Here is a 57,671-nt window from a genome sequence, read left to right on the forward strand (position 1 = left end):
GCATCGGCGCGCTTGAGCCGGGGATAAGGCCAAACAGAATACAGGCTCCAAGCACAATAAAGACAATAATCATGGCAATCTTGATGCCGGCCAGCCAAAATTCAAATTCTCCATAGCCGCCAACACTCATCGTATTAATGACAATAATGAACGCAGCGCAGGCCAGGCTCAACAGCCAGAGGGGAACCTCCGGCATCCAGTATTGCAGGAAGCTCCCGGCGGCGATGATCTCAATGACGCATACCGACAGCCACATGAAGCAATATAACCAGCCAATGACAAAAGAGAAGCGTTCCCCGAATGCCTCGCGTATAAATTCCTTCATATTTCTTCCTTTATAAATCGTTGCCATTTCAGCGATCGCGCTCATCACGACGAGGAGCAGAAGCCCTGCGAAGATATAAGAGAAAATAACCCCCGGGCCTGCGATACCAACCGTCTCGGCACTTCCTTTAAATATTCCTGTGCCGATTACGCCGCCCATGGCCATAAAGCTAATATGGCGCGGAAGCAGCTTCTTCTGCAAGGATGATGGTTCTTTGTTATTTGCGTTGTTCAATGAGAGTCCTCCCAGGTGATGTAATGAAAAAATATATCGAGTCCCATCATACAATAAATCGCGGTGTGTAGAAAGTGATATAACTCTTGTGAAGTATTCCAAAAAGTATGGTGTTCCAAAATCATTCGTGGTGGAGTAGTTAAAATCGAGTCTTATATTTCATTATAGAAGGGCAGCCTTTCCTCACGGTGTGAGGATAAGGCTGTTTTTTATTTTAAATTCCTCATCAATCGGGGTGCTGGGGGACTCTGCTGCGGGCTTATTGATAAGTATTATTTTTCTTGTTGATAAGTATCACATTTCGTTGATTGGTCAGGTAGTAAACGGTTTCACCATTCTCTAAAATGAAATGTAGACGGAGAATGATATTGGGGAGGAACTAGTCATGGCACAGCTTTCCGTGAATCAGACCATCAAGTCTGAGCCAAAGGGAAAGTTTAAGGCGGGGCTTGTCCGGTTTTATAAGCAGCTGGATCTGCAGCTAATGGTTATACCCGCTTTAATCTTAATCTTTATTTTTAGTTATATTCCGATGTATGGGATCTTGATTGCTTTTCAGGATTACAAGATCGGACATAGCTTTTCAAGCAGTCCTTGGGTGGGCATGAAGCACTTTGTTTATTTCTTCCACTCACCTGAATTTGGAACGGTCATGCGCAACACGATCGTAATCAGCTTTCTCAAATTTTTAATTGGATTTCCGGCACCGATCTTTTTGGCATTGATTCTGAATGAAGTAAGAAAGATGGCGTTCAAGCGCGTTGTACAGACCATCACCTACTTACCGCACTTTATGTCCTGGGTTATCCTCGGCGGCTTGGTTGGCTCCTTGCTGGCGGTAGATGGCGGCAGCGTCAACATGCTGCTGGAGAAGCTGAATTTAATCGATAAGCCGATTAACTTCTTATCGCTCCCTGAGTACTTCTGGGGAATTCTCGTAACGACGAACGTGTGGAAAGAAATTGGATTTGGCTCCATTGTATATCTGGCCGCGATTGCTGGGGTAGATCCCCATACTTATGAAGCCGCGTCCATCGACGGTGCAAGCCGCTTTAAGCAGATCTATTTGATTACGCTTCCGTCAATAATGCCAGTTGTCTCGATCTTTATGATTCTGGCTATCGGTAATTTGCTTAGCGCAGGCTTTGAAGATATTTTGATCCTGGCTGCGAATCCGGCAATTCGCGATGTATCTGATGTGCTTGATACTTATGTCGTTCGGGTCGGTATTAACAACTACCGTTATTCTTATGCGACTGCTGTTGGCGTGTTTAAGGCAGTGATAAGCGTCGGCTTGCTCACAATGGCGAACTTCGTAGCCAGGCGGAGCGGCAACAGCCTATGGTAAAAGGCACACGATCAGAGGAGGAATTGGGACATGCGCGATAGCCTTGGGGACCGCATAATGGTCATATGCATTTATACATTTTTAATCTTGTTCGCAATAAGTACGTTATATCCATTCTTGAACGCCCTAGCCGTATCATTCAACCAGGGGTTGGATACCTCCAAAGGCGGAATTACAATCTGGCCTAGAGTATTCACTTTTGAGAACTATAAAGTCGTGTTCAAGGACGATCGGTTGATGAGCGGTTTTATAGTCTCCGTATCACGTACGGTTATTGGGACCCTCTCATCGATTCTTTGCACCGCAATATTCGCTTACGGGATGTCGAAGCGCGAGCTGATGGGCCGTAAATACTATATGGTTATGTGTATTATTACGATGTACTTCGGGGGCGGGTTGATTCCTACCTTCATGCTGATTCGCAACATCGGCTTGATGAACTCCTTCTGGGTGTTTATCATTCCAGGCTTGATCGGGGTATGGAATATGATCATCTTCCGAACCTTCTTCCTCGGCCTGCCTAACGGTCTTGAGGAATCGGCCAAGATCGACGGCTGCGGCAACTGGGGGACCTTCTTCCGGATTGTACTTCCTTTGTCAGGCCCGGTCATTGCAACGCTAGCCTTGTTTACTGCAGTAGCACACTGGAATGAGTGGTTCTTGGCCGGGATCTATATCTCGGATCAGAAGCTGTATCCGATCCAGACGATACTAAGACAGATTTTGCTATCTAATATCGTCAGTGAGCAAGCAGCGAATCTGGACTCCGCATCAATTGCTCATATGCAAAAAGCCAAGACCGTAACGAGCAAATCGTTGTCAATGGCTACTATGATGGTTGCGACCCTTCCGATCATCTGTGTATATCCGTTCGTTCAGAAGTATTTTGTGAAGGGCGTACTGGTAGGTTCTTTGAAAGAGTAGGCTTCCAGATTTCAACAGCAATCCGGATGTTATAATAAACATCGCCTCGGACGGGGTTTAGAGCGCTAGCTTTAAACATAAATAAAATTAAGTGTTTGAAAGGGGAAGAAACAGCGTATGAAGAAAAGGAGTAAGCTGATCGTCAATGTCTTGTCGGTGCTGATGATTGTGGCGTTGCTTGCAGGTTGTTCCGGCAAAGGCGGTAATACCGCACAGGAACCTAACAGTTCTAACGCGGGCAATACACAGGAGCAGAACAATGCTCAGGGTGATGGTTCAGGTCTTTATGAACTGGGCAAGGAACCGCTGAACATTACCTTGTACGGTAATTACGATTGGTATACGATGCCGAAGTGGGGCGAGGAACCTACAACCAAGTGGGTACAGGAGAACAAGAAAGTAACTGTTACCGAGATTCCCAACGGAGGCAACACTGCACAAAAGCTGAACACTATGATTGCTTCTGGTGAACTTCCCGACATCATTTGGGGTGAGCGTGGTGCGGACGTAGAACGTTTGCGCGAAGCTGGCTTGCTCGTACCGCTGGATGATTATATCGATAAATATCCGAACTTGAAGAAATGGATCGATCCGGTAGCGCTCAAGATGCTCCGCTCTCCGGATGGCAAGCTGTATCAATTCCCGAACTGGTATACAAATCGCCCGAACGGGAACGCAGGCTGGGTAGTGAATAAGAAAATCTATAAAGAGCTTGGCGAGCCTAAGCTGGAGACTACCGATGATCTGTATGCTTATTTGAAGCAAGTTAAGGAGAAATTCCCTAACGTAGTTCCGTTCGAGACCGACCTGGCTGCTGAAGGACATGGTCTGGATCAAATTTACTCCGCATTTAAGGAAGATAACTTTACCTTTACTAGATTCTACGCTGTACCGGACGGAGATAACATGAAGTCGATCTATAAGGATGAACCGTTCCGTGAATCTGTAGTATATGCTGCAAAATTGTTCCGTGAAGGCTTGATGACGCAAGATGCGATGACTCAAACACGCGACCAGGTGGATGAGAAGCTGATTAACGGCCGTGTGGCTGTGTATGCATCTGCTAACCCTACTGTATACGCGATGACCGCTGACGCAGAACTGAGAAAGAAAGATCCGCAAGACGGTTATTTCATGGTATGGCCGATTCACAAAGAAGGACTCGATAAGAACAAGATCTATCCGGGGACTTACAATAAATTGGGCTGGAACGCCGCTGTAATTACGACCAGTGCAAAAAATCCGGAAGCTGTATTTGCATTCCTGGATTGGTGGACCGGTCCTGAAGGTACAACGCTTCAATTCTGGGGTCTTGAAGGGGAGTACTGGCAAGGCTATGAGGAAGATGGATACACGCCTAAATTTACTGAGAAGTATGTAACGCAAAGAGATCAGTTGACGAAGTATCAGACGGACATGGACCCGATTATGTGGGTAGGCAACACCGTGTTTGCCGACGATACGAAGGGGAAATACGAATCGACATTAGCCGAAGATGAGCGGAACTGGGCAACATACTGGCAGTACCAAATTACATGGAAGACTCAGGGCGATGCCACGCAATTCGTAAATATGTCGCCAATGCCGGATTCTGAGGAAGGTATCGCTTACCAGCGTGCGCGTGATATCTGGCTTCAGGTTAGGGCGCAAACCTTGTACGCGAAGACCGACGATGAAGTGCTCGCGCTTCTGGACAAAGCGTATGAAGATACGATGTCTGCCGGCTTTGACAAAGTGCTTGCTTATTACGTAAATAAATGGAATGAGAATAAAGCAGTTATTAACGGCAACTAATTAAAACTTTGGAAGGGACTCATTATAGGGTCCCTTCTTTGCCAATTTGTCGTATCCCATTGATCTGATACATAAGGATATCTATTCAGGAAGAATTGGACAGAGTATACTGGAATATACAACCAACACTCGGGAGGCGTTGTCAGCATGTATAAAGTGTTGTTGGCTGATGATGAAATGCTGGATCTGGAAGGCATGAAGCAGTTTATCCCCTGGTCTGAGCTGGGGCTTGAAGTTGTTGCGGCAGTAAGCAACGGATTTTCCGCTTGCGAAGTGCTGGAACAGCAGAAGATAGATATTTTGGTCACTGATGTAAATATGCCGAATATGTCCGGTCTTGAACTGGCTAGAATTGCGATCCAGAAGAGCGCGAATATTCGGATTATTTTTGTAAGCGGTTATCAGGATTTTCACTATGTAAAGCAGGCTCTGTCGCTGAAAGCCTGCAGCTATGTGCTCAAGCCGATGGATGATAATGAATTGATCGCTTCGCTAAAGAGCATTATACAGGAGCTTATGGAGGAGACGCGGCGCAAGGAGACCGAGGAGCAGTACCAGCATTTGAAGCCCATGGCCAAGAATGATCTGCTATTCCGTCTGCTTGAAGGCGAGCCGGTCTTGGGGACGAACGAGCAGATGAAGAGGCTGGTCTCAGCCTATGGGCTGGATTATCTCGAAGCTCCGCTATGTGTATCGGTACTGGAGATCGATGAACTGAATCTGAAGTCCATCCCGAATGAACGGAACAGGGGGCATGAGTCTGCCGTCACCGTTCACTCTTTCTCGGATCAAAGTCTGCAGCAACTGCAAGAGGTTATTCAGGATCAGGGAATGCATTGGTGCAAACTGTCGCGAAACCGGCTGGCAGCCGTGCTTCACAGACCGCTATTGGAGCGAAGCATGGAACAAATGCGCACTGCCCTGAACCATGAACTGGCTGTACCCGTAACGATAGGCTTGGGCGGCATGGTCGAAAATATTTTTCAATTATCGCTTTCCTATAAGCAGGCGCTTGAAGCGCTGGACGGCAAGATGTTCTTCGGGCGTGGCCAGTTAATCAGGTATGAGGATGTCCGTAAGGCGCCGGAGCTTAGAGATGCCAGAACGCTCGACATACGGCTCGATGCGCTGTTCAAGGCGATGGTTACATACGATCTGGTCAGAATTCATGATGAGATTGATAATTTATTTCTGTCGGTCTCCACATTGCGATCCAAGTTCACAATCTACAATCTGGCTACCTATATCATTTTTAAGTTGGACCAGTATCTGCATACTCTGGATGAGGATCTGTTCGAGATGCTGGGGATGGAGCTGGACAGTCTTGATGTCGTACTGAAGTTCGAAATGATGGAGGATATTCGCTCCTGGCTCATCAGGCGTGTATTCGAAATTTCCGAAATGATACATCAGAAGGAAGCATCCAAGAACAGCAGACTTATTCGGGAGATTATGAAGATCGTCAAAGGGCGGCTGCATGAGAATATCACCTTAAAGGACATCGCCCAGCAATTTTCATTCTCCCCGAACTATTTAGGGTATTTATTTAAGGAAGAAGTGGGCAAGAGCTTCAGTGAGGTGCTTATCACGATGCGCATGGAGCGGGCGCGCGAGCTGTTGAAGGACCCGACGCTCAAAATCTATGAGGTTGCCGATCAGGTTGGGTATCGTTACATCCCCTATTTCAGCAAGCAGTTCAAAGAGACCTTCGGAATGACACCGGCTGAATACCGCAAACGAGAATGATGACGGAGGGTGACTATGCCAGCCCCAAAATTGCAGAGAACTATGAAGTTTATCCCCTTTGGGTATAAGCTGATGTTGACATATATGGTCTTTATCATTATACCGGTCATAGCGATCGGTTATTTCTCGCATACGATGTACCAGGAATCGATCCGCAAGCAGACGAGGAATAACATTCAGGGAACAATCACCCAGATCAAAGATAACATTGAATATAAAATGGCTGATGTGGAACGTATCTCTAATATGTTGTACTACGATTATTCGTTAATCACCGAGCTCAGGAGCTATAAGATGGGATGGGACAACCATGAGCGGATTACAAAAATCATCATGCCCAAATTCGATATTGCGCTAAATGCGACGGGACTCAATATTGCTATGTACATATTTCTGGATAACGATACACTTCCGGAAAAATACAACGGTTCTTTTGATAATGAAAACCCGGACCTCTTGGAGCGAATTAAGACCTATAACTTATATCATCTGGACCGCATAGAGGACAAAAACTGGCATCGCAGTTTTCCAGAGGAGAAAATGGGGCAGACAATGGTCTGGCAGAAGGTGGAGCGCGACTATGAGCTGGGCCGAATTTCATTGCTCAGGCGTCTGGTTGATATGAAAAGTCCGTTAAACCTGAAGGAAGTTGGATTCATGCGATTCAGCGTGCGCAAGCAGGAGCTGTTCCAGGCAGTGGATTATACGAAGATTGGTGATGGCGGCGCACTTCTAATCCGGGATGAGAACGGGAATATCATGTATCTCTCTGGTCAAATGCCGGATATGATCGATCATGTGAACGGAACGGTAGATAAAAATAATTACCTGGTCATTAAAGACAATGTCGGCAAACAAAATTGGGAACTGGTCGCTTACGTGCCGATGACAGTCATGGAGCGCGACTCGGCCCGGGTGAAAATGTTCATCATTGCGATTTGCCTGCTCTGTCTGGTTGTATTTACTTTTGCCGGCATGTTTATTTCACGCTACTTCTCGATTCGGATGAATAAGGTCGTGTCTGTACTGAACGCCTATCGGGAAGGCGAATTGCATAAGCGGATGGGATATCATGGGAAGGATGAATTTTCCGAGATCGCTTCGGCCTTAAATGAGATGGGCCAAAATATTAATCATCTGATCGAGGAAGTCTATGTGACCCAGATCGAGAAGAAAGAGGCCGAGCTGGAATCGCTGCAAGCACAGATTAACCCGCATTTTCTGTATAATACTTTGTCATCCATCAGCAGGTTGGCCAAGTTCGGTCAGATCGACAAACTGCAGCAAATGGTACTCGACCTGGCCAAGTTCTACCGACTGTCCTTGAATGAAGGGAGAACCTTGATTCCCGTCCGCAGCGAGCTAGAGCAGGCGGAGGCGTATATGAGCATCCAGAAGACGAAATTCGGAGATGCGGTAACGATTGGTTATGATATTGATCCGGCGATCGGGAAATATGAGACGATCAAATTGATACTACAGCCTTTTATAGAGAATGCATTCGAGCATGCCCGGATGGGGGATTCTTTACATATTCGCATCGTCGGCCGGCTTGAAGGGAAACAGATCATATTCAAAATTATCGATAATGGAATAGGGATGTCAGCAGAGCGGATTAGACAGATTTTTGATCCGATTGAAGGGCTCAACACCGGCTTCGGGATTCGCAATGTGCACAGTAGAATTCAGCTTCATTTTGGCAGTGAGTACGGGGTTACCATCGGCAGCGGACGCGGGATCGGCACGACTGTGCAGATCGTGATTCCTGCCAGAGAGAGCGATAAAACATAGATAGGTAGAGCTTCAGAACCTGAAATTCGGGATACCAGGTCTATATCGGCCCAATAACAACGCGATGTTGTCGGTGTTAGCCCACACTTCCTTGGGGAAGCACGCATATATTATGCCAAGACCCCAGGAGGTGAGCGCATTTGGCGACATCAGTCGGTTATCAAGAGGCCCGTAAATATGTGAATAAACGTGTTAAAATCAAGACAAAGACAGGCGCTGTTCTGTACGGAACGATCATTAAGGTCTCGGATAAGAAGCTGCTGCTTAAGGTGAGCGGGGTTCATAATAAGGGTAGCAAGGCGCACGCCACTTTCTTCCCGTTTATTTTGCCGCTTGCCTTATTTGATTTGCTGGCAATCATTCTTTTGTTATGAGGCCCCATCAAAGTAGAAGAATATACGAGAACGAAGAGCAAAGCCGGTGGATGTATATCCGCCGGTTTAGTTTTTTGATAAGTAGAATCTATGAACCTTCTGTTATGTTGTTAAACTTTTGGTAGATTTATTTTTAACAATTTCATAATACTGTCCAAATACACAGGATGTACCCTAATAGAAATGTCGATGGAAGCCAAGCAATCTATCGGGTTTACATTAAGGATTAAGGAGAGTGTTAGGATTTTGAAAATTATAGTACAAGGCACACGATGGATTTCATTGCTCGTTCTGAGCTGCTTGCTGCTGGGACTGGTCGTTCCGGCCGGATTAGCGAGGGCAATGGATTTGCAGATGAATCACGTCCCTTCCGCTGCATATAAGCAGCAGGATTATACGATTAATGCTGTTATTACAAATAATGGACAATCAGTAACAGGAGCGGTATATTATGAGGTCGATGCACAACCCCAAGCTCCGATTTCGCTGGATTGGATAGCAGACAGTACATATCGGACCGTGATCCCGGCGGATCGCCTTAACGGTCAGCAGCTTGATTATTATATCGAGGTGACTGAACAGGGCGGGCTATCGATTCGATCAACAGGGTATCATGTAGAACTTCAGGATGTTAGCGGCATGCCGGGAGGAACTAACGGTTCCCCTGATTTGTTAATCACGGAGCTGGTACCGGATACGGAAAATGTGTCTGGCTCGGATGCCTATGAATATGTAGAGGTATATAACAATACGGACAAGACGATTCAATTCGGTCAAAATTACTATTTCTACTATAACAATAAAGACAAATGGACACCGGATTCTAGCATCTCGATTCCGGCGCATTCCCCTATTGTATTTTGGGTTATGAATGGGGTGAACGAGACGATCGGTGAGCAGGATTTTATCCGCAATTTCAGTGCGGCCGCTGATCTTGTAGAAGGTGTGAATCTATTTCGGATCAATGGTAACGGGGGGATGGCCAATACGGCATCTCGGAATATTCAAATCCGCAGCGCAGTTGATAACAGCGTCATCGTATCGGCAACGTATGATAAAGAGCATGTCTCGTTAAATAAGGGGATCGTGTACCAGCTGCCGGATACGAACAGTGTCGATATGGTCCTCCTTCCCACCGCCGGGAAGACCCTGGCAACGCCAGGAATTGTGCAGGATGAACAATTGATTCAGAGAGCAGAAGGAACGCAGCCTATAATTGTTCATACTCCGGCGGAAACTGTGAATGTACAGGATCTGGAAATTGTGGCCACAGTAAAAAATCTTTCCGATGGCGTCAATCCTATTCCGGAAGTCCAGCTGCTGTATAAGACGCCTTCACAGGTACGCTTTACAGCAGCTGCAATGAGCAATTCGGGCGGTGAGCAGTATCGCGCTACAATTCCGGCAGCCGCTCTGGTAGAGTCCAGACTGGATTACAAGATTCGGGTCAGAAGCACGGTGGAGAGCTATTCTGTAAATGTGAATATCCCGCAATTCAATGCGGATCACGTGCCTCAATTACTGGTGACAGAGCTTGTACCGAACTCGACGAATGTAACGGGAACTTCCTCCGATGCTTATGAATTTATCGAAATATATAACAACACCGATCAGTCAGTAAACTTCAACAATTACAAAATCTATTACCGCTACCCTGACAAGGGCGTTGGATCAGATGTGAAGTGGGCCTCGACGAAAACTGATCTGGTCATTCCAGCTCAGAAGTCGGTGGTCTTCTGGATCATTAATAGTATGAACAGCGGTTATTCCGTAGACGATTTTAACAATTTCTATCATACCAATCTAGTAATGAATGATAATCTGTTCCAAATCCAGAGTGATGGAATGGCCAACTCAGGCTCCAGAGGCGTCGTGATCAAGACGAATACGGAGCGTGAAATTTCCGCCGCTTATTATAACAGCGCTATTTTTTATGATGGCGGAACTGCGGGAGATGAGACAAGAGAGGATAACGCGATTGAGTTCAAATATCCTGTAGACGGTAGCACGACGATGATCAAGATCAGCTCAGGCATAGGCGCGCCTACGCCTGGTACAGTGAATCCTGCGCAGGTACCGGCTGTTCCGGTCCATGTGGTACCTGATATGATCGAACCGGAAATAGAAGATATGACGGGAGTCACCGTCGTAGATCAGGCAGAGGCGCTTCACCTTCAGGCCTTTGCCAAGGATGATCGTCAAGTGGCCTCTGTTCAGGTATTTATCCGATCTGACAAGCAGCCTCAATACGTCCAGCATAACCTGATAGAGGACTATAACGACAAGCTGTATCACTATAAATTAACATCAGCCGATTTAATCGGCCGCTCATATATTGAGTATTATTTTGTAGTCTCGGATGGTACGAATGAGATCAAGTCCAATACGGTCCGGGTTAACGTGGTTGGCGGTCCCGATCACTCTCCGCTTCGATTGAATGTGAAGGATGGAGATGTTGTTCACGGAGAGATGACGCTCAAGGGGACAGCCGAACAAGCAGGCCCGGATGAATTGCAGCTTCGCGTAGATGGGAAAGTCTTGAACGAACAGGATACCTTCCCTACGCTTGAGCAGGACGCTTACTTCGTATTTGAAGCGAACAGCGTTGATTATTATTTTAAAAATGCGATTACGATGGGAGATCCGTCATTAAAAGACAAGACGATTCTTTATACGTTTATGGATCCGATCACCAGTTATACCACTCTATCATTCCCGATTGAAGCGAGCCGCCTGCAGTTGGGGGAGGAGAATACCATCTATATCCGCGCAGGGTCCAAGTCTTCTCCTTTTGATGACCGGGTAGAAGAGAATAAGGATGATTTCGAGATCAAAAACGTCAGGCTGCTTCTCGCTGATGGCACAGAAATCTGGGATCCTAGCTATGCGGTACGCGATAAAGAGATCAAGATGGGAGACAGTTCCGGCAAGCAAGAGTGGATCGGCTTTCACTTTCATTTGACGCCAGAGCTGCTTAAATCCAAGGCTTATTCCTGGGATACCCGCAACGTGGCCGATGGAGAGCACACGGTTGAACTATTGCGTGGAACAGATAAATTAAAATCCACGGTGATTGTTGATAATACCGCGCCTTCCATTCAGGCCACGATAGAGGATGGCAAGGAATATCGCGGGCAGTTCACCATTGATGCAAGCGCGGAGGATCATGGGGCCGGGATCGATCGGCTTGATGCGAAGCTGGATGATCAATCCGTCGTCTTGCCTTATGTTACTTCGTCCGGAAAATTAAAGGGCGGAGCGCATGTTCTTGTTCTGGAAGCTGCTGATAAAGTGGGCAATAAGTCACAACAGACCATTCGCTTCAGCGTGCCGAATGAGAATCCGAACCAGCCGGAGCTTGTATCTCCGCGGCAGGGCCAGGAAAAGGTATCGCTCCGTCCTGATCTGACCGTGAAAGTGACGGACCCGACCGAAGATCCGATGGATGTGTTCTTCTATCGAGGATTTAAATATGACGGGAATCGTGCGGAAGGATTTACAGGTTATAAGAATGCCTCCGATACCGAAGCGCCAAAGATGATGGTTCCGCAAGGCGAACAGGCTTTGACCGCACAGGAATATGAAGATATCCGCGCGGTGGATGGCAAGTATTTGGTAAATGATGCGGTGGATCAGTTCCCATATCAGCGTTATGAAATTGCATTAGACTCGTCTATCAAGCCGTCTGATCAAGTAAACATCGTGTGGAATGGGCATTCTCTTGAAGGCCGGAAAGTCAGTTTGTATGCATGGAGCGAGCCTGCACAGCGATGGGAGCAGCTTGTCTACAAGATTGCCGGAACAGAGGATTTCGAGCTTAGCGCGACGGTCCTGGCCGGTGATTACATGCTTCACCAGGCGAAGGCCAATACGATACAGATCATGATTCAGGATGAGATTGCTGCCGCTTCCAAATCAGGACCGGTCAGTGATGATCCGTATGATTTCTCCTTCTTATGGATGTCCGATACCCAGTATTACTCACAGGACTATCCTTATATTTATCAGAAGAATGTGGAGTGGATTGCCGACAACAAGGACAGGATCAAATTGAAATACGTGATTCATACCGGGGATATCGTCGATAAGGAATACCAGGAATATCAGTGGCTGGAAGCGGATAAGGATATGAAGGTGCTGGAGAATGCCAACATTCCTTATGGCGTATTGGCCGGCAATCATGACGTAGGTCACCAGCAAAATGACTATACGAACTACTGGAAATATTTTGGTGAGGACCGATTTAAGAATATGCCAACCTTCGCCGGCTCATACGATAATAACCGCGGTCACTATGACCTCGTATCCGCAGGAGGTAATGATTTTATCATCGTTTATATGGGTTGGGGACTGGGTGACAAAGAGATCGAATGGATGAATCAGGTCGTTGCCAAATATCCGGAGAGAAAGGCGATTCTGGCCTTGCATGAATACTTGCTAGTGTCGAACAATCGCGCTCCGATCGCGGACCAAATCTTCGAGAAGGTCATTAAGCCTAATAAGAACGTGATTGCTGCCTTGAGTGGACACTATCATGACGCCCAGCTGAAAATTGATGAGCTGGATGATGATGGGGACGGTATCAGCGACCGCAAGGTATATCAAATGCTGGCCGATTATCAGGGAGCAGAGGAAGGTGGACTCGGATATATCCGTTTAATGCAGTTCGATATGAAGAATAACAAGCTGCACATGAAGACTTATTCGCCTTATTTGGATGATTACAATTATTATGATCCGCAGGTTTACCCGGGCAAAGATGAGTTCTCGCTGGATCTTGATTTGCAGCCGAAGACGAAGCGCGTTGCTACAGATTATATCGGTGTGAAGGTCTACACCGACCAGCTGATCGGTCAAAAGACGCAGGTAGAGAGCGGTGCAAATGCTACAGCAGGGTGGAGCGGACTCGCCTCTGATCGTTACTACCAGTGGTATGTGAGAGCCAATGACGAGTTCAGCGGCAGCGCTACCTCCGACATCTGGGGATTCTACACAGGAAGCGCAACAGAACCGGGCCGTCCGGACCCAAATCCTGAACCGAAGCCGGACCCGACTCCTGATCCGGGGACAACGGCTCCGGGTGCAGGCGGCCATAGCGGGACTACTCCAAATCCGGGTGCTTCAAGCCAGCTGAAGGATGGAGTTATTGTAGCTGAAGCGGGTGAAGATGGCTCTTATTCAGTCAGTAAGCCGATTCTGGAACAGGCGATTCAAGCTGCAAAGGGAACAATCCTGATTCAATTGCAGGACGCGGGTGAGGCGGCCAAGCTTGATTTGGACGCCGCGGTATTGGGACAATTGCAAGAACGCAAGCTGACGATTCGTGTTGATGCCGGGTCTATCGCTCTCACGATTCCGGCAACGTCACTGACGAGCGATGCAATCGAAGCGGACAAGGTGATTCTGTATATTGAGACGATCAGCAATCCATCTCTTCGTACCGATTTACAGACAGTATTGAATAGAAATGCAGATTATCGCTCCACGGATCTGGTCTATACACTGCGAATGGTTGCTGTGAAAGCAGGCCAGGAGGTAGGGATCGACCGTCTTGCCGGACCGGTTAAGGTGGAGAGAAAGGTTGCTCCTGGACAGCTAAACTGGGATTATGCCGGTATCTATCGGATTGCTGGTGATCAAGCTGCATATTTAGGGGGTGCCTTTAATAAAGGCAGCCTGGAATTTACAACGGATCAGCTATCTTCATTCGCTGTACTTGAGTATCATAAGGCTTTTGCGGATGTCACAGGTACTTGGGCCCAGGATTACATTCAAAAGCTGACGGCCAAGCATGTGATTAACGGCGTTGATTTGCAGCACTTCCAGCCGAATCAGGAGATGAGCCGCGCCGACTTCGTCACGCTTCTCGTTCGGGCATCGGGGCTGCCAGCGGCAGAAGGGGCTTCGCCATTTAACGATGTAGCCTCTAACACCTACTACGGAGGTTATGTGACAGTGGCAGCAGAGCTTGGATTAATCCAGGGAAGCGGAGGAGCATTCCGTCCGCAAGCAGAGATTACGCGTGAGGAAGCAGCTGTTGTGATAGACCGCTGGATGTCTTATTTGCATAAAACCTCGGCGGGCACGGTGGATACGGTCTTCACTGATCGTGCTGAAATTTCGGCTTGGGCGAAGGAAGCGGTAAACCGCCTGCAGGCGCAAAATGTTATCAATGGCAAAGGAAATCAGCGCTTTGACCCGCAGGGTGAGCTTACCCGGGCGGAAGTTGCGAAGATGATCTATGTCGTTATGAACCGTTAGTCAGTCAAAAGGGTGTCCCTCCAAGCCATGATCATGGCCCGGGGACACCCTTTTTATCGTTCATATCTCGGAAATAGTTCATACTCATCGCTGCTTGAGCTTCCTGCATGGTCTCCTGTGCAATCGAATAGGCTCGACGCGTACCGGAGCTAAGAATATCATCGATATCACCCGGTCTGGATTCGTAGAAGGAACGGCATTCACGCATCGGTTCCAGAAGCGCGTTCAGCGCCGTGCGGAGCCGCTGCTTGCACTCGGTACAGCCGACCCGCCCTTTGGCTGCATTCAGGTGAATCTCGGGCAGCTCCTTCAGGCCGAAAGGCATGATGATAGGCGTAGATTGGACAGATATCCGGATGCTCGGGATGATGCTTATATATGCGGGGAGGAGCCGTCACGGCTTTGCGTATCTTTAGCTCAACCTTCGCCGACGTAGAATCAAGCTCGACCGCATTGCTTAGACTTTTGCTCATTTTGGCATTGCCGTTCGTATCGATTAAGCAGGAAATTTTGCTGATAATCGGGCGCGGTTCGGCAAATACCAGTCGATACATATACTTCCTTACTGGCTTGTCAAGCTAGTCTGCATAAACGGCCAAGTTCCCTCATAGACATGTATCAGTTTAGGAAATCAAACTGCAGAGGGGATGATCTCATGCGTCGGATCACGTGGATGCTGACAATCATAGTAGTGTTTGGCATCGTAATGACCGCATGCGGGAAAAAAGACGCCGCAGGTGTCGTTAAGGATTTGGACAAAGTCGTAACCAAGCTGGAGAGCTACCAGACATCCGGTACGATGACCTTGTATACCGGGGATAGTCCACAGGAATACAAGGTGGAGGTATGGCATCAGAAGCCAACCTATTACCGGATAGCACTCACGAACGCGCAGAAGAATGTCACTCAGATCGTGCTGCGCAACGACCAAGGCGTCTATGTACTGACGCCAAGCCTCAACAAGAGCTTCCGCTTCCAGAGCGACTGGCCGGAGAACCAAGGTCAGGTGTACTTGTACCAGACCCTGATACGCAGCATTCTAAGCGATAGCTCACGGCAGTTTGTAAGCGATAAGGACAGCTATGTATTTGATGTGGCTGCGAATTACAATACGCATGCCCTGGTACGTCAGAAGATTTGGCTGGACAAGGAGAATTACGCACCGAAGCAGGTTCAAGTGTCGGATGCCCAGGCAAAGGTCGTTGTGGAAGTGAAATTCGATAAGTTCGATTTCAATACCAAATTTGACGACAAGTCATTCGATATGCAGCGTAATCTGGATGCAGCTGCACAGGATGCAAAGGGAACTATGCTTGAGGTAGATGAAAATGGAATGCTGATTGAGAAAGTACCTTCGGCTGACGAGACTGGGGCAGGAACGGACGAAGGCTCACCGGATGCCGCGGCGAACGGGCAAGGGACTGAAGAACCATCTACTCCGGCTCTCTCGGAACCATTCGGGATCATTGTTCCTACTTATTTACCAGAAGGAGTAGTGTACAGCGACAGCAAGGCTGTAGAAGACAGCGATCGCAGCATTGTCATTCAAAGATATGAAGGAGCTTATCAATTTACGATATCCGAGACAAGAGCAGCGGATCGAGCTACGTCACTTGTTCCAAGTGAGGTGGTGGATCTGGGATTTACAACAGGCTGGCTCGCAGGTGATGATCTGCAAACCTTGAGCTGGACGATTGATGGACTCGAATTCCGGATTACGAGCGATAATCTGCCTGTCACAGAAATGGTGAAGATCGCATCCTCGATGCAGGACCAGACAGGTAAATAATGGGGAGAAGGCGGTTTGCGGTTCATCCTGACGGTGTATTTTCCCGGCGGGAGAACCGTATTTCCGTCTTTTTTTGTCTTTGTCCAAAATATTACTTCACATATTTGCAAATATGGGGCTTGCAGCGGAATTGACATGAGAACCTCAGAACATTACGATAATTGTATCGTTTGGCATGGACTTTTTGAAAACAATGGAGAAGGTGACTTGAAAGTGCAAGTAAATTATCGACCCACACGAGCGGAAATAGATCTGGATGTACTCGGTGCCAATTATGAAGCATTTCGCCGCAGACTGCCTGAAAAGATCAAGCTGCTAGCCTGCGTAAAAGCCAATGCTTATGGACACGGAGCGGTTCCGATCTCCCGGGAGCTCGAGACGCTGGGAGCCGACTATCTTAGCGTAGCATTCTTGGATGAAGCATTGGAGCTAAGAAATGCGGGAATTACCCTGCCGATACTGGTTCTTGGATACACGCCTCCGCAAGGCGTGCAGATCGCTTGGGAACACGATATTACGCTTAACGTGTTCAGTGAGGAAGTACTTGATACGATTGTGACGCTGGATCCTGCAGAATTTACGAATAAGCTGAAGGTCCATATCAAAATTGATTCCGGCATGGGTCGTCTTGGTCTGCAGCCGGGGGAAGAAGCCGTTGAATTCATTCGTCGGGCGATGCAAATACCGCATGTGGAAGTGGAAGGGCTGTTTACCCATTTTGCAACCGCGGATGAAAGAGACAAAAGCTATACATTAGAACAATACGAACGTTTTCAGGGCTTGGTGGATGCGCTTCGGGATCAGGAAATGCATATTCCTATAATACATACGGGTAATAGCGCTATCGCAATCGATTTACCGGAATTAACCTGCCAGATGGCTCGAATCGGTATCGCCTTATATGGTCTGTATCCTTCGGGTGAAGTTGTGAAGCAGCAGGTTCAGCTGAAGCCGGTCTTGACGTTGAAGACGCAAGCGGTCTGGGTGAAGACAGTACCGCCCGGTTCAGCTATTAGCTACGGAGCCAAATACATCACCGACCAGGAAGAGCGAATTGCTACCCTTCCGATCGGCTATGCTGATGGTTATTCCCGGATGATGAGCGGTAAGGCGCAGGTATTGATACGCGGACGCCGCGTCCCTGTTGTAGGAACGATTTGTATGGATCAATGTATGGTGTCATTACAATCTTTGGCTGAAAATGCTGAAGAAATTCAAGCCGGCGAAGAGGTTGTACTCATCGGTCAGCAATTGGGCGAGGAAATTACCGCCGAAGAGCTGGCTGCCTGGATTGGAACGATTAATTATGAGCTGGTATGTATGATGGCCCACCGGGTAGCACGGGTGTATACACGTAAAGGCGTGACAGAATCAGTACTAAATCCGCTTATTTCGTAAAAACCTGACAAAAATCAACAAAACTTTTTATGACTGGGAAGGATTTTATGCCTGGGTTATCGAATGATAGAAATATGGAAAGAATCAGGTGTGTACGGTACTATCATTTTTGTTTATAATGATATGCAGCATACTTGATATACTCTCGGCATATATTTTCTTGTATAAATTCCCTTGAATAATGCTATACTGTGTTTTAATACGAGGGTTTTGGGTCGATAAGGTTTTGGGGGTGGAAGTAAAGGTGGCCAATATGCACAATACCAAACGGATCATGATCAGTTTACCGGATCATCTTTTACAGGAGGTAGATGGGATCGTAGCGATGGAAAATTCCAATCGCAGCGAATTGATTCGGCAAGCCATGAAGCTGTATCTGAACGAACGGAAGAAGAGATTTATCCGCGAGTCGATGCAGCGGGGTTATATGGAAATGGCTAAGATTAACCTATCCATGGCCTCTGAAGCGTTCCAAGCAGAGGAAGATGCAGACATCACTCTGGACCGCCTAGTAAGCGGGGTGTAACCATTGATCGTAAAGCGCGGTGACGTATTTTTTGCAGACCTTTCCCCAGTAGTTGGTTCTGAACAGGGAGGGGTAAGACCGGTGCTAATCATCCAGAACGATATCGGCAACCGATTTAGCCCAACGGCGATCGTTGCTGCCATCACAGCTCAAATTCAAAAGGCAAAGCTGCCGACTCACGTTGAAATTGATGCAGCGACGCACGGATTTGATCGTGATTCCGTCATTTTGCTGGAACAGATTCGAACGATCGACAAACAAAGATTAACCGACAAAATCACACATTTAGACGATGAGACGATGAAGAAAGTGAATGATGCATTGTTGATTAGTCTAGGTTTGATTGATTTTTAATCATACAGCTTGGAGGCGAAAGCTTTCAAGCTAGCACCCGAAGTCTCGGGTGCTTTTTTCTTTATAGATCGAACAGCAAAAAGCTGGCGTCGTAGCCTATGCTACGGTTGCCAGCTTTTTTGAAGCCATTGTAAGGCTGCTGTTTTATTCACTACGTAAAGCATAGATCGGGCGCAGCTTGGCTGCCTTGTTCGCCGGGATCATCCCGAAGATAATGCCGATGAACAGGGAGAAAATGAAGGAAATCATTACGATGTAGACAGGAACTGTAGTAGTTAGGGAGGTATACCGCCCAATCAGCGCACTGACTCCGTAGCCTATCCCGATCCCTACCATTCCTCCAAACCCGCTGAGGAAGGTGGATTCAACCATGAACTGCATAAGGATATTCCGCTTCTTAGCTCCGATGGCCTTTCTTATCCCGATCTCTCTCGTTCTTTCGCTTACTGAGACGAGCATAATGTTCATGATCCCGATGCCGCCAACCAAAAGTGAGATTCCTGCGATGCCTCCCAGAGCCAGAGAGAGCGTCTGGGTTGTTGAATTTACCGTATCGAGCATATCCTGAGAGTTGAAGATGCTGTAGGAGTTGGACGCATTCTGGAACTTCTTGTTCAGCTCGGCTTCCAGCGATGACTTGACGGTACTGATTAGCTTCGAGTCATTGGCTTGAACGGTAATTGAGCGGATGCCCCCACTTCTTAATGTTCGTTCAGCGGTCGTCAAGGGGATGAGAATTTTATTGTCGTTGGAGGCCGTAAGACTTGATCCCTTGGATTCCAGCAGCCCAACGATCTTGAAGCTGGAACCGTTCAATTGAATCGTCTGTCCGACCGGATTTTCGCTCCCGAAGAAGGTTTGTGCTGCCTCGCTGCCCATTAAAGCGACCTTCATCCGGAAGTCGTTATCCAGATCGAGAATGAAGCGACCCGTTTGGACATGAAAATTATTAACGTCCTCATAGGAAGGGACAATTCCCTCGACGGATATGGTGTCATTGGTCGTCCCCTTCTTAACGGTTACGGAATTGCTAATAACCGGGGACACGGCCTTAACTCCTTCAATTTGTTCGAAATCCATCGCTTCGTCAAGCGAGAGAGAAGTAGCGGCTCCCCGGCCCATAATATTTACCGTCAGCAGATCTGTGCCCAGTCCTTCCAGCTGGGAAGTGATTTGCGAAGTGGTTCCTTGGCCGACGGAGACGAGAATAATGACCGAGGATACGCCGATGATAATTCCAAGCATAGTTAACAGTGATCTGACCTTGGAGCCGATGATGCTCTTCCAAGCCATTTTGATGCTCTGCAGCAGATTCATATGGCCTCCCTCTGATCGTCAATGATTCTGCCGTCCTGGATATGAATGATTCTTGTGGCTTGCTGTGCAATCGACAGATCATGCGTGATAATTAGGATGGTATGACCAAGGGCATTCAACTTCTTCATTTGCTCCATGACCTCGATTCCGGTTCTGCTATCGAGCGCGCCTGTCGGCTCATCAGCCAATAGAAGCGGGGGATTGCCGGCAATGGCCCGGGCGATAGCGACACGCTGCTGCTGACCGCCTGAGAGCTGGGGCGGTTTGTGGTGCATGCGGTCCTCAAGGCCGACCGTCCGCAGCGATTCTACAACGATTCTCACTCGCTCTTTATGCGGGATATTCCGGTATACCAGCGGAAGCTCTACATTTTCGTAAGCTGTTAATTTGGACAATAAATTAAAAGATTGAAAGATAAAGCCGATTTTCTCATTTCTAATCTTGGCCAGTTTATTATCGGACAGTTTGCTGACATCAACGCCTTCCAAGTGATAGGAGCCTTCACTGGCGATATCCAGACAACCGAGCATATTCATAAGTGTAGATTTGCCGGAGCCTGAAGGGCCGATTATTGCCACGAACTCGCCGTAATTAATCGTGAAGGAAATATCGGAGAGCACCTTCATGATCTCGCCCGCCATCATATAGCCGTGTCCGAGTCGGTTCACTTCAATCAAGGGAGGTGTCGTTGGGGTGTCCGCCATTATTGTCCACCGCCTTTAGGAGCGCCGCCTCCGCTGCTAGGTCTGTTGCCTCCGGTGAAGCCGCCTCCGTTAAAGTTGCCGCTTGGCATCATTCCGCCGGATTCACCGCGGAAGCTGCCTTCACCGAATCTGACCGCCCCTCCGCCTTGAATGAATTGCTCCATAGCGGCATTATTCGTTGATTCCGAAATAATAGTTGGAATGACGACTTCGTCGCCTTCATTTAAGCCGCTGACGATCTCGATATTATTTTCATCATGAACGCCAACCTCAACTTCTTTCATATTTCCTGACACGTTTCGTCTTCCAGTCCTGGAATTGCTCGTGGTTCCTGAGCCCTCCTGCTTGTCCGATAGATCTGCTGGTTTTCCCGGAGCTGCTTTGGAGCTGCTCTCACTGTCCGGGCTGACAGCTGTTTGATCCTGAGTTGCCGCTCTGCGAACATTTGTTGTATCCGTTGTTGTCGAAGCATTCCCTGCTGCCTCATTTTCCGTTGATGGGAGCATTACGAAGTATTTTTCACCTAATTTCTGAACAGCTTCGATCGGCAATTTAAGAATATCTTCCTGTTCATTCACTATAATGGTCGCTTCTGCAGTCATTCCGACGCGCGCGCCATCTGTAGGGTTCATCTTAATCGTGACGTCGAACAGCGATACGCCGTTGGAGGCGGAGCCTTCATTCGATATATCGGAGACGGTGCCTTCGATGGTCTGGTCAGGTAAAGCATCCAGCTGGAGAGTTGCTTTCAACCCTTTTTTCACATCAGGGATATCAAGTTCATCGACCTGGGTCTTCACGCTTAGATTTTGGTAGTCGGTAATGACAAATAATTCACTGCCCGCTTTGGTCTGCTCCCCGGCAGTAATGTTGACAGCGGTAATCGTCCCGGCGATCGGAGAAGTCAACGGATCGGGAGGAAGCATATCCTCTTTTATCGTGGCGATATCCTTTTCTGTCTTTGCAATATTCAATTGCTGCTTATCTATTGATTTCTGAATCTGTTTCAACTCCTCCTCGGAGTCGATATCCTGGGCTTTGCGTTTGTATTGATCCTGGAGGTCCTCGAGATCCCATTTTTGCGTCTGCAATGTATTCTCCTGCTCTTCGAGCTTGTCGGATAGATCCTCCGGCTCATAGGTCAACAGAGTTTGGCCCTTTTTGACAACGTCGCCTGTTTTGACGAGCACCTTGCTTACCTTGCCTTCGTCCTTGGTACGGACACTTTCGCTATCCGTGGAGATGACGGAGCCCGATCCGGAGACGCTAACGGTAATATTCCCCTTCGTCACTTTGGTCGTCCTCTGCTGCGGGGGCTCCGCCGCATTCTTCTTAGACGGAAGCGTCAGCGATAGGGCAACGGCGATAAGCGCCAGTATAACAATCACAATTACAATCCATAACCATTTCTTCTTCAAATAGAATCACTCAGCTTTCTTCATAATGGTTCGAACGATAGCTCAACATATGTATAGGTGTTAAGCGGCTCAAAGTTATTTTATGGGGCGAATATGAAAGGAGGGTGAAGCTAGGCTGAATGTAATCTGAATAGAAGCTGAATGTTTGCTGAAAGAAGGAAGTGCAATATTTCTCTGTTTTGAGGGTAGATACGAGGTGGAGTCGGCTGAAGGCCAGTAAAGTTTTTCACTCCTCTACTGGGGATATCTGTTATAATGAAGCTATATATTTATGGGGAGGACCTTTTTGAATGGATCAAAATCGGTCAGATCAGCAGTATCAATACTCAACAATGAATAACTATCCGCCGCCCTATCCGCCGGGACCACCGGTTGTACAGAAGACTAACGGCAAATCGATTGCAGCCTTGATATTAGGAATTTTATCAATCTTGATTCCTTATGTCGGGTTTCTTCTGGGGATTATGGCCATTATTTTCGCCAGCTTATCTTTGAAGGAACTCAAGCGGAAATATGAGCAAGGAAAAGGCTTGGCCATTGCCGGACTTGTTTGCGGAATTATCGGAACAATTATTTATGGTTTCATCATTTTCCTTGTTGTGATCGGCATCTTTATTTATGCAGGTGCAGGGTGGGAGAACTCAATTTACTCCAACTTCTAAATAAGGCGATAAAGCATCGGGGCAGCCCGATGCTTTATTATTTTATCCGGCAGCTGGGGATGAAAGCTTAACACGCTGGAAATGAGCCGGAAAGTTTGTGATAATAGAGACAATTGTATTTTTGAGACGAAAGAGGGATCGCACTTGTCACAATCGGATACGACAATAACTACAACGGTAAATCAGGATCATTCAGGGGCTGAGGAGCAGGAGCAGATTGTCCGCCAAATTGCCAAGGAGCTGAATCTGTCCCTGAAGCAAGTGAGGACGACAGGATCATTATTGGATGAGGGCAACACGATTCCGTTCATTGCCCGTTATCGGAAGGAGATGACCGGAGAGCTTGATGAGAATCAGCTGCGGGATATCGCCGACCGGATGCAGTATTTGCGCAACCTGGGTGAACGCAAGCGTGAGGTATTGCGGATTATCGAAGAGCAGGGCAAGCTGACCGATGAACTGGCTGCGGCGATTGGACAGGCAGTGAAGCTGCAGGAAGTTGAGGATTTGTATCGTCCGTATAAGCAAAAGCGCAAGACGCGGGCAAGTGTCGCTAAGGAGAAGGGGCTAGAACCGCTGGCTAAGTGGATACTGGCTCAGCCGAAACAAGGGAACCTGCTTCAGGAGGCGGCTCAGTATATCGATGTGGAGAAGGCTGTTGAGACTGCAGAGGAAGCTGTCCAGGGGGCAATGGATATCATTGCCGAGGAGATTTCTGATGAAGCGTCAACCCGGGCCTGGGTACGACGCTATACAATGGATCACGGATTTATGGTATCGGAGGCGAAGACACCGGAAGAAGAATCGGTGTATGAGATGTACTATAATTACCGGGAAGCAGCGAAGAAAATGCCTTCCCACCGCATCCTGGCTATGAACCGCGGCGAGCGTGAGAATGTGCTGAGGGTGACGCTAGAAGTGGAGATAGAAGCGATTCATCGCCATATTGCCGGACGCTGTATCAAGGGCAGCTCAGTGGTGGAGGCTGTACTGCATTCCATTATTGAGGATGCTTACAAGCGGCTGATTGCCCCTTCAATTGAGCGGGAGGTACGCGCTGAATTAACGGAGAAGGCAGAGGGGCAGGCAATTGCGATCTTTGCTGGCAATTTGCGCAACCTGCTCCTTCAGCCTCCGGTGCGCGGCCAGCGTGTGCTTGGTGTCGACCCTGCCTACCGCACGGGCTGCAAGCTCGCCGTCGTTGACGAGACCGGCAAGCTGTTGGAGGTCGCTGTTACTTACCCGACGCCGCCGAACAACAAAAAGCGGGAAGCAGAGGAAATATTTAACCAATTGATCGACAGATACGGGATATCGCTGATCGTTATTGGCAACGGTACCGCATCGAGGGAGACGGAGCAATTTGTAGCTGATGTAATTGCGGGCAGGAAGGACAAGGATAAGGATCTGGCTTATTTGATCGTCAACGAAGCGGGTGCCAGTGTGTACTCTGCTTCCAAGCTTGCTCAGGAGGAGTTCCCTAATCTGGACGTTGCGGAGCGAAGCGCAGCTTCGATTGCGCGGCGTCTGCAGGATCCGCTTGCGGAATTGGTTAAGATCGAACCCAAAGCGATTGGCGTTGGGCAGTATCAGCATGACGTATCTCAGAAGCATCTCGATGAGAGTCTGAAGAATGTTGTGGAATCCGCAGTTAACCATGTAGGTGTGGATGTTAATACGGCTTCATCTTCCTTGCTGTCTTATGTATCTGGCGTCAATGCAACAATTGCCAAGAATATCGTGAAATACAGGGATGAGAATGGCAAGTTCAAGAGCCGCAAGCAACTCCAGAAGGTGCCGCGGTTGGGGGCCAAAACCTATGAGCAGTGCATCGGCTTCCTGCGTATTAACGATGGCAGCTTCGAGTTGGATCGTACGCCAATCCATCCCGAATCTTATGAAGTGGTGGAGCGGTTATTTGTCGAGCTGGGTGTAGGGATGGAGCAGCTTGGCTCGAAAGAATTAAACAGCAAGCTGGCCACTCTACAGCCAGAGGCGGTTGCCGCGCAATTGGAAGTTGGCGTGCCGACACTGCGCGATATTATCGATAGTTTGCAGCGTCCAGGTCGTGATCCGCGCGAAGAGCTGCCACTCCCGATCTTCCGCACCGATGTGCTTAAGATCGAGGATCTGACGCCGGGAATGGAGCTGCAAGGGACCGTTCGCAACGTGATCGACTTTGGCGCCTTTGTTGATATCGGGATCAAGAATGATGGTCTTGTCCATATTTCCCAGCTTAGCGATCGCTTCGTGAAGCATCCGATGGATGTCGTCTCGGTAGGGGATAATGTGACGGTCTGGGTACTGAATGTTGATCTGAAGAAGGGAAGAGTTGGTTTGACAATGCGCAAGCCTAACGATTCTGCAAACGGTTTGCAATAAACTATGAAAGAAGCCCGCCGGATGATGGCGGGCTTTCGTCTTATAGACGGTTAATTAGGCTATGATTTGGAACGGGGCAGTTGATTTGGGGTCCCATTGGTCCATTGACGGTTATAGTAGAAGAACCAGCAATCATTGAGTAATCGTATCTGACGGCGATCCCGCTTGTTAAAGGCTCGCATAATTTGATTACTTAGCCAAGTTGGCAATGATATCTCCTCCTCCGGCATGCTTAGTACGTTTAGCATATGGGGGAATGCCAGAAAAAGTGCAGGTCCGCCACAATAGAGGAAGTCAAAAAGGCCAATTTTGATCTCGAAGTTATACTGAAAGATGATTCGACATCGAATCTTGAATTCAGCCGGGCCTTCCGGTGCTCACGTACCCAGAACGTACGCTGCGCTCCTCAGTCCCTAGCTTCATCCAACCTTCTCGGAGCTGAAAACCGGCGCCCTCTAATCACTAGTATAAAGGTCAAATAAGTTCCTCTTCTTCATACCATTGCTCAAGCTGGGCCTGCAATGCGCGAATCTCGGTCAGCAGGGAGATGAGCGGGTAATTCTCCTCCTGGATGGAAGCGAAGGCGGACTCCAGCTCATTGATATAATCGATCCCGCTGGCAATTTGCAAGGACGGCTGCAGCAGGTCAAGACGGTCGCACTCGGCAACAGCCAGCGGCAGGCTCGGTACATTGGCGGCAGTTAACTTGGCGATTTCCTTGTTCAGTCGCAGGTTAAGCGCGCTCAGTTGATAGGCATATTCTTCAGGCATTTCTACAAATTTCAGATCGCTATTTTGCTGTAAAATGACGTATCTCATGGAAGGCATCACGAATAATCTCCTTTATTCTGTCATTACTACTTGACAGTGTAGCCTAAGAGGAAGTTAAAATTCAAGTAAAATCAGCACGACGACCGGCGTGTTATGATAAAGTAGAACCAGTTACTATAGCAAAGAGGAGAAGCCGCAACGATGGACGACAAACAGCTACAGGAATGGGTCGAGGAAATCTCACTGCGCAGCTTCGGCGTGCCTTTTCGCCATCAAGCTTCATTTAACGGGCGCTTAAGGACGACCGGGGGAAGATATTTTCTGAAAAGCCATAACATTGAGATTAACCCCGCGCAGCTTCAGACCTACGGCCTGGATGAGGTGGAGAAGATTATTAAGCATGAATTGTGCCACTATCATCTTCATTTATCGGGCAAAGGATACCAGCACCGGGACCCTGAATTCAAGGCACTGCTGCAAAAGGTAGATGGAAGCCGTTATTGCCAGTCGCTCCCGGGGGCCGCCCAACGCCGAACTTTGCCCTATCGCTATAAGTTAGTATGTGTCCGCTGTGGAATGGAGTATAAGCGCAAACGCAAGGTAGACCCTGCGCGGTACCGCTGTGGCCGGTGTTCAGGCGTATTGAAGCTGCATGCCATATAGAGATGCGGTTTTATGTTATACTAGAGCTATCAACAGATGAGGAGTGATATGTATGGCAGTATCCAAGGCGAAGAAATTTCGGCAAAAATGCGTCAGAGAAGGCAAGCGCAACCCGGAGGATGGACGAAGCCAGTTTGCTTTCGCGGATATGAGAACAAGACGGACGAGGAGCAAGCTGGAGCAATTGAATAGGAATAAGCATAACAACCATCATTCCTACAATGGAGACGATGGTTGTTTTTATTTGGATTTAATATCCGGATTGTGAAATAGAGTAAAGAACAACTCGTACCTCATGCGTCCCTCTTCCGGGGAAGGGTGGCCATGCTGCTCACAAAATTCATTAATCATCGAGAACAGCTGCTCGGCTTCCTGCTCTGTTAAATACATACTGCTATTATTAATTAAATTTCCCTTTGATCTGCTCCCGCTGTAATTCTGCAGGAAACGCTTCTTGTTCTCATCATAGAAGTTCGAGACCAACTTCTCGGCCTCCGATTGGAATACCTGCTTGATCGTCTCATCAACATCGCTTTTGCTAATGATGACCTTGCCTTTATAAGGCTCATAATATTTGGCTGTGATTCCGTTCACCAGCTTGGTATCCACCAATTCAAGCATCCCGATGCTCTCCAGCTTTTTGGCATGATAATACACCTTGGCAGGCACTTCATGAAGTGCGTCAGCCACTTCTTTGACCGTTGCCGGTCTGTTGAAGCTTATAAATTCATTCAGAATCTGAATGCGATAGGGATCGGAGTATATACGGATTTCTTCTAAAGTTTTGAGTTCCTTTTTCACGGTGGTCCCCCTGGAATCTAATAAGTTCATATAACTGCTTCATTTTAGTATAACGCATGCAAGGGAAAGTACAAGATAGAAGCGGCCGGGTAGCCGCTGTCAGATTTCACGGAAGCTGCGCCGGCTTATTAAATAGAAGAACGGAACGATCATCAGTAAGCCGAAGATAAGAAATAACAGATTGACTTCCATCCATTCTCCTAAAACTCCGGCCAGAGCGCTGCCAATCGGTATGGCCGCCGTACAGATCATGCTATAAATAGCTCCTACTCTGCCCAGCAGCTCCTTCGGTACAGTCTCCATAAAATAAGTAGTAGCCGGCGTGCTGATGAGTGTAACCGATATCCCCATGCAAAAAGTGATAAGGACGGCAAAGTAAAGTGAATGAACCTGAAAGAAGGTAGGCAGATACAACAGAGAATAGCTTAGACCAAGCATCAAATAACCCAAAATAATAAGCTGGCTTTTCTTGAACCGTAGGCCCCTGCGGCTAATCCACAGCGCGCTTACAATCATTCCGCCAATCATGCCAATTCCGAGTATGCTGAGCCCTTGGGGGCCGGATTTGAGAATTTCTGCTACATAGACCGGAGTCAATACATTATAGGGAGCAAGACAAAGGTTAACATAAGCCGCGCAGATGACAATGGTGACGATCATACGATTGGAAAAGAGGAACTTAAGTCCAAACTTGATTTCCTGAATAAAAGAGGTTTTCGCAGTTGAAGTGTGAGACGGATCTTCTCCGGTTTCTTCACTGACAGGGTTGACCCGGATAAAGGCTATCAACGCAGCAGCTGCGAAGAAGGTGATTCCATCCAGCAGGATTGCTCCGGAAATGCCCAGGAAGGCAATCATACCTCCAGTAATGGCAAGGCCGGCTAATTCGGCAGTTCTTGTGGCGGAGGTAGAGATAGAGTTGGCGCTTAATAGTCTGTGTTTTGGAAGCAGGGAAGGGACGATCGCCATTTCTGCAGGATGCGAGAAGCATTCGATGGTGGAGATCGTAAAGGTCAATACGTACAGATGCCAGGGCAGTAGCCAGCCTTGCCAATACAGCAGTGCTGTAAAAATGACAAGCAGGCCGCGACAAGAATAGGTAATGACAATTACTTTACGCTTCGACCAGCGATCCACTAGAGCACCAGTGAAGAAATTGAACAGAATGCCCGGTACGAAGTTAAGAGCGAACAGAGTTCCCATCATGATTTTTGATCCTGTGAGCATATAGACCATCCAGCTGTAAGCGATCGAGTCGATGGAATCGCCAAAGTGAGAGATCACCCTGGCCAGAAGATAAAGCGTAAATTCTTTATGAGCAAACAGGCCGGAAAGTTTCTTTTCCTTCACCAAAATAGCTTCAGGCATAAATATCTTCCTCTCAATAAAATATTTAACTTGTTCAATTTAATTTAACATTAAATTTATTTTGACGTTGTTTTTATTATACCCACCATTTGGAATTTGGCAAGGGGGGAATGAGAAGAATTTTAAATTTTTATTGGCTTAGCTTGTCCGCTGATAGCTTACTTTGCAATCTGGCAAAAGTCTGCCACGCTATCTTGACTTTCTGATGAAAGCGTAATAAAATTGGATTTATTCTGATAGTTGTTCAATGTTCCCTGATAGCTCAGTCGGTAGAGCACTCGACTGTTAATCGAGTTGTCACAGGTTCGAGTCCTGTTCGGGGAGCCATTTCTTGGAGAGATACCCAAGTGGCTATAAGGGGACCCTCTGCTAAGGGGTTAGACTGCGTAAGCGGTGCGAGGGTTCGAATCCCTCTCTCTCCGTTCTGAATAACTTCATTTGCAAGAGATGAGAATCCTTATGAGAAGGGCTCGTCAGAGTGAAGCTTCCGCGCTGCATAACGGTGCCGGGAGTTTTTTTATTTCTGTAGTGAAGGCGCAGAAATATATCAAAAAACATCTTGCTATGTTTAATAGTTCTTGCTATAATCTTTCTTGTCGCTGCTTTTGGAACCTAATTAATAAGGCCCGTTGGTCAAGGGGTTAAGACACCTCCCTTTCACGGAGGTAACAGGGGTTCGAATCCCCTACGGGTCACCATGTTCATATGCGGTAGTGGTGGAATGGCAGACACGCTATCTTGAGGGGGTAGTGGGCGTATGCCCGTGGAGGTTCGAGTCCTCTCTACCGCATACAGACAGGAAGCACTCGCTAAGGCGGGTGCTTTTTTCGTTGCCTATGAACAACCTGATTCCTTAAAAGGAGTGAGGTTATTTTTTATTTTATGGGAATAAAAGAGTCATATGGAAAGTCCTTATCGCAGACAGAGCGGTTTATGGTATGATACCTATATGATAATGATAACCATTCTCAATTAATAAAGGCGGTACATGAATGATGATCCATGCAAACCATATACAAACCGATCTTCAAGCTATGATGGTCAGGCTGTGGCATGCGGATTTTTATAACCAGAACGGGTTGAATCTGGAGCAGCAGCTGGCTATGCAAAATGCGTTGATTATAGTCATCAAGGGCGAGCTCGATCTTGAATTGGAGGGACGAACTGTTCATCTTAGCGAGGGCAGCGTTCAGCTATGTCCTTGTGGAAGAACCTTTGGAGCAAAGAGTGGCGTGTGCGGTCTTGTGACAGCAGCTGTGTTCCATTTTAGTCTCTATCAGGCGGATACTTCATGCAAGGAAGCTATAAAAGAGGTTACAGATTTGGGCGCCTGTACGCTTTGGGAGGACCATATCGTTGTAAGTTCAGCGGAGAATCTAAAGGCGTCAAGCCGTAAAGTGTACCGGAATTTTCATCATAGTCAGCCGCATAAGCAGTGGCGGGCCCAGCTTGATTTCCAGGAGCTGCTGTACGAATTGGTGGCCGAGAGCGGGAATGTGGCCGGAATCGATAAAGCCCAGGCGCTTGAACGAGCCAAAGCATATATCGAGGAGCATTATGACGAGGAGTTGACGATACAACGACTGGCTGAGGTTGCAGAATTCAGTCCGAAGTATTTTGCAGACCTGTTTAAGAAGACGTACAGACACAGCGTCATGGATTATGTAACACAGGTAAGGATGGCAAAGGCGAAGCAGCTTATGTTAGGTTCAGGTGCATTGTTGAAGGAGATCGCCCCGTTGGTGGGATACAAGGATGAATTCTATTTTAGCCGGAAGTTTAAAAAAGAGATGGGCTTGTCCCCTTCGGCATACATGAAGGAGCGGAGCAACAGGATCGCCTTATACGGATCTACCTCGCTGCTTGGATATCTGACTCCGCTGCAGATCATCCCCTATGCGGCTCCATTGCATCCTAAATGGTCATCCGAGCAGTATCATTCCCTTGGCCCGGATATCCCTGTGCATCTGGATGCCTATCGGCAAAATCATAATAAAGAGGCCAATCTTGAGAAGCTTGCGGCGGCCAAGCCGGAGCGGATCATATGTGTCCAAGAGCTGGAGCCATGGGAGAAGCGCAGATTAGCGCAGATTGCTCCAGTCCATGAGCTGGCATTGGAATCAGGGGATTGGAAGGGAGAGCTAATGACATTGGCGGCGTTGTTGGACAGGAAGGCGGAGGCAGAGCAATGGCTGCAATCCTTTGAACGAAATATCATTCGGCTGCGGCTTCGGATCATTCAGTATATGCAGCCTCCGGCAGCGGTTGTCGTGCGTATCTACCAAAATCAGCTGGTATTGGATAACAGTCAAGCTGTGCATGCAGTACTCTACAAGCTGCTAGGCTGCGAAATACCTCCTAATCTCCAAGAGGCAAACCCCAATACATCGTTGATTGTGGAGCAATTGGCGATGATCAAGGCAAAGCATATTTTTGTCCTGGTCCGACAGGATTCGGAGACACTGGCCTATTGGAAGGAGTTATCGTCATCGCCGGCATGGATGTCTATACAGGCGGTGAGAGAAGGGACGATGCATCTGATTAATTCCTATCCGTGGCGGGAACATTCCCCGGCTGCGATGGAGCAAATGGCAGAAGCGGCAACAGACCTGTTAACGGGAAAAAGTCCATGCTAATTCGGGAATTTGTCCATGGCACATTCGACGCTCCTCCTTTACTATCAATAATGATAATCATTATCAATTAAGGCGAGAGTCGTCGAAGGGAGAAGTTAGAGAGAATATGAAAAGATTCAATATGTTATTAGGGGTAATTCTGGCGTTAACCGTAGTCCTGTCGGCCTGCGGCAAGGGGAATTCTTCCTCGGAATCTCCAGCAGCGCAAAATTCTAACCAAACCGCCGCGGAGCAGCCTGCGGAAACAGCAGAGCAACCGGCATCATCGGATACAAGAGTTATTAAATATCTGGACCAGGAGTATACACTTCCGGCCAAAGTTGAACGCATCGTAATTACCGGCGCCGTTGAAGCGATGGAGGATTCAATCGTGCTTGATGTGAAGCCGATCGGTGCCATTTCCTTCTCAGGCAAGTTCCCTCCATTGTTCGAGTCAATTACTTCAGAAGCGAAGTCTGTCGGTGAGAAAATGGAGCCGAACTTTGAGACAATTCTATCTCTTAAGCCGGATGTCATCCTGACTTCGACCAAGTTCAAGCCGGAGGTCAATGAGAAGCTGGAGAAAATTGCTCCAACCATCCCGTATTCTCATATATCCACAAATTGGGAGGCCAATCTGAGACTGCTCGGAGAGCTTAGCGGCAAAGAGGAGCAGGCAGAGCAGGAAATCGCCAAATACAAGGCGGATCTGGATGCGGCCAAGTCGCAAATCGGAGAGAATCTGAAGGATAAGAAGGTCCTGGCGGTACGGATTCGCGGCGGAGAGGTATACATTTACCCGGCAGGGGTGTTCTTTAACCCGGTATTATATGAGGATCTCGGTCTGGCCGTTCCTGCAGAAGTACAAGCCGCTAAGGCTCAGGAGCTGATCTCGAAGGAGAAGCTTGCAGAGATGAATCCGGATTATCTGTTTATCCAATTCTCGCCGGATGAGAATATGGACACGCCAAAAGCACTGGATGAGTTCCAACAGGATCCGATTATGAAAAGCTTGAATGCATTCAAAAACGATAAGGTGTTCGTGAACATCGTCGATCCGCTTGCCCAAGGGGGAACGGCTTATAGCAAGATCGAGTTCCTGAAAGCAGCGGTTGCCAATCTTAACAAGTAAAAAATACTACAGCTCAATATAAGGCGTGTTGACGATGCGGTTAAAACGAACGCTGCCGGTGGTCATTCTTGGAATGGCCCCGGCAGCCATTGTATTATTGATCCTTGCTTCAATTTTATATGGGGCCAAGAGCATTACGGCAGCGGAGGTATGGAACGCGATAGTTGCTTTTGATCCGGACAATGTCGATCATCAGATCATTATAAGCTCCCGTCTTCCACGTGTCGTCGGATCGATCCTGATTGGAACATTCCTCGCAGTCTCAGGAGCTCTTATGCAGGGTATGACCCGGAATTACCTCGCATCGCCCTCGATCATGGGGGTGTCGGATGGCTCCGTATTTGCGGTTACGTTGTGCATGGTATTTTTACCGAATGCCGGCCCCAACTTATATATCACCAGCTCGCTGATTGGCTCCGCCTTGGGAACAGCTATCGTTTTTGGGTTAGCCTGGCTTATTCCTAACGGACTTAGCCCGGTCAAACTGGCCATTCTCGGTTCGATAATCGGGACTTTTCTTAGCGGAACGGCTCATGCGATGTCGACTTACTTCCAGGTCTCGCAAAATATCAGCTTCTGGTATAATGCCAGATTGCATCAATTGGACCCGGAGCTAATCCGACTTAGCATCCCGTTCGCATTGGTAGGTTTGACCTTGGCGCTGCTAATCTCCAGGTATATCTCGGCCCTCTCTCTGGGGGAAGAGGTCGCCCAGGGCTTGGGTATCCGCACTTGGGTCATCAAGGCCTTGGCTATTCTTGCGACGGTGCTGTTAACCGGCGTCTCCGTTGCTCTGGCCGGGAAAATCGCCTTCGTGGGCTTGATTATTCCTCATATTGCGCGTTACCTCTCGGGCGTTGATTATCGCTGGATTATTCCGGTTTCCGGAGTGCTTGGCGGTGTTTTCCTGGCAGCTTGTGATATTGTAGCCCGTTTCATTAACTATCCGTTTGAAACTCCGGTGGGAGTAGTCACTTCTTTGATTGGTGTGCCATTCTTCCTGTATCTGATCAAGACCAAGGGAGGTGCTCACCGTGAGTAATATAACGCAGCGAAGATTCTGGACAGTATTAACTGTCGGTATTCTAATTGCGATTGCGGCTGCTTATCTCAGCTTAACTAACGGCACATTTGACATGTCGGTGCTGGATGTGATCAAGACCCTGCTAGGGTTAAACGCTCAACCAGAACATAACCTTGTGGTGTTCGAGTTCAGGCTGCCGCGAATTGTATTGGGAGCGCTCGTGGGGTTTGCTTTGGGCACTGCTGGATCGATCATTCAAGGGGTGACCAGAAACGGACTTGCCGATCCGGGGATATTAGGGATTAATGCCGGAGCCGGCTTGGCTGTCGTATTGTTTATGTTTCTGTTCCAGGGAGTTATTACGGTGACAGGCTGGCTTGGAGTTATGCTGATGCCGATGTTTGGCATTGCAGGCGGCTTGCTGGCTACCGCGGCGATATATATGTTCGCTAAGGAGAAGGGCCGACTCGATCCGCAACGGCTGATTCTGGTCGGTATCGCCGTTGCGTCCGGTTTCGGGGCACTCACGATGTATATATCCCTGAAAATGAATCCGAATGATTACGAGATGGCCGTCGTATGGCTGGCCGGGAGCCTTCATAATGCCAATTGGAAATTCGTCGTCACCATGCTGCCCTGGCTGCTAATTTTGCCGATAATCTGTCTTCGGTCTTATAAGCTTGACCTGTTTCAGCTTAGCGAGGATAGTCAGAAAAGCGTGGGACTGCACGTTGAGCGGGAGAAAAATATCTTTCTGCTCTGCAGCATCGGACTGGTCAGTGCAAGTGTTGCTGTATCGGGCAGCATCGCATTTATCGGCTTGATTGCGCCCCACCTGGCCCGGCAGCTTGTAGGCCTGCGACATACGCGTATTATCCCGGTCAGCGGGTTGGTGGGCATGATTATGGTGCTGATCGGTGATTTTATCGGCAAGACTGTATTTGCTCCGGCAGAGCTCTCGGTTGGGATTGTCGTGTCTATCATCGGCGTGCCGTATTTTGTTTATTTATTGCTTCGAACCAGGGGATAGGGAAAGACATAGGAGGAGAGTATGGAACGATATCAGCAGCTTAATGTTGGAGACTGGAAGCTGGTCCTCCATCTGCCGCCGTCCTATGCGACAACAGCGCACTGCTATCCGGCGGTGTATGTCCAGGATGGAGGCGAGTTATTCAGCGGTTGCCTGAACTATTTGGACCACCTGTATTTATCCGGCCAGTTGGCTGAGGTGATTCTGATCGGCATAGAGCCGCATTCGCGCAATGACGAATATACGCCGTGGCCTGCGGCCGCGCTGGTAGAACGCTTCTCGCCATTCGCCGGCCGGGGGCAGGATTATGTAAATGAGGTTGCAGATGTAATCAAGCCCTATATCGATAGTCATTACCGCACAAAAAGGCAGGCGGAGGAGACGGCGATCATCGGCGGCTCGCTAGGCGGACTGATTTCGCTCTTCGCAGGCTGCTGGCGGCCGGACATTTTTGGACGGCTCGGTCTGCTATCGGCGTCCTTCTGGTATGAAGGCGTGCTCGATTTCATCCGGGAGCATAAAGGCTTTGAAGCGCATCAGCGCGTGTATATGTCGGTTGGAGATAAGGAAGGGATCTATAAAGAGACACGACAGCGTCATATGGTTGAGCATACCAAGGAGGCCTATCGGCTGTGGCATGATAAAGGAATGGGCGCAACTCAGCTGAAGCTGGAGGTGGAGCCGGAAGGCACGCATGACGATCTGTTCATGATGAGGCAATTTCCGGAGAGCCTGAAATGGCTCTTCGGTAATTACGAAGGGGATTCTCGATCCAAGCAAACGCTTGAGGGAAAGGTGCAAATACCGGGTACAAAGGTATGGAGCTTTCATTCCGGGGCCGCTGGCCGCGATTATCGCCTCTTTATCGCCGAACCGATGGGTCCACCGCCTGCCGGAGGTTATCCTGTGCTATATACGCTGGATGCCAATGCCACCTTTGGCTCATTGGCGGAAGCGGCCAGATTGCAGACCAGGGGGCCGCACGGAATGGATCCCTTTGTGATCGTAGGTATAGGTTATCACTCCAATGATCCAATCGTAACTCAGAAACGTTTCTATGATTACACGGTCTTTGCTGATAGCCGCGAGTTGCCGGCCAGGCCTGATGGATCTGACTGGCCGCTTACGGGCGGGGCGGAGGGGTTCCTCGATTTTATCGAATATGAGCTTAAACCGCTAATTGAGAAGGAATTTCCGATTGATCATTCCAGGCAGTCCCTATTTGGCCATTCACTTGGTGGATTCCTGACTTTATACACGTTATTTACGCGTCCAGGCTTATTCCGCCGTTATTTTGCAGCCAGTCCATCGATTTGGTGGAAGAATCATACCCTGCTTCAGTTATGGGAGGATCATAGGGAGCATATGACCCTTCATGAGGCGGAGATTGAGCTGCATTTGAGTGTTGGCAGTCAGGAGAAGCCCAATATGGTTAGTGATGCTAATAAGCTGTACCAGCTCTTAACGACAGATGAATATGCTCCAAAGTTCGTCTCGATGACCGAAGTTCCTGGTGAGGGCCATGTATCATTGTTGCCTTCCCTATTCAGCTCGATGCTGCGCCGTGTGACAAGCTAAAATGAAGAAAAAGCGCTTCATGCTATTGCATGGGGCGCTTTTTTGATGCTGTCAGTGACAGCCCTTTCATTTATCGAGATCAAGAACACGAGGATTTGTCCAGCAGAGAGGAGTATTCAGGGTACAGACGACGAATACATTCCGGGCAGATGTCGTGAGTGAATTCGACTTTTGTATGCTTCTCCAGGAAGCTTTCGATGGAGTTCCAGATATCATGCTCATCGCGAATTTTCTTGCATACCGCACATATAGGGAGCAGACCGTGCAGTGTATAGATTTGAGCCAGTGTCTCTAAATGATTTTGCTCAAGCAGCTTGTTCTGTGTAATATCCGTAAGGCAGACAAGCGCCCCTTTGACAGTTTTTCCGTCAGGCGAGTAAATCGTCGAAGCTTCCAATGTGAAGCATCTCGTCTCAAGCCTGGATGAGGACTTGAATTCCTTGCAGAAGAAGGGCTCTCGGCCCTCCAGCACCGCGTCAAGCTCATTGGGAGGGTATCCGTCATCGACAGCGAGAGCGTTGTAAATCTGAACGAAATTAACCCCGACCCATTCGAAGGATTCAGGAACGCCTTTTTCGAGCGAATGCAGACGCCAGGAACGATTGACGGATACGATAAAGCCCCGCGGATCGATAATTGCAATATTTTGTCTCAGCAAATCAATAATTTCTATAAAGTGGATGCCTGAGTTATGCAAAATTAAGTCGCTCCCTCTATTTGAGATGGGACTGCTTCTGTTGAACTTTAGAAGGGTATTGGTTTGCTTAAGATAGCTGGAGGGATAACTATCCGTTGGTGTCTGTTCATGAGGAGTCCATAGTAAAAGGCATAGAAATAATGGTACAATTACCATTATGCTATAATTGCCGTTGCATAAAGAAAAGTATATACGTTTTTACGTTATATCGCAAGAACAAAATTACGGAAATACGTCTTAAGACGAATATTTGGAAGGCGGTTGTATATGCAATCCATTTACGATCGAATTGAATTATTAATTAAAATGAGGGGAATGACCAAGAAATCGTTCTGTGAGGAGCTGGGCATTAGTACGGGAAATCTGGGAGATTGGAAAAGAGGGAAATCGACACCGAGCACCAATAAGCTGATTGAGGTTGCTGGGTTTTTCGATGTTAGCCTGGATTGGCTCATATTGGGCAAGGAACCCAACCAACTGTACTTCAAGGAAGATGAGGAGACATATATATGGGATGAGCTAGGCAACGATCTTGTGCTGTCTGACAAAGAAAAGGAGTTTATTAAGGAGTACATTGATTTTACACGTTACCGAAGAAGCCAATCCTGTGATCAATAAACGTATTTAGCTTTTCTGATGCGCCGTGCAAGATCATGCAGGCCTGTAAATCCTTTTGGATGAACGGGCTTGCGATATAAGCCTTTAATTAAATTTATGTTTACTTTTCTGGAACTCCGGTGTATAATAAAAGAGTTGCTGAAAAAGTTATAATATGCGGTAGTGGTGGAATGGCAGACACGCTATCTTGAGGGGGTAGTGGGCGTACGCCCGTGGAGGTTCGAGTCCTCTCTACCGCATTACGAACAACGATAAAAAGATCCTTACTTCTGGTAAGGATCTTTTTTATTTTTTTGGACAGTATAATACAATGTGATATTCTGTTTTTTGCTTATGTAAACGCTTGAATTTATTATTTTTTTGAATTCTGCCGATTTACAGGGGCTTAATACTGGATTCAAGTTGACATGTAATAAAAAATTATTTAATATGTCTTAGTACTAAAAGTGAGAGTTCCAAAAGTCAAGCTTTATTTGAAAGATGATTTTTTGAACTTCCGCTTGAAAAAGCTTTCTATTTTAATAAAACGGGTGATGAAGATGTCTTACAGACCAAGTATTCAGAACGTGTCCATAGCCGGAAGCAACGAAAAGGAAGGATTGTACGAATTTGCCGTTAAATTGGCCGATGGAACGCAGTGCAGAGTATTTTATCACCGTTTTCCAGAATGGCGCCTCGCTAATATCAATCGATTGCAGAAGACGCCATGTCCGGTATGCCGTAAAGACTACATTTGCAATTGTATGGAGAGCTTTAAGGAAGATTTCAACAGTCAGCTTGTAGAGAACCAATGGATCGAGAAGCTGCTGGCAGAGTAAAAGTAAGCCCTGGCGAAATAAAAGAGTACGGAGGGGATCGACTCCTTCGTATTCTTTTTTTTGTTATATAAAGTTCGAGACCGGACCGCTTACCCGCACTTTTGAACCTGTATGGTAAGACGGATATAATGGAATTAGCAGGGAGGTTTTGCGGATGTCAGATAGGGGTATAGATCAGACTGCAGTTGTATTGTTTGATGGGGTGTGTCTGTTGTGTCAGGGTGCCGTAAAATGGATTATCAGATATGACCCCGGTGCCTATTTCAGGTTCGCATCGCTGCAATCCGATGTTGGCAGGGAGTTACTACAACAGTATGAAGGAGCTGCGGACGGGTCGATGAATACGATGTTTCTGCTGGAGCAGGGCAAGTTATACTCTCGTTCAACCGCTGCACTTAGAATCACCCAAAGGCTTAAGTTTCCCTGGCCAATATTATATGCATTCATCATCGTTCCGCGGGGATTGCGCGATGCGGCTTACCGATGGGTTGCGAATAACAGGTATCGCTGGTTCGGCCAATCTGATGCGTGCATGCTGCCTACTAAAGCTATCAAGGAACGGTTCATAGATTTGTAGAGGAAGTTGTTTCAATATATTTTTTGGGACTTGCCTGAGCAAATGATCTATGATATTCTGACTGTAAATATTAGGAACTCGTGAACGGGAGCACCGTCCAAATGAACCGATAATTCGGGATTTGGGCGGTGCTTTTTTGTGTTCCGAGAAAGAAGGAAGGTGGGGGTTTGATGCCCGTCAGATTGGTTCTGGCTGTACAGGAAGAGTTGTATATAGAGCCGTTTATGCAGTACGTCCACTCCAGCGAATTCGACCGGCGTATCATCATAACGGGTTTCAGCCGGCAGGATGCCTTTGAGCTGTATATGAAAGACTCCGGGGAAATGGTGGATATCGTGCTAGCTGAGCCGACATTTCTTGAAGCGTGGCAGGGAGCGAAGCCGGGGCGACTGATCGTGGTCTCTCTATGTGAGAGGGGGGAAGCAGCTTCAGGTTTGAGTCTGGATAAATATCAGCCTTTGCATCCGTTGCTGTTCTCGCTCCTGAATATGGTTCGAGGGGACAAGGGAAAACAGGCGGCTAAGGAAGCTGGCACGGTCGTGATCGGTTTGCATTCGATGGTCGGCGGTCTGGGCAAGAGCACCGTATCCTGGAATATCGCGAAGCAGCTTGCTTCGGAAGGCGCTAAAGTATTTTATTTGAGTCTCGAAACCGTGAATAACAGACTGATCTTTGAAGGTCAGCTTGTTCATGAAGGTCAGCGGGGAGGTTTGGCCCGCCTGCTTTATGATTTGAAGTCGGCAGAAGAAGGACAGCAGGAGCTGAAGTTCCCTATATCGGCGTATGCTTGCAGGCATCCACTGCTTCAGGGGGATTTATTTGCACCGCTTGATAATTTGGATGAAATGCTCGAGTTGCAGCACAAGGAGACCATGGATCTGATCGAATTTATTGCAGCAAGCGGATTGTACGACGCCATGGTGATTGATACCGACACTTACCCGAATGAAAGAGCTGAGGCGGTGCTGGAACGGGCGGATAAGCTGGTTTGGCTTGTAACTGATGATGATAATGTCATGCGCAAGACGTCTCTCTGGTTCGATCATTTGGAGCGATCACGCCCGGATGTCCATGGTCATATTCTGAGCAAGTCTCTGTTTGCCTTTAATCAGTATACAGGAGAAGAGGTTACTTCCCTGCCGGGGAGCAACATCGTATTTGCAGCGATGCTCTCATACATCCCGGCTTGGAAGAATGGGATACGGCAATTTGCAGCGATGCATTCTCCACTCTATCAGCGCGATGTGCAGCAGCTATGCTGCAAGCTGTACGGCAATGCCGAGGTATTGAGGGGAGGAAATATACAGCGATGACGGAGGAAATGTTTCCCCAACTTCGGTCAGAGATTCGATCCGGACTTGATGTTACCTTGACGCTTCAGGACGGGCAACTGATGGAATATATCGAACGGCGAGTGCTTGAGGATCATCGGTTGACCCACCTTACTTCCTCGGAGAAGAGAAGGTGGGTAAGGAGGCTATATGATTCGTTTCGCGGCCTGGATGTGCTGCAGCCGCTGGTCGATGATCGCTCTGTATCGGAGATTATGATCAACAGTCATGAGGAGGTCTTTGTTGAGCAGAATGGCAAAGTTCGCAAGCTTGCGCTGCATTTTGAATCCCGGGAGAGGCTGGAGGATATTATCCAGACCATCGTATCCGGTGTCAATCGGGTTGTGAATGAATCGTCGCCGATCGTGGATGCGAGGCTGAAGGATGGTTCCCGGGTTAATATCGTGCTGCCTCCGATCGCTCTGAAGGGACCGACGATGACGATTCGCAAATTCCCTGAGCATCCGCTTACGATGGAGCAGTTGGTTGAGAAGGAATCGCTAAGCGAGGAAGCGGCCCGTTTTATGCAGACCTTGGTACGCAGTAAATACAATATTTTTATTAGCGGTGGAACAGGTTCCGGCAAGACGACCTTCCTGAATGCCCTGTCGAGATACATACCCGCGGATGAACGGGTTATTACGATTGAGGACTCGGCAGAGCTGCAGATTGTGACTTTGCCCAATCTAGTCTCTCTCGAGACTCGCAATGCGAACACCGAAGGCAAGGGCGAGATCTCGATCCGCGATCTGATTCGTTCCTCGCTGCGAATGCGGCCGGATCGGATTGTTGTCGGCGAGGTTCGGGGCAGGGAGGCGCTGGATATGCTGCAGGCGATGAATACCGGCCATGATGGAAGTCCATCGTGGGTATTGTGGTAGTGAATTAATCATGGAGTCTTTAGTTGAACGAAATCTCTTGGATGTAAGCATCAAAAAACTTGTTTTTCACACCTTTAATTTTTCGTAAGTCGGTGTTTACTACAATCTTATCAAAGACAGTATGAATAATTTCTTTTTTCTCTTGATCATCGAAATACGCCCAGCCTTCTGCTAATCCAACCAGTTCCTCAATTCGAGGTATGCCAGAAAAAGCCTTTTGTTCTTGTGCAATCCGTTGGCGAATCTCCTTCTCACGCTTATCCTCTTCAGCCATTCTCTTACGGATTTCCTGCTTCCCAATCAAGCCTTCAACAAACATGTACTGCCACTTTTCCCTACGTTCAGCTACCTTTGTAAGCTCGCGTTTGGCGCTGTCGATTGCACTTTTCTTTTTTCCTTCATCAGCAAATATTTTCATAGCCTCTTCATTAAGTTTTTCCATATCTTCTTGAATTTGATTAATGTACTGGAACACCAAATGTTCGATGTGTGTCTGGCGAAAGATAGGGAGATCACACGTCTTACTGTGATGACGGTTAGAGCAAATATAGTATTGAGTACGGACAATCCCTTTGGTTGTTGTTCTTTTTGTTGTCAATCGTCCAAACATAGCTGCTCCACAACGACCACAACGTAAAACGCCACTAAACCAGTATTCACCAACTTTGCTGAATCCGCCTTGAGATTTCCGTTTCATGTATTTCTTGAGTTCTTCATACTCCTCTTGAGTAAAAATAGGTTCATGTGATCCTTTACCATATACGCACTTTACCCTCTCATCTCGTTTGCTGTTAACGTATGTACCAGCAGGGGTCTTTGAACCAATCCTAATGATACCTGCGTAATATGGGTTCTCTAATGTGTAGGCAACGGTAGCATCAGTCCACTCTCGCCCTCTTCGAAGCTTACCCGAGCGATTCATAATCATAGCCACAGATTTATAACCTTTACCACTCATATACAAATCTCTGACTTCACGAATCAGTGCAGCCTCTTCAGGAATGAGTTGCTCGTCCTGCGTGTATCCATAGGGCACTACGCCACCTGGACGTCGCCCCTCCGCAACCATTTGCTCGACTCCGAAGCGTACACGCTCTGAGATCGTCCCACGCTCCCACTCAGCCATTGCACCGACAAGGGTGATAAAGAACCTCCCCATTGCTGTCGTCGTCTCAAAAATCTCTGTAGCGCTCTTAAACTTCACGCCATAAAGATCAAATGTTTTAAGTAGGGAGTGTAGGTCGCCTACGGAACGAGTAAGGCGGTCGAGTTTGTAAACGAGAACAACATCAAACAGTTTCTTCTCCATATCTTCCAACATACGCTGCATATCTGGGCGTTTTAAGTCTTTTGCTGAATAGCCATCATCAACGTAAAAGTCGTGTATGACCCAATCCTGTGATTCTGCAAAGCTGATTAAACGACTACGTTGCCCCTCAATGCTAAAACCTTCTTCTGCTTGCATGTCTGTTGATACACGAATATAGATAGCAACACGCATTTATACATCGCTTCCTTAAGCATTAATGTTTTGTGCATTCCAGGCTTCCCATCTATTTTTGGCTAAGTCGAGTGGAACGACAAATTCTTCAGCAATCCAGCGAATACCTTCATCAAGGTAATTGATGTGTGCAATATCGTCATGATTGATCATGTGAAGGGGTACAAGCAGATACTCTGCGAAATGTGCTGCTTGTATTTCGTGGCGCTGGATATGTAAGTTCGATATTTCTAAGTGGGAGGCTACATGTAGAACATGATGACACAACTCATGGGCTACGGTCTGTCGCCATTCAGGCAGAGATAACTGATCGTTGATATATAAACCGCTCCATCCTATTTTTGTGGGATGGGCGATACAATGACTGCGGATTGAAGTTGGAAAGACTTCGGCTTTACAAGCATAAGCGATGGCTTCGATGTCGATTTCGTGTGGGTAGTGGATATTGAGATAATTCAAGAGTTTATTCACTTGCTGCTCTAAGTTTAAGTTCATGAAACATCGTCCTTTTTCTTGGTGATTATGGTGTTCTAAGCTTTGAAAACACGTTTAAACGGAACGTATGTTCTGTTTAAACTGTAAAAGAAAAGCCCTAAAGGGCTATAGAATTATTTATCTTTCAAATCCCAAGCGGATTCGTCAGTGTCTTTTTCTGTAGGAGGTACTTTCTTTTTCTTTTTGATTTCTTCATGCCAGTAGCGAATAATTTCTTCCTTTTCTTCGTTTGAAGCCTCTAAAAAACCATCGAAAAAAATTTGTTCAAGAAGTGGTGGCTTTGGAGAATTAGTGATTGAATTCTTCAAGACTTGTCCGGAAATAATGGGTGAATCAACAGAACGTACATCTGATTTTCCTACGAGATAATCGATAGACACATTAAAGACGTTTGATATTTTTATGAGGGTGTCCATGTCAGGAGTTCTATTTCCATTTTCATAACCTGAAATGGAAACTTTAGTTAGGTTCAGTTTTGCACCTAGCTCTTCTTGTGTCCACTTATGCTCTTTTCTAAGTTGCTTTAAACGATAGGGAAAAGACAATTTAATCACTCCAGAACAAGTTCAATTAACTTAATAATAAGTTAACGAGCGGCTAACTTCAATGTAGTTAACTAAATAGAAATTATTCATTGACAATTCACTAAACGCTAACATATACTGGGTATAGTTCACTAATGGTTTATTCAAGGAGGTGCTGCATAGTGCTCTTGACTTTAAAGCAAATAAGAAAAAATAATAATAAAACTTGTCAGGAAGTCGCTGATGCTGTAGGGATAAGTAAGGTTTACTACTGGCAAATCGAGAACGGTAAAAGGAAACTTTACTATGATCTTGCAGTAAAAATAGCAGCATTTTTTAATATGTATCCTGATGATATTTTTTTACCTCAAAAGTAAACTAAATGAAAACATAATTTCAAAAAAGTATTCTTTATAGAAACTTTGTTGGAGGCGATTATTAGAATGCAAATCTCAAAACCATATAACCCTGGTTTATCTGAAAAAGCTTGGAATAAGCTGCACAAAATGCTGGCAGCTTTAAATATCAAATACGCTGCTGAGATTCAAGCTAGCCGAAAAGCAAAGCAAGAAAAAGCTATGTAGTGAGTAAAACGATGAAGGAGGTACTCTGATGGGAGCTGCATTTGCAATACAGGTTATGACTGGTAAAGAGAACAATGTTAAAAAGCTGATGGAGTGGGCGTTTGCTCGAAATGAATCCGCTCAAAATTGGATCAAGGCAGTACATACATTTACAACAACTACTCGACGATTGCTCGGTCAGGGAAAGCTTGGAAAAGAGATTAAACGTGCTATTATGCCCGGTTATATTTTTATTGAAATGAATTACTCAGTCGATGAAAATAATTGCTCGGCGCATTTACCTGCCGATGTGTGGCATCTCATCAAGAGTATCCCCGGAGTAATAATACAATTTACTGGCTCTGGACAAGTTATCGGAGCCGAAGAGTTTCAAAAGATGTTAGGGCTTGAGCCAGAGGAACAACAAGTTGAAGTTGCAGTGCCTATTCAAGAGCAAGAGGCACCTGGATCTACGGAAGAAAAGGTTCAAGTCGATGAAGTTGAGAAAAATATGAAGAATGCTCTGCATGAGGTCAATATGGCCAAGACTAAGGAAGAGCGCGTACAAGCACTAAAAGCTTTGGATGTTGCAATTTCAGCCATCCACAAACTCACAATGAGTGCGATACAACAGCTTGAAAAGGGGGCTGAAGAGCCGGTTGGAGTAGTGGCAAGGGAACTGAAAAGCATTCAGCAACATAAGAACCGAATGGCTGAAAGGGTACGAGCATTTGTAAGAAATAACAAAGAAATTGTGAGTTTTCCAAGAACCTTTTTGGACAAAATTATATACTCTGTTGATCTTCAAAGCAAATGGCTGCAATCACCGCGATCATTGATAACTTTATTGTTTAAATATCTTCGTGAGTCAGGTGTTAGCTGATGGAAGCACCATTACTAGAAACGAGCACAGGCCATGTGGTGTACTTCATCCATCCACGTAACGGTAGTTTGAGTGAGGAGGATACCTTTGGTGTAGCGCGTTGGCAGCCGGAAAACGGCGGTGAACCCTTTGCCATTAAAGGCAATCTTTACGGAGTAAACAAAGGGGAGCGGATTACTGTTCATGGTAAGTGGGAGACTCACCCCAAATATGGACTACAGTTTGCTGTAGATCACTGGGAGCGGCCTTTGCCTAAAACCAAGGACCAGATTATTTCCTTCCTCAGTTCTAAATTCGTCAAAGGGTGCGGAGTGAAAACTGCTGAATTGATCGTTCAAAAGCTCGGTGATCGAGCACTGGAACGAATTATGCATGAGGGTGCCGCTTGTCTAATGGGTATTAAGGGGATTGGCACGAAAAGTGCAGTGAAAATTGCAGATAGCATTAAAAGCAATTTTGAAATTCAGCAGATTATGATGACGCTGTTGCCCTACGGAATTTCTGCGGATACTGTAACGAAAATGTATAAGCAATGGGGGAACGAGTGCGTTGATATTGTGCGGCGCAACCCATATCGACTCACGGAGATTCATCTAATCGGGTTTCTTAAGGCTGATGAGATAGCTATGACAATAGGCATTAGTATGGACTCACCGTATCGCTTAAATGCAGCGTTACAGCATGTTCTTAACGAGACGTGCTATAAGGGTGGTCATTGCTTTGTCTTTGAACACGAACTAATTGATCGGACTAAAGAGCTTTTACGAGGCGTTTCAGAACAGGATATTGAAACAGAGCTTCAGTTAATGGCAGCTCACGAACAAGTAATATGGGAAGAAGATAAGATTTATCCGAAGCACCTGTATATCTATGAGAATAAACTTGCTCATAAGCTGGCTTGCATGGCAACCCGGAGTGGCGGAGCTATGCCTTCTATAGAAAATTCAATCAAACAGTATCAGATGAAGCATGGTATAGTTTTGGCTGATAAGCAACGTGAAGCCATTAGAGAAATGTTTCGTCAGCAGATTCTAATTGTTACAGGGAATCCAGGCACCGGCAAAACAACTGTGGTAAAGGCTATGATCGACATATATAAAAAGCACTATCCCGAAGCATCCATTGGGCTATGTGCGCCTACAGGCCGTGCAGCTCGTAAGCTTGGAGAACTGACGGGAATGAACTCTTCAACTATTCATATGATGCTTGGCTTCCGACCAGGAGCAGAACCAGAGTATGGGGATGATATGCCGTTGCCGTTTGACCTGATTTTCACGGATGAAGTGTCGATGAAGGACTTGCAATTGGCTTATCATCTATTTCAGGCAATCGGGCCAAATACAAAAGTGGTCCTTATAGGAGACAGCGATCAGCTTCCATCTGTGGGGCCGGGTAATGTTTTACACGACATGATCACAGCAGGAGTTCCGCATGTTCGTTTAACAGAGATATTCCGCCAGGCGCAAGAAAGCCAAATCATTATGAATGCTCATCGCATAAATAATGGAGAACAGATCGTCATTGATAAAAATAAAGACGATTTCTTTTTCATCGAGCAGCCTGAGCCTGAACGGATTGCTCATCTGGTTGTGCTCAGTGTACTGAGATTTTTGGACAAGGGGCATAAGTTAGAAGATATTCTAGTTCTCAGCCCAATGAAGAAAGGTGTAATTGGCACTGAGGAACTGAATAATGCACTCCAAGCGGCGGTGAATCCTCCGGCACTAGATAAAGCCGAGATAAAGACCGTTGGGCGTATATATCGTCAAGGAGATAAGGTTATTCAGATTCGTAATGACTATAAGAAAAAGATTTTAAATGGTGATATTGGCGTTGTCATAGGTACAGCCTTAGTGAAGGATGAAGAAGGCGAGTTGACGGATGAAATAGGGCTTGCCTGTGATTTTCACGGGAAAGTAGTGGTCTACAGTAAGCATGAATTAAAAGACTTGCTCTTGGCCTATGCCATTACCATACACAAGGCTCAAGGTGGACAAGCCCCTGTAGTTATTATGCCTGTCTCTACCAGCCATTACGTTATGTTGGCTCGAAATCTGATCTATACTGGCCTGACGAGAGCTGAGGGTGTCTGTGTCATGATTGGAACTCGTAAGGCACTTAGTGTGGCTATAAGCAACAACAAGATGGTGCAGCGTAATACAGCGCTAAGGGAGCGGATAGAGAGTAATATGCAGAGTATTCCTACAGGGCAGAGGAAGGTATATGGATAAGATTGGGGCGTTAAAGCAGACACTTCAACAGGCAGAATTGAAGGCGAAAAGGCGAACTGAGATTGATCTAGGTAAGGTCAATGATGAAGAAGCCAAAGCCAATGAACAAGGCTTCATGATTGTACGCAAAAGGCAGAGAGCAGTAAATCAAACAAGGTTCTCTCAAACCATTGATGAAAATATAGCCTATTTATGTCAGACTCAATATTTAACTAGTGCTGAGTTTAGCTTCATCTTTACACTGGCTCCAATGCTTAAAATGAACGTTAATGCTATTGTCGATCCTACATCGGGGCAATATTGTTCAGTGTCGGAGATTGCAACGTATCTGAAGCGAAGTCGGCAAAAAACGAGTGAGATGATTTCAGATTTAATTAAAAAGGGGATTATGTTTGAGTTTACCAATGTTCATGAACTTAAAATTCACGGTCGCCATGTCACAAGGCGGCCATTTTTCTTGAATCCAGAGATTATATGCTGTGGAGACAAAAATAAACTTCAAAGCGGGATTGTCCAGTTGATGATTCATTACAATGTTTTGGAAAAGGCTGGAGTGAAATTGCCGATCAAAGCCGTTGTTGATCCGCATGGACAATATGGGAAGTTGGTTAAGAGGAAAAAATTTTTGGAAATGCAAAAAGGTAAGGAGATCTAATAATTATCATTCAAAAAGCAGGCTTTTTGTGAGTAGGGGGTGTCACCAAAAGGAGACACATGTGTCACGAAAAGGTGACACCCCAAAATGCTGAAAAATCCTTGTGTATCAAGGGTTTCCTGACTTCGGCGGGTGGTCTTCTTTCTTAATCTATATAAATTACAGTGACCATGGATTTCAGGGGCCAAGTTGCTAAAAGGAGACGATGGATGATAATCACAAAAGATGTGCGTATTCAATTTATCTTTGGTGAGCTAGATGAGGATACATACGATGTTGATCTGCAAATATCATGGGAAGCCTCAAACTCAACAGAAACAGAAGTCAAAACGTCGTTGGATGAAGCTGTGCAAAAATGGATCAAAGAGAATGTGAGTTATACATGGGAAGAGATTGAAGTTGAGGAGGATGATCCTTAAAACTCAGGGCATACGCGTGCGCACTTTTAACAGTCTTTGAAGCGCCGGTTGTGGTGGGTGTCACTTTTGGCGAATGGGCTGAGGGCACTAAGGGGGGAGAAACGGGGGGCGCTGAGTAGGCATGATGCTTCAAGCAGATATGGAGAATCCCCTCCCTGGTCCTATCAGCCCCTAATTTCAAGGTCTGTTATTGCATTAATAACACATTCTATCCAGGAGAAGGATCTTGTGAGATTAAGCGCTGCCTAATGGTAGCAACGCATTCGCGCAAATCATCCTAGTATTGGAGGATCTGGCTCAAATTCAGAAGTAAGTGACAAAAAAGCGCTCCTCTCTCGAAATAGGTCGATAATTGATATATTGTATTATTTTGGGAAAAATAATATCATATTATATGAAATACATAATATATACTTTAGAGAAGGATGGTGGATTTCTATGAAGAAATGGTTGTTTTCTGTCGGAATAGTCGGTGTGGTTGTGCTATCTTTTTCAGCCGGGGCTTCGGCGGCGAGTACGCTGGAACGAATTCAGGCCAGTTTGAATCATGGTATTACGTTCCTTCTTGACGGATCTGCATGGACACCCAAAGATGCCAACGGGAATAAGGCCGTACCAATCAGCTATCAAGGGACAACTTATGTACCTTTGCGAGCTGTCGCTGAAGCAACTGGAGCTGAAGTAACATTTGATCCAGTTAAGCAGCAGATAGCCATCACAACTACCAACAATAAGGAAAGTACCCCGTCTGAACCTGGGCAAAGAAGAGCATTCAGTGATCAAACGGTGAAACATATTAAGAATTACGCAAACAGCGGTGTCACACGGAATAAAGAGGAATTGTTGTTCGGAGAAACGCAATATAATGAGGCGTTCGTGGTAACCGACGTGAACGTTGCAAAAACGGATTTTGGATTTACGGTCCCAACTGGAACTAAGCGGATCGGTGTATTGATCGGTTATAAGGATAACGAAGATGATCTTATTCGAAAGGCGAACTACACTATCTTAGATTCGAAAGGCTCATCTGTTGCATCAGGTAAAGTTGAAGATGGTAAGGTCGTTTCCAATGAAATTGTGACCAACGGAGAAACTAAATTTACGGTCGTATTTGAATCTGGAAGTACTTCAAGTGCAGGAGCAGGCTACATTATTTGGGATGAGAGTTGGGTTGAAAATTAATCAATCCAGTAATCCGGGATAAATAACCGGCATATTTGGAGCCACGTCATTAGATGACGTGGCTCATTTTAGTGTGCTCTATTTATCCTTTTGGAGGATAAGGGTCTCTACCATGGCTGTCTTTAGATTGAATCTTACCATCTTTACCATGAATCACTAGTTCTGTGCCTTGGTTTTTCGCGATATGCCGACCAATTTTTACAGCCTCTTGTTTAGTATCGGTTACTTTCGTCGGTTTGTTACTACCTTCTGGTTTTACAGCCCAGCCGTCTTTGTGCGGTACAATGTGCTGATTCGGCATGCTACTACTCACCTCCTCTCATAGGAAGAAAGTTCTATGTAAAAGAAGGGCAATCCTTCCTGTTGTCGAAATATGAGGTTGGGAGACGAAAATAGTGGAAATAAACGAAGAACAAATTTGGATTCTGAGCCAGCTAGTAACCGGAAAAGTTCAGCAATTATCTGATTTTCACGGACTGCTTGATGAAGAAGATCCTGCTAATCATGCAAAGGAACTAGCTTACTACATTCATTAACTCGAAAAGAATGGGTTGTTATGGATCGGTCGGGGAGCGTTCACAACGGGCGGAGACACTCATCCTAAATACGAAAACAACATAAGAATTATTTGGTTTGAGTCGCTTCATCCAACACCTAAAGGTAGGTTAGTTAGAGATGGAACATATTAAAGCACCCTAACAGGTGCTTTTTTCATGCTCAAAAGGATATTTCTCCTAAATGTCGAAATAATTCGACTACGAGGGTGAAAATATTGGATGTTATCCCTAATGACAATACACTTAACTTGCTGGGAATGGAATTAATAAAGCTGCTAGCTATGTACATTTTATTGCCATCCTTAGCGGTTGCTGCAATTCTAAGACTCCTTAAGATCAGAGGGAAGGCATTGGGGTGGCTCAATATGGCTGCGGGACTCGTTGGTTTGTATTTTCTTGGAATGGGTTTAAAGTAGGGTGCGTGGAAATGGAGGAATGGACAATGTCTGATGGCTGAATTAAATGAAACTTTTGTAAAGGTTCCGCACTGGCTTATGAACTACTTGATGACAGCCGATCTTAATATGACTCAGTTCCAGATCCTACATGTGGTGATACGTTAAACGAAAAATTCAATGCAATACAATAGACAGCCTTTGACTGCTTAATCAGTCGAAGGCTTTTTGCATTTTTATAGAGAGTAATGAAACTCTTAATAAGTCAAATGGAGGAATTTAATATGTCTGAAAATGTATTTAAAGTATCTTCAAAATCTTCGGTTAACGCACTAGCTGGTGCTGTGGCTGGAGGCATCCGCGATGGAAAGGTGAAGCTGGAGTTACAAGCCGTTGGTGCAGCAGCTGTCAACCAGGCGCTTAAAGCTGTAGCTGTAGCTAGGGGGTATGTATCATCCCAAGGTATCAATCTGACTTGTATCCCTGCTTTTGTGGATGTGACGATTGAAGGAAAGCAGAGAACTGCCATGAAGCTAATTGTCGAGTCTGAGAGCCATTGATTAATGACAAACTTTCTTGAAAGTGGAAAGGGGTGGGAAGGATGTACTTTGCTAACGAACAACACAAAATTAATTTTCAACGTATTGCAGCGAAATTTCCTGACGTAAAAAAGGCAAGAGATTATTGCGCTGCTTGTTACATCGGAGCATATCCTGAGATTTTTAAATGTTTCACTTTGGAAAAACAAGTACATGGGCCATTTGACTGGTACTTTGATTATTTAGTTGATCCGTGTAATTTTGTCATACGAAGAGATTGCGGGGAAACAACTGGTGATACAGCTCCGCTTACCGGACAAACTAGATGCTTGTTGGAGCTTGGCCTGAATCTTTGGAATGGTCGTGATTTTGATTTATCCGTGGGTCTGTGCTCTTGGGATAGAGAGCTATACCTTGTGGCGCTACAGGCCATAGATTTGCGCCGCTCTTCTCCAATATTGTCATTAACTCAATAATTAGCCTGGAGGAATCGTTCATATGAGCACATTAACAAAGCCTGAACGAATTCGTAGTAGAGAAAACATCCAGAACATACGTGAGGAATCTGGACATACCTGTGAGTACATTGACCCTGTTACTGGAGAACGTTGTAGTCATCCAGCAGAAGGTGAACCTCATCATATTCGTACTCGTGGGGCTGGCGGGGATGATCGGAGGGAGAACCTGATCCACCTGTGCGGTTGGCATCATCGGTTGTTTCATGACGGTAACCTGGATCGAAATGAATTGCTCGCTATCGTTGCCAAGCGTGAAGGGCTAACACCGGAGGAAGTGGCGGATATTTTGAAACTGAGCTATCAGCCTCCTCCAGCCCAGCCAGCCCCTCAGCCCAAGGTTGAGGAACTACTGCAAGCGTACATCCAGATTGATGAACAAGAGCAAGAAACAAGGTTCGTTAAAGGGCAGTTGCTGGATGCAATGTTGGCTGCCGGAGCCAAGCAAAAATTCCTGTCCTCGCAGATTGGAATCAGCCCGGCGCAAATTCGGGAGCTGGTGCATGTCTATCGGACGTTCCCTACACCTGAATCGCGACATCCAGACTTGAGCTGGTATCACCATCGCGTAGCTAGCCATTCAAATGAACCGGCTGCTATGTTGATAAAAGCTGGCGATGAATCTATGAGCACTAGAGAATTGCGCAAGGCCATTCTGAAACAAGAGGGGGCGGATCAACTTGTTAAGCAAGATGAAGATCAGGAGCAAAAGAAGGCTCAGCGGTTATTGGCATCTGTGCAAAAGATGTTGGATACCGGAAGCGAGGCCGCCCAGTGGTTTGAAACTAAATTAAAGCAGATGCTTAAGGAGGAGCAAAATTGATTTTAGAAAATGTGCTAAATATGCTTGATCGTAATCATGCTAGGCGAGTCAGTAAACTTTCAATGTCATTAGCGCATCAGTTGGGACTAAGTGAGCATGAGATTCATCTGATGGGTCAGGGAGCCTTGTATCATGACATTGGTAAAATAGCTATTCCAACGTACTTACTGCAATCGAAAGAAAAGTTTAATGAAGAGGAATATAGGTTGATGCAACGGCATGTAGAGTACGGATTATCCATTCTATCTGTACATACAGGCGAAGAGATTGAAGCGGCGAGGGAGATTGTTGCTTCACATCATGAGCGTTGGGACGGACAAGGATATCCGCATGGTCTTATGGGTGAAGAAATTTCGCTGTATGGTCGCATTGTTGCTGTATGTGATGTGTTTGACGCTCTATGCTCTGATAGACCGTACAAGGCAGCGTGGCCTATAGGAAAAGTGTTGGACTATATTAAAGACCAAAGTGGAGAGTCGTTTGATCCAAGAGTGGTTGAAGCATTCTTGCAGATGATGGCAGAGGGGGTAGCGGTATGAATGGGGCTTCTCATCTAGTTGGCGGAGTGACCGCCGCAATGGTGATCGGCATCCACTCTCCAGCCCAGCTTGCCGTTGTAGCAGTATCATCCTTATTGCCGGATATAGATCGTCAGAACAGCTTACTAGGGCGTTTTATTCCTGTTTTGCCGAGTGTCTTAGAGGCTACTTTTGGAAAGAGAACATTGACACACAGCATCATTTTTGGACTTTGCGTATGGTTATTGCTTAGCATTCATACAAGCTGGCAATGGCCTTTTTTAATTGGTTATGTATCCCATCTGTTGTTGGATGTAATAACAGGCAATGTTGCCTTGCTATGGCCGCATCGTTGGAAATGTGGTGTTCCGTTATTTGGAATCCCACCTGTTTTTGTTGAGACCATTGCAATTGCCGCTTGGGGAGCATGGATGGTACTAGGTGGTTATAGTCATTTTTATATCGCTTAATGGAATCAAAAGCTTCTACACACTGTTGTGGGAGCTTTTTTGCTTTTATCGAGAACATATGAAGGGAGGGGATTGCATGTTTAAAGGTTGGATTAGCAAAAAGTATGGTATTGCGTGGTCGGTAAGTAAGTTTCGGAAAGACAAACGAGTAGGAGTATGCAAATAGGGAGGCTATCCACTTGAAAAGGCTTAAGCAGATTTTAGTAGTTATGATGGCAGGTTTATTGTTTATGTTCAGTGCTGTCCCTCTTCAGAATTCTGTACATGCACAGAGCATCAAGGAGAGAATTCAAGGCAGCCAAGGTAGCGAAGTATCTAATTTGGAGAAAAAGGTAGATGAATCAACCACTGCTGGTGTTGATATGGCGCGGCGCATTTTTGTGACACTCACAATTATCTTTGGGCTGTGGCTTGCTATCAGCTATTTTCGGGCAGGTTTTTCCCCGGACACTTTAAGAGAGACGAAAGGAAAAATTGTGTTTTTCCTTGCTTTCTTAATTTTATCATTTTGGACGGAAGATATCTTGGGCGCGGTCTTCAAATTATTTGGTATAGACCTGTCCAAACTGTGAGGAATTGGCTATGTGGGGACAATATCATCCGATACCGTACAAAAGTGCGATCAAAGAAAAGTTCATTACAATCTTTGGCATTGGCCTAAGTCTCAGTCAGGCGGCATGGTGGACAGTTGGGGGGTATCTGTCTGTTCAGATGTCCAAGGTGGTTCCGCGCATTGGGACAGACTGGTTCTATTCAAGGCTCCACTATTCTATACCGTTCTTATTCTGCATGTATCTTTGCTATTTCAAACATACCGGGACTAACCTCCCGGTATGGAAATATTATTATCTGATGCTTCGGCTGAGATTGCGGAGAAGAAGATATCTGTATAAGAAAGGAGGAGCGTGATATGGTCCTGATGCTCATTTTAGTTTTAGCGGCAGCAGTGTTCTATTTTATGAACTATCAAAAAAAAGAGAAACCACTTACCGTTCAGGAACTGATCGGAGCGAAAAATTCCAAAATCACATGGGATGGACTTGCTCAAAATGGCAATCAATATCGTTTAGTAGTTGAAGTCGAACCTATTATCCTGGATAATGCCTCAATTGAGGAAAACAAAGCAGTTTGGCTTAACTTTCTTGGCCTCATTAACACGATCTCATTACCGGTTACATTCATCACGCAATCCCAACTGTTTGAGATGAAGGATTATACGGATGCCTACGGACAATCGGTTCAAGAGCTTCCTGATGATTATCCTGACCTGAAGAAATCGGGGGATTTGGTAAGACAATATTTGATAGAGAGTTTGGATCAAGGCACGATCAGAAATTATCACGGATATATTATTTTTGAATACGACCCTTTGAAGGCAGAGACAGGTGTGGCAGGGGCAGGGAGAATGAATGCGATTTTGGACAAAGCCGCTCCTAAGAAAAATAACTTATCGGAAGAAGAGCAATCTGATCTGGCATTGCAAGTATTAGAAGAGGTGGAGAACATCTTATATGGCTTCTGTGAACAAGTAGGAATGCGATATCAGCGTCTGGATAAGGCGGGAATATGGAACTATACCTACCAAACCTTACAACGTGAGCTGGCTCCACAAGCGCGGATGATTGATGCAATACGATCAGATTCATTCAAAAGATCAAAGCACTCTTTAACACAGGAAGAGTTGCAAAATGCGTAAAGGAACCTGGTCAGATGCCGTTAAAAAGGTCAGGCAAAATGAAATTGATCAAGTTCCAAGTAGGCCCGGAGTTTGTCCTTGTGGGAGTGTAAGATTTTCACTGAGCTATTTAAGCGGTCAGCTTGTCCGTACATGTAAAGTTTGTGGAGATAAATTAGCGGTATAAGAAGGTGGAATGGAAGTGTTCAATTTTATAAAAAGGAATAAAAAAGGTGAGGGGCTGGGAAATGAAACCCAGTCTCATCTTGATACCGGGAAAGCTAGTGGAGCTGACTTCGCTGCCCCTTCATTTATTAGAGAAACAATTCCGAAAGATAAAAGTGCTAACCAAATTAAGCTTGATGACTATGCGGTAGAAGTCGGTGGAACAATTACACCAACTCGATATTTTCGTAGTTTTTATGCTGAGATTTCTTCGGGCAATACCTGGGCAGGGATGCTGGATTCCTTAATTCGAGCAGATCATGGTAAAGGAGATGTAGACTTAGCGATCCATGTCCAGCCGTCATCAAATGATCGAGAACTAGATGAGATCGGCAGACGGATAGCAGGATTGTTATCAGATTTGGCTGATGAAAAGGACGTTCGTAAGATTGATGCCATGAGAGATGAAATTGCAGACTTGAAAGAGCGACAAAAACGCATTCGATTGAATGTTGAACGAAGTTTTCGAGTGTCTATTCAGGTAATCGTCAGCTCCCCTGAATGGAAAGAACTCATGAAACTGTGTCGCTCACTTGTTCAGCGCTTTGCTGGGAAGTCGATCTATCTCCGTTCAGCCGATGGTCAACAGCTTGCGGCGCTGCAATCCGTATTACCTACTGCCGAAGCTACGGCAGTTCAAAAAGAGCACATTCTCTCATTGGAAAGCTCTAACGTGGCCGATCTTTTTCCATGGGGTGGAGGTAGCTTAAATCATCGTAGTGGTGTTGTAATAGGTAAAGATAGGATGGGCCGCCCGGTGTGGCTGGACAACTGGCATCCAGAACTAGCGAATTATAATATGTGCATCATTGGACGTTCAGGTGCCGGAAAAACGTTTGTGACCATGTTAGTTACACATCGTTCCTCACATCTAAGAAGGCAAATTGGAATTATTGATTGGAAGGGAGAGTACGGCGACTTTCTTCGTGCTTTGGGCTGCCCATTTATTGAACTCCACGAGCATTCTAAGCATCGTATCAATCCATATGATGTTGACATTACAGAACTTGCAGACGGGACAAGATTTGTTGATATCGAAGAAGCGGCGAATTCTGTACAGGCATTAGTCTTTAAAATGATTTCTGTTTATGACCGTAGTGTATTAACTGGCGAAGTGAAAGTATTTATTGGTCGAGCTATAAGACAGCAGTATGCGGAGTACGAGATAACTACAGACCCTGAGAGCTTATATACGACAGATCAAACGATGCAAGGTCAAGGCATTTTCAGGACTGGTAAGGTAAGAAAAGCAATGCCTGAATTGATTGGGTTATGGGAGAAAATGAATGCCCATAAAAGTGAAGCGATCCGAAAAGCAAGTGAGTTGCTGCAGCCATTTACCCGAAAAGGTGAAATGAGTTCATATTCGATATTTGATGGTCCTTCTACAGTAGAACTGAAGAATGCGCCAATCTTTGGTTTTGCTATCAATCGGCTTGATCCGGAGATCATGCGTCCAATTGGTTTGTTTGTTACAGAGCGTTGGATGATGGAACGCTGGGCGAAGAAACATCCAGAGGTTAAGAAACTCCTTATTATTGAGGAATGCCAGAATATATTTCTTGACGAAGATTTTGGAGCTGTTTGGGCAGAGAGTGCATTTCGGGAGGGGCGTGCAACTAATACAGGGATCGTCCCTGTTACTCAGGGCTTGGAGGTATTTACTCGTTCTCAAGCTGGGATGGCTGCAATTAAAAACAGCCCAATCAAAATTATTGGTATTCAGGAAGCTTTAGATATTGATGCTGTTCGCGGGAAATTAGCATTAACCGAAGGTGAAGCAGACTTTCTCGTTTATCAAGCTCGTAAGGGAGATATGCTCGTCAAAGTGGACAATCAATCGGCTATAGTACATGTAGATGCAGCTCCATTCGAGCATATGTTGTTTACCACAGACCCCAATGATCCGTTATACGCCGAGCGGAAACGGTATATCAAGGAAAGAGCAAGGGCTGAAGGAACAGCATAGGAAGGGAGAGAGCTACTTTGCGCCGTATTACAATAGTTACTTGTATGCTACTAATGCTGGTTCACAGCTTTGCTCTCGCAACGCCAGCTATGGCAGCTAGTGAAAAAGGCATCATAGGTAAACAGGTCGAGCAATATTATGAGGATGAGGATAATAAGCCTGGCTTGATGGAACGAACCCTTTCAGATGTTTTAATTGGAGCAGCTAATTTTTTGATCAAGTCTTTTGGTATGAAAGATGTAACCTTGTTGGTTTTCGGTAAAAATCCTGAATCAACAAGT

Annotated in this window: 57 protein-coding genes, 5 tRNA genes and 1 pseudogene (2 of these 63 running past the window's edge); 48 read left to right on the forward strand and 15 right to left on the reverse strand. The window is 46.4% G+C overall.

Translation table 11 applies throughout. The features are described 5' to 3' along the window. Positions 1–559 carry the beginning of an amino acid permease gene (locus BN1360_RS10895; RefSeq protein WP_256872302.1) on the reverse strand. It extends 809 nt beyond the left edge of the window, so the window shows 559 of its 1,368 coding nt (coding positions 1–559); its start codon is at positions 557–559; the stop codon falls past the left edge of the window. 385 nt (positions 560–944) lie between these two features. Between BN1360_RS10895 and BN1360_RS10900 the strand changes: the two genes are divergently transcribed. The 7 genes from BN1360_RS10900 (at position 945) to BN1360_RS10930 (ending at position 14,797) form a co-directional block, all read left to right on the forward strand. Then, positions 945–1,907, forward strand: coding sequence for an ABC transporter permease (locus BN1360_RS10900; protein WP_068779883.1), 963 nt, complete (start codon positions 945–947; stop codon positions 1,905–1,907). Positions 1,908–1,937: 30 nt separating this feature from the next. Continuing rightward, positions 1,938–2,831, forward strand: a complete 894-nt coding sequence (locus tag BN1360_RS10905; RefSeq protein ID WP_068779884.1) for a carbohydrate ABC transporter permease — start codon at positions 1,938–1,940, stop codon at positions 2,829–2,831. Positions 2,832–2,948: 117 nt separating this feature from the next. Further along, on the forward strand, positions 2,949–4,625 hold the full coding sequence (locus tag BN1360_RS10910; RefSeq protein ID WP_068779885.1) for an extracellular solute-binding protein: 1,677 nt from the start codon (positions 2,949–2,951) through the stop codon (positions 4,623–4,625). A 147-nt stretch (positions 4,626–4,772) separates the two neighbouring features. Then, entirely contained in the window at positions 4,773–6,371 is a 1,599-nt protein-coding gene (locus BN1360_RS10915; RefSeq protein WP_068779886.1) for a response regulator, read from the forward strand. A gap of 15 nt (positions 6,372–6,386) precedes the next feature. Further along, positions 6,387–8,162: a cache domain-containing sensor histidine kinase gene (locus BN1360_RS10920; RefSeq protein WP_068779887.1), complete on the forward strand. Its 1,776-nt coding sequence runs from the start codon at positions 6,387–6,389 to the stop codon at positions 8,160–8,162. A gap of 140 nt (positions 8,163–8,302) precedes the next feature. Beyond that, positions 8,303–8,536 (forward strand): hypothetical protein, encoded by a 234-nt coding sequence (locus tag BN1360_RS10925; RefSeq protein ID WP_068779888.1) that lies wholly within the window; start codon positions 8,303–8,305, stop codon positions 8,534–8,536. 246 nt (positions 8,537–8,782) lie between these two features. Continuing rightward, complete coding sequence (locus BN1360_RS10930; RefSeq protein ID WP_195714257.1) at positions 8,783–14,797, forward strand: S-layer homology domain-containing protein; 6,015 nt, start codon at positions 8,783–8,785, stop codon at positions 14,795–14,797. Between the two features lie 31 nt (positions 14,798–14,828). Here BN1360_RS10930 and BN1360_RS10935 read toward each other — a convergent pair whose 3' ends face one another. Next, a complete protein-coding gene (locus BN1360_RS10935; protein ID WP_195714258.1) occupies positions 14,829–15,005 on the reverse strand; it encodes a tryptophanyl-tRNA synthetase in 177 nt (58 codons plus the stop codon). Next, positions 14,998–15,351, reverse strand: coding sequence for a hypothetical protein (locus BN1360_RS10940; protein ID WP_068779890.1), 354 nt, complete (start codon positions 15,349–15,351; stop codon positions 14,998–15,000). Before BN1360_RS10940 ends, BN1360_RS10935 begins: the two co-directional genes overlap by 8 nt. Positions 15,352–15,452: 101 nt before the next feature. Here BN1360_RS10940 and BN1360_RS10945 point away from each other — a divergent pair, with 101 nt between their 5' ends. The 4 genes from BN1360_RS10945 to BN1360_RS10960 all read left to right on the forward strand — a co-directional run bounded on the left by BN1360_RS10945 (position 15,453) and on the right by BN1360_RS10960 (position 18,864). Next, entirely contained in the window at positions 15,453–16,586 is a 1,134-nt protein-coding gene (locus BN1360_RS10945) for an outer membrane lipoprotein-sorting protein (protein WP_068779891.1), read from the forward strand. A gap of 213 nt (positions 16,587–16,799) precedes the next feature. After that, on the forward strand, positions 16,800–17,984 hold the full coding sequence (gene alr, locus BN1360_RS10950) for an alanine racemase (protein WP_068780025.1): 1,185 nt from the start codon (positions 16,800–16,802) through the stop codon (positions 17,982–17,984). A 244-nt stretch (positions 17,985–18,228) separates the two neighbouring features. Continuing rightward, on the forward strand, positions 18,229–18,510 hold the full coding sequence (locus BN1360_RS10955; protein ID WP_082790021.1) for a CopG family ribbon-helix-helix protein: 282 nt from the start codon (positions 18,229–18,231) through the stop codon (positions 18,508–18,510). Between the two features lie 3 nt (positions 18,511–18,513). Then, positions 18,514–18,864, forward strand: coding sequence for a type II toxin-antitoxin system PemK/MazF family toxin (locus BN1360_RS10960; protein ID WP_068779893.1), 351 nt, complete (start codon positions 18,514–18,516; stop codon positions 18,862–18,864). 144 nt (positions 18,865–19,008) lie between these two features. On the opposite strand, the gene BN1360_RS10965 is transcribed toward BN1360_RS10960, so the two are convergent. The 3 genes from BN1360_RS10965 to BN1360_RS10975 are packed head-to-tail and all read right to left on the reverse strand — an operon-like array spanning position 19,009 to position 22,303. Beyond that, complete coding sequence (locus BN1360_RS10965; protein ID WP_068779894.1) at positions 19,009–20,181, reverse strand: ABC transporter permease; 1,173 nt, start codon at positions 20,179–20,181, stop codon at positions 19,009–19,011. Next, a complete protein-coding gene (locus BN1360_RS10970; RefSeq protein ID WP_068779895.1) occupies positions 20,178–20,885 on the reverse strand; it encodes an ABC transporter ATP-binding protein in 708 nt (235 codons plus the stop codon). Before BN1360_RS10970 ends, BN1360_RS10965 begins: the two co-directional genes overlap by 4 nt. Then, positions 20,885–22,303: an efflux RND transporter periplasmic adaptor subunit gene (locus BN1360_RS10975; protein WP_068779896.1), complete on the reverse strand. Its 1,419-nt coding sequence runs from the start codon at positions 22,301–22,303 to the stop codon at positions 20,885–20,887. The genes BN1360_RS10970 and BN1360_RS10975 overlap by 1 nt, the downstream gene beginning before the upstream one ends. A 290-nt stretch (positions 22,304–22,593) precedes the next feature. Between BN1360_RS10975 and BN1360_RS10980 the strand changes: the two genes are divergently transcribed. Both BN1360_RS10980 and BN1360_RS10985 read left to right on the forward strand, forming a co-directional pair. Continuing rightward, positions 22,594–22,965 carry a DUF4190 domain-containing protein gene (locus BN1360_RS10980; protein ID WP_068779897.1) on the forward strand — a complete coding sequence of 124 codons (372 nt, stop codon included), beginning with the start codon at positions 22,594–22,596 and terminating at the stop codon, positions 22,963–22,965. 81 nt (positions 22,966–23,046) lie between these two features. Then, the gene (locus BN1360_RS10985; RefSeq protein ID WP_068779898.1) at positions 23,047–25,347 is read left to right on the forward strand and encodes a Tex family protein; all 2,301 of its coding nucleotides are present in this window, start codon (positions 23,047–23,049) and stop codon (positions 25,345–25,347) included. 59 nt (positions 25,348–25,406) lie between these two features. Here BN1360_RS10985 and cmpA read toward each other — a convergent pair whose 3' ends face one another. Next, positions 25,407–25,556: a cortex morphogenetic protein CmpA gene (gene cmpA, locus BN1360_RS10990; RefSeq protein WP_148466553.1), complete on the reverse strand. Its 150-nt coding sequence runs from the start codon at positions 25,554–25,556 to the stop codon at positions 25,407–25,409. Positions 25,557–25,821: 265 nt separating this feature from the next. Further along, positions 25,822–26,175, reverse strand: a complete 354-nt coding sequence (locus BN1360_RS10995) for a hydrolase/acyltransferase (protein ID WP_068779899.1) — start codon at positions 26,173–26,175, stop codon at positions 25,822–25,824. A 144-nt stretch (positions 26,176–26,319) separates the two neighbouring features. On the opposite strand from BN1360_RS10995, the gene BN1360_RS11000 reads away from it, so the two are divergent. Together BN1360_RS11000 and BN1360_RS11005 are read left to right on the forward strand one after the other, a co-directional pair. Further along, the gene (locus tag BN1360_RS11000) at positions 26,320–26,781 is read left to right on the forward strand and encodes a SprT family protein (RefSeq protein WP_068779900.1); all 462 of its coding nucleotides are present in this window, start codon (positions 26,320–26,322) and stop codon (positions 26,779–26,781) included. Positions 26,782–26,833: 52 nt separating this feature from the next. Next, positions 26,834–27,049 carry a hypothetical protein gene (locus BN1360_RS11005; RefSeq protein ID WP_068779901.1) on the forward strand — a complete coding sequence of 72 codons (216 nt, stop codon included), beginning with the start codon at positions 26,834–26,836 and terminating at the stop codon, positions 27,047–27,049. Here the strand turns inward: BN1360_RS11005 and BN1360_RS11010 are convergent. After that, positions 27,022–27,582, reverse strand: a complete 561-nt coding sequence (locus tag BN1360_RS11010) for an ArsR/SmtB family transcription factor (RefSeq protein WP_229520978.1) — start codon at positions 27,580–27,582, stop codon at positions 27,022–27,024. The genes BN1360_RS11005 and BN1360_RS11010 overlap by 28 nt on opposite strands. 99 nt (positions 27,583–27,681) lie before the next feature. Beyond that, positions 27,682–28,932 carry an MFS transporter gene (locus tag BN1360_RS11015; RefSeq protein ID WP_229520979.1) on the reverse strand — a complete coding sequence of 417 codons (1,251 nt, stop codon included), beginning with the start codon at positions 28,930–28,932 and terminating at the stop codon, positions 27,682–27,684. A 269-nt stretch (positions 28,933–29,201) separates the two neighbouring features. Between BN1360_RS11015 and BN1360_RS11020 the strand changes: the two genes are divergently transcribed. The 9 genes from BN1360_RS11020 (at position 29,202) to BN1360_RS11060 (ending at position 36,329) form a co-directional block, all read left to right on the forward strand. Beyond that, positions 29,202–29,277 (forward strand) — tRNA-Asn (locus tag BN1360_RS11020). A gap of 6 nt (positions 29,278–29,283) precedes the next feature. Then, positions 29,284–29,372, forward strand: a tRNA-Ser gene (locus BN1360_RS11025). A gap of 201 nt (positions 29,373–29,573) precedes the next feature. Next, positions 29,574–29,648, forward strand: a tRNA-Glu gene (locus BN1360_RS11030). Between the two features lie 9 nt (positions 29,649–29,657). Beyond that, positions 29,658–29,740 (forward strand) — tRNA-Leu (locus tag BN1360_RS11035). 202 nt (positions 29,741–29,942) lie between these two features. Continuing rightward, the gene (locus BN1360_RS11040; RefSeq protein ID WP_068779904.1) at positions 29,943–31,586 is read left to right on the forward strand and encodes an AraC family transcriptional regulator; all 1,644 of its coding nucleotides are present in this window, start codon (positions 29,943–29,945) and stop codon (positions 31,584–31,586) included. Positions 31,587–31,692: 106 nt separating this feature from the next. Continuing rightward, positions 31,693–32,697, forward strand: a complete 1,005-nt coding sequence (locus BN1360_RS11045) for an iron-hydroxamate ABC transporter substrate-binding protein (RefSeq protein ID WP_068779905.1) — start codon at positions 31,693–31,695, stop codon at positions 32,695–32,697. A 34-nt stretch (positions 32,698–32,731) separates the two neighbouring features. Further along, positions 32,732–33,739 (forward strand): FecCD family ABC transporter permease, encoded by a 1,008-nt coding sequence (locus tag BN1360_RS11050; RefSeq protein WP_068779906.1) that lies wholly within the window; start codon positions 32,732–32,734, stop codon positions 33,737–33,739. A 1-nt stretch (position 33,740) separates the two neighbouring features. Continuing rightward, positions 33,741–34,751: a FecCD family ABC transporter permease gene (locus BN1360_RS11055; RefSeq protein ID WP_372775667.1), complete on the forward strand. Its 1,011-nt coding sequence runs from the start codon at positions 33,741–33,743 to the stop codon at positions 34,749–34,751. Positions 34,752–34,772: 21 nt separating this feature from the next. Next, on the forward strand, positions 34,773–36,329 hold the full coding sequence (locus BN1360_RS11060; protein WP_068779908.1) for an alpha/beta hydrolase: 1,557 nt from the start codon (positions 34,773–34,775) through the stop codon (positions 36,327–36,329). A gap of 79 nt (positions 36,330–36,408) precedes the next feature. Here BN1360_RS11060 and BN1360_RS11065 read toward each other — a convergent pair whose 3' ends face one another. Further along, positions 36,409–37,026 (reverse strand): PAS domain-containing protein, encoded by a 618-nt coding sequence (locus tag BN1360_RS11065; protein WP_068779909.1) that lies wholly within the window; start codon positions 37,024–37,026, stop codon positions 36,409–36,411. Positions 37,027–37,293: 267 nt separating this feature from the next. Between BN1360_RS11065 and BN1360_RS11070 the strand changes: the two genes are divergently transcribed. From BN1360_RS11070 to BN1360_RS11095, 6 genes and pseudogenes are all read left to right on the forward strand, one after another. Then, positions 37,294–37,644, forward strand: a complete 351-nt coding sequence (locus BN1360_RS11070; RefSeq protein WP_068779910.1) for a helix-turn-helix domain-containing protein — start codon at positions 37,294–37,296, stop codon at positions 37,642–37,644. 156 nt (positions 37,645–37,800) lie between these two features. After that, a tRNA-Leu gene (locus tag BN1360_RS11075) sits at positions 37,801–37,883 on the forward strand. A 300-nt stretch (positions 37,884–38,183) separates the two neighbouring features. Continuing rightward, complete coding sequence (locus BN1360_RS11080) at positions 38,184–38,462, forward strand: hypothetical protein (RefSeq protein WP_068779911.1); 279 nt, start codon at positions 38,184–38,186, stop codon at positions 38,460–38,462. 154 nt (positions 38,463–38,616) lie between these two features. Then, on the forward strand, positions 38,617–39,039 hold the full coding sequence (locus BN1360_RS11085) for a thiol-disulfide oxidoreductase DCC family protein (RefSeq protein WP_068779912.1): 423 nt from the start codon (positions 38,617–38,619) through the stop codon (positions 39,037–39,039). A gap of 170 nt (positions 39,040–39,209) precedes the next feature. Continuing rightward, positions 39,210–40,352 (forward strand): P-loop NTPase family protein, encoded by a 1,143-nt coding sequence (locus BN1360_RS11090; protein WP_068779913.1) that lies wholly within the window; start codon positions 39,210–39,212, stop codon positions 40,350–40,352. Continuing rightward, positions 40,349–41,236: pseudogene (locus BN1360_RS11095) on the forward strand (CpaF family protein); the annotation flags it as partial. The gene BN1360_RS11090 and the pseudogene BN1360_RS11095, both read left to right, overlap by 4 nt. Before the next feature lie 34 nt (positions 41,237–41,270). Here the strand turns inward: BN1360_RS11095 and BN1360_RS11100 are convergent. The 3 genes from BN1360_RS11100 to BN1360_RS11110 form a co-directional block, all read right to left on the reverse strand. Beyond that, entirely contained in the window at positions 41,271–42,752 is a 1,482-nt protein-coding gene (locus BN1360_RS11100) for a recombinase family protein (RefSeq protein WP_068779914.1), read from the reverse strand. A 15-nt stretch (positions 42,753–42,767) separates the two neighbouring features. Then, the gene (locus BN1360_RS11105) at positions 42,768–43,247 is read right to left on the reverse strand and encodes an ImmA/IrrE family metallo-endopeptidase (protein ID WP_009226487.1); all 480 of its coding nucleotides are present in this window, start codon (positions 43,245–43,247) and stop codon (positions 42,768–42,770) included. 113 nt (positions 43,248–43,360) lie between these two features. Then, positions 43,361–43,792 carry a helix-turn-helix domain-containing protein gene (locus BN1360_RS11110; protein ID WP_009226488.1) on the reverse strand — a complete coding sequence of 144 codons (432 nt, stop codon included), beginning with the start codon at positions 43,790–43,792 and terminating at the stop codon, positions 43,361–43,363. Between the two features lie 161 nt (positions 43,793–43,953). Between BN1360_RS11110 and BN1360_RS11115 the strand changes: the two genes are divergently transcribed. From BN1360_RS11115 to BN1360_RS11145, 7 genes are all read left to right on the forward strand, one after another. Then, positions 43,954–44,148, forward strand: a complete 195-nt coding sequence (locus tag BN1360_RS11115) for a helix-turn-helix transcriptional regulator (RefSeq protein WP_009226489.1) — start codon at positions 43,954–43,956, stop codon at positions 44,146–44,148. 66 nt (positions 44,149–44,214) lie between these two features. Beyond that, entirely contained in the window at positions 44,215–44,355 is a 141-nt protein-coding gene (locus tag BN1360_RS11120; RefSeq protein ID WP_156124767.1) for a hypothetical protein, read from the forward strand. A 28-nt stretch (positions 44,356–44,383) separates the two neighbouring features. Then, the gene (locus BN1360_RS11125) at positions 44,384–45,217 is read left to right on the forward strand and encodes a transcription termination/antitermination NusG family protein (RefSeq protein WP_068779915.1); all 834 of its coding nucleotides are present in this window, start codon (positions 44,384–44,386) and stop codon (positions 45,215–45,217) included. Further along, entirely contained in the window at positions 45,217–47,448 is a 2,232-nt protein-coding gene (gene recD2 / locus BN1360_RS11130) for an SF1B family DNA helicase RecD2 (protein WP_068779916.1), read from the forward strand. The genes BN1360_RS11125 and recD2 overlap by 1 nt, the downstream gene beginning before the upstream one ends. Next, complete coding sequence (locus BN1360_RS11135) at positions 47,441–48,103, forward strand: hypothetical protein (protein WP_068779917.1); 663 nt, start codon at positions 47,441–47,443, stop codon at positions 48,101–48,103. Before recD2 ends, BN1360_RS11135 begins: the two co-directional genes overlap by 8 nt. A gap of 209 nt (positions 48,104–48,312) precedes the next feature. Next, positions 48,313–48,522, forward strand: a complete 210-nt coding sequence (locus tag BN1360_RS11140) for a hypothetical protein (protein WP_009226492.1) — start codon at positions 48,313–48,315, stop codon at positions 48,520–48,522. A 438-nt stretch (positions 48,523–48,960) separates the two neighbouring features. After that, entirely contained in the window at positions 48,961–49,704 is a 744-nt protein-coding gene (locus BN1360_RS11145; RefSeq protein ID WP_229520980.1) for a stalk domain-containing protein, read from the forward strand. Positions 49,705–49,786: 82 nt separating this feature from the next. Here BN1360_RS11145 and BN1360_RS11150 read toward each other — a convergent pair whose 3' ends face one another. Continuing rightward, entirely contained in the window at positions 49,787–50,005 is a 219-nt protein-coding gene (locus tag BN1360_RS11150) for a DUF2188 domain-containing protein (protein ID WP_036645538.1), read from the reverse strand. Positions 50,006–50,099: 94 nt separating this feature from the next. Between BN1360_RS11150 and BN1360_RS11155 the strand changes: the two genes are divergently transcribed. From BN1360_RS11155 to BN1360_RS11200, 11 genes are all read left to right on the forward strand, one after another. Next, a complete protein-coding gene (locus BN1360_RS11155; protein ID WP_157259343.1) occupies positions 50,100–50,240 on the forward strand; it encodes a hypothetical protein in 141 nt (46 codons plus the stop codon). Between the two features lie 227 nt (positions 50,241–50,467). Then, entirely contained in the window at positions 50,468–50,677 is a 210-nt protein-coding gene (locus tag BN1360_RS25930) for a hypothetical protein (protein ID WP_009225542.1), read from the forward strand. Positions 50,678–50,940: 263 nt separating this feature from the next. Beyond that, positions 50,941–51,216: a stage V sporulation protein S gene (locus tag BN1360_RS11160; protein ID WP_068779918.1), complete on the forward strand. Its 276-nt coding sequence runs from the start codon at positions 50,941–50,943 to the stop codon at positions 51,214–51,216. Positions 51,217–51,257: 41 nt separating this feature from the next. Beyond that, the gene (locus tag BN1360_RS11165; RefSeq protein ID WP_068779919.1) at positions 51,258–51,671 is read left to right on the forward strand and encodes a hypothetical protein; all 414 of its coding nucleotides are present in this window, start codon (positions 51,258–51,260) and stop codon (positions 51,669–51,671) included. Positions 51,672–51,693: 22 nt separating this feature from the next. Next, the gene (locus BN1360_RS11170) at positions 51,694–52,533 is read left to right on the forward strand and encodes an HNH endonuclease (RefSeq protein WP_148466555.1); all 840 of its coding nucleotides are present in this window, start codon (positions 51,694–51,696) and stop codon (positions 52,531–52,533) included. After that, positions 52,530–53,072 (forward strand): HD-GYP domain-containing protein, encoded by a 543-nt coding sequence (locus BN1360_RS11175; protein ID WP_068779921.1) that lies wholly within the window; start codon positions 52,530–52,532, stop codon positions 53,070–53,072. The genes BN1360_RS11170 and BN1360_RS11175 overlap by 4 nt, the downstream gene beginning before the upstream one ends. After that, a complete protein-coding gene (locus tag BN1360_RS11180; RefSeq protein WP_068779922.1) occupies positions 53,069–53,521 on the forward strand; it encodes a metal-dependent hydrolase in 453 nt (150 codons plus the stop codon). Before BN1360_RS11175 ends, BN1360_RS11180 begins: the two co-directional genes overlap by 4 nt. Before the next feature lie 179 nt (positions 53,522–53,700). Then, complete coding sequence (locus tag BN1360_RS11185) at positions 53,701–54,093, forward strand: hypothetical protein (RefSeq protein WP_068779923.1); 393 nt, start codon at positions 53,701–53,703, stop codon at positions 54,091–54,093. A gap of 338 nt (positions 54,094–54,431) precedes the next feature. Beyond that, on the forward strand, positions 54,432–55,217 hold the full coding sequence (locus BN1360_RS11190) for a hypothetical protein (RefSeq protein ID WP_068779924.1): 786 nt from the start codon (positions 54,432–54,434) through the stop codon (positions 55,215–55,217). A gap of 181 nt (positions 55,218–55,398) precedes the next feature. Further along, complete coding sequence (locus tag BN1360_RS11195) at positions 55,399–57,390, forward strand: VirB4 family type IV secretion system protein (RefSeq protein WP_229520981.1); 1,992 nt, start codon at positions 55,399–55,401, stop codon at positions 57,388–57,390. Positions 57,391–57,479: 89 nt separating this feature from the next. Further along, positions 57,480–57,671, forward strand: partial view of a hypothetical protein gene (locus BN1360_RS11200; RefSeq protein WP_229520982.1) — the start only. It continues 1,701 nt past the right edge of the window; the window shows 192 of its 1,893 coding nt (coding positions 1–192); the start codon lies at positions 57,480–57,482; its stop codon lies beyond the right edge, outside the window.

Origin of the sequence: Paenibacillus sp. GM2, from assembly GCF_900069005.2 — a bacterium.
In the GTDB taxonomy this organism is placed as follows: domain Bacteria; phylum Bacillota; class Bacilli; order Paenibacillales; family Paenibacillaceae; genus Fontibacillus.

What these genes read in the sequence shown, in the direction of transcription:
- BN1360_RS11190 (WP_068779924.1), top strand. Translation starts at nt 54,432, where the DNA reads ATGGTCCTGATGCTCATTTTAGTTTTAGCGGCAGCAGTGTTCTATTTT.
- BN1360_RS11080 (WP_068779911.1), top strand. Translation starts at nt 38,184, where the DNA reads ATGTCTTACAGACCAAGTATTCAGAACGTGTCCATAGCCGGAAGCAAC.
- BN1360_RS10970 (WP_068779895.1), bottom strand. Translation starts at nt 20,885, where the DNA reads ATGGCGGACACCCCAACGACACCTCCCTTGATTGAAGTGAACCGACTC.
- BN1360_RS11105 (WP_009226487.1), bottom strand. Translation starts at nt 43,247, where the DNA reads ATGAACTTAAACTTAGAGCAGCAAGTGAATAAACTCTTGAATTATCTC.
- BN1360_RS10965 (WP_068779894.1), bottom strand. Translation starts at nt 20,181, where the DNA reads ATGAATCTGCTGCAGAGCATCAAAATGGCTTGGAAGAGCATCATCGGC.
- BN1360_RS10915 (WP_068779886.1), top strand. Translation starts at nt 4,773, where the DNA reads ATGTATAAAGTGTTGTTGGCTGATGATGAAATGCTGGATCTGGAAGGC.
- BN1360_RS11090 (WP_068779913.1), top strand. Translation starts at nt 39,210, where the DNA reads ATGCCCGTCAGATTGGTTCTGGCTGTACAGGAAGAGTTGTATATAGAG.
- recD2 (WP_068779916.1), top strand. Translation starts at nt 45,217, where the DNA reads ATGGAAGCACCATTACTAGAAACGAGCACAGGCCATGTGGTGTACTTC.
- BN1360_RS11135 (WP_068779917.1), top strand. Translation starts at nt 47,441, where the DNA reads ATGGATAAGATTGGGGCGTTAAAGCAGACACTTCAACAGGCAGAATTG.
- BN1360_RS10935 (WP_195714258.1), bottom strand. Translation starts at nt 15,005, where the DNA reads ATGCGTGAATGCCGTTCCTTCTACGAATCCAGACCGGGTGATATCGAT.
- BN1360_RS10920 (WP_068779887.1), top strand. Translation starts at nt 6,387, where the DNA reads ATGCCAGCCCCAAAATTGCAGAGAACTATGAAGTTTATCCCCTTTGGG.
- BN1360_RS11140 (WP_009226492.1), top strand. Translation starts at nt 48,313, where the DNA reads ATGATAATCACAAAAGATGTGCGTATTCAATTTATCTTTGGTGAGCTA.
- BN1360_RS11180 (WP_068779922.1), top strand. Translation starts at nt 53,069, where the DNA reads ATGAATGGGGCTTCTCATCTAGTTGGCGGAGTGACCGCCGCAATGGTG.
- BN1360_RS11060 (WP_068779908.1), top strand. Translation starts at nt 34,773, where the DNA reads ATGGAACGATATCAGCAGCTTAATGTTGGAGACTGGAAGCTGGTCCTC.
- BN1360_RS11160 (WP_068779918.1), top strand. Translation starts at nt 50,941, where the DNA reads ATGTCTGAAAATGTATTTAAAGTATCTTCAAAATCTTCGGTTAACGCA.
- BN1360_RS11125 (WP_068779915.1), top strand. Translation starts at nt 44,384, where the DNA reads ATGGGAGCTGCATTTGCAATACAGGTTATGACTGGTAAAGAGAACAAT.
- BN1360_RS10940 (WP_068779890.1), bottom strand. Translation starts at nt 15,351, where the DNA reads ATGTATCGACTGGTATTTGCCGAACCGCGCCCGATTATCAGCAAAATT.
- BN1360_RS11100 (WP_068779914.1), bottom strand. Translation starts at nt 42,752, where the DNA reads ATGCGTGTTGCTATCTATATTCGTGTATCAACAGACATGCAAGCAGAA.
- BN1360_RS10910 (WP_068779885.1), top strand. Translation starts at nt 2,949, where the DNA reads ATGAAGAAAAGGAGTAAGCTGATCGTCAATGTCTTGTCGGTGCTGATG.
- BN1360_RS10905 (WP_068779884.1), top strand. Translation starts at nt 1,938, where the DNA reads ATGCGCGATAGCCTTGGGGACCGCATAATGGTCATATGCATTTATACA.
- BN1360_RS11150 (WP_036645538.1), bottom strand. Translation starts at nt 50,005, where the DNA reads ATGCCGAATCAGCACATTGTACCGCACAAAGACGGCTGGGCTGTAAAA.
- BN1360_RS11045 (WP_068779905.1), top strand. Translation starts at nt 31,693, where the DNA reads ATGAAAAGATTCAATATGTTATTAGGGGTAATTCTGGCGTTAACCGTA.
- BN1360_RS10945 (WP_068779891.1), top strand. Translation starts at nt 15,453, where the DNA reads ATGCGTCGGATCACGTGGATGCTGACAATCATAGTAGTGTTTGGCATC.
- BN1360_RS10985 (WP_068779898.1), top strand. Translation starts at nt 23,047, where the DNA reads ATGAGCCGGAAAGTTTGTGATAATAGAGACAATTGTATTTTTGAGACG.
- BN1360_RS11050 (WP_068779906.1), top strand. Translation starts at nt 32,732, where the DNA reads ATGCGGTTAAAACGAACGCTGCCGGTGGTCATTCTTGGAATGGCCCCG.
- BN1360_RS11005 (WP_068779901.1), top strand. Translation starts at nt 26,834, where the DNA reads ATGGCAGTATCCAAGGCGAAGAAATTTCGGCAAAAATGCGTCAGAGAA.
- BN1360_RS10980 (WP_068779897.1), top strand. Translation starts at nt 22,594, where the DNA reads ATGGATCAAAATCGGTCAGATCAGCAGTATCAATACTCAACAATGAAT.
- BN1360_RS10900 (WP_068779883.1), top strand. Translation starts at nt 945, where the DNA reads ATGGCACAGCTTTCCGTGAATCAGACCATCAAGTCTGAGCCAAAGGGA.
- BN1360_RS10995 (WP_068779899.1), bottom strand. Translation starts at nt 26,175, where the DNA reads ATGCCTTCCATGAGATACGTCATTTTACAGCAAAATAGCGATCTGAAA.
- BN1360_RS11165 (WP_068779919.1), top strand. Translation starts at nt 51,258, where the DNA reads ATGTACTTTGCTAACGAACAACACAAAATTAATTTTCAACGTATTGCA.
- BN1360_RS11070 (WP_068779910.1), top strand. Translation starts at nt 37,294, where the DNA reads ATGCAATCCATTTACGATCGAATTGAATTATTAATTAAAATGAGGGGA.
- BN1360_RS11170 (WP_148466555.1), top strand. Translation starts at nt 51,694, where the DNA reads ATGAGCACATTAACAAAGCCTGAACGAATTCGTAGTAGAGAAAACATC.
- BN1360_RS11085 (WP_068779912.1), top strand. Translation starts at nt 38,617, where the DNA reads ATGTCAGATAGGGGTATAGATCAGACTGCAGTTGTATTGTTTGATGGG.
- BN1360_RS11120 (WP_156124767.1), top strand. Translation starts at nt 44,215, where the DNA reads ATGCAAATCTCAAAACCATATAACCCTGGTTTATCTGAAAAAGCTTGG.
- BN1360_RS11040 (WP_068779904.1), top strand. Translation starts at nt 29,943, where the DNA reads ATGATGATCCATGCAAACCATATACAAACCGATCTTCAAGCTATGATG.
- BN1360_RS11145 (WP_229520980.1), top strand. Translation starts at nt 48,961, where the DNA reads ATGAAGAAATGGTTGTTTTCTGTCGGAATAGTCGGTGTGGTTGTGCTA.
- BN1360_RS11000 (WP_068779900.1), top strand. Translation starts at nt 26,320, where the DNA reads ATGGACGACAAACAGCTACAGGAATGGGTCGAGGAAATCTCACTGCGC.